50 protein-coding genes (1 of these 50 cut by a window edge) are annotated in these 56293 nt (G+C 67.7%); 31 read left to right on the forward strand and 19 right to left on the reverse strand.

Annotated elements, in window-relative coordinates; genetic code table 11:
* Positions 1-187: 187 nt before the first annotated feature.
* Positions 188-1231: a pseudouridine synthase gene (locus QQS53_RS11335; RefSeq protein ID WP_472775996.1), complete on the reverse strand. Its 1044-nt coding sequence runs from the start codon at positions 1229-1231 to the stop codon at positions 188-190.
* Between QQS53_RS11335 and QQS53_RS11340 the strand changes: the two genes are divergently transcribed.
* From QQS53_RS11340 to QQS53_RS11355, 4 genes are all read left to right on the forward strand, one after another.
* Positions 1167-1304, forward strand: coding sequence for a hypothetical protein (locus QQS53_RS11340; RefSeq protein WP_472775918.1), 138 nt, complete (start codon positions 1167-1169; stop codon positions 1302-1304). The two genes, QQS53_RS11335 and QQS53_RS11340, sit on opposite strands and share 65 nt — an antisense overlap.
* 82 nt (positions 1305-1386) lie before the next feature.
* The gene (locus QQS53_RS11345; RefSeq protein ID WP_472775919.1) at positions 1387-2283 is read left to right on the forward strand and encodes a universal stress protein; all 897 of its coding nucleotides are present in this window, start codon (positions 1387-1389) and stop codon (positions 2281-2283) included.
* Between the two features lie 201 nt (positions 2284-2484).
* Entirely contained in the window at positions 2485-2751 is a 267-nt protein-coding gene (locus QQS53_RS11350) for a GlsB/YeaQ/YmgE family stress response membrane protein (RefSeq protein ID WP_368520036.1), read from the forward strand.
* Between the two features lie 73 nt (positions 2752-2824).
* Positions 2825-3433, forward strand: coding sequence for a TetR/AcrR family transcriptional regulator (locus QQS53_RS11355; protein ID WP_472775920.1), 609 nt, complete (start codon positions 2825-2827; stop codon positions 3431-3433).
* 9 nt (positions 3434-3442) lie between these two features.
* On the opposite strand, the gene yidC is transcribed toward QQS53_RS11355, so the two are convergent.
* Positions 3443-4549, reverse strand: coding sequence for a membrane protein insertase YidC (yidC, locus tag QQS53_RS11360; RefSeq protein ID WP_472775921.1), 1107 nt, complete (start codon positions 4547-4549; stop codon positions 3443-3445).
* A gap of 69 nt (positions 4550-4618) precedes the next feature.
* Between yidC and QQS53_RS11365 the strand changes: the two genes are divergently transcribed.
* Together QQS53_RS11365 and QQS53_RS11370 are read left to right on the forward strand one after the other, a co-directional pair.
* Positions 4619-5362, forward strand: coding sequence for a class E sortase (locus QQS53_RS11365; RefSeq protein WP_472775922.1), 744 nt, complete (start codon positions 4619-4621; stop codon positions 5360-5362).
* Positions 5363-5367: 5 nt separating this feature from the next.
* Complete coding sequence (locus QQS53_RS11370) at positions 5368-5520, forward strand: hypothetical protein (RefSeq protein ID WP_472775923.1); 153 nt, start codon at positions 5368-5370, stop codon at positions 5518-5520.
* A gap of 14 nt (positions 5521-5534) precedes the next feature.
* Here the strand turns inward: QQS53_RS11370 and QQS53_RS11375 are convergent, their stop codons facing one another.
* Positions 5535-6122, reverse strand: coding sequence for a DUF2020 domain-containing protein (locus QQS53_RS11375; protein WP_472775924.1), 588 nt, complete (start codon positions 6120-6122; stop codon positions 5535-5537).
* Here QQS53_RS11375 and QQS53_RS11380 point away from each other — a divergent pair.
* Together QQS53_RS11380 and QQS53_RS11385 are read left to right on the forward strand one after the other, a co-directional pair.
* Positions 6121-7317 carry a sensor histidine kinase gene (locus QQS53_RS11380; protein WP_472775925.1) on the forward strand — a complete coding sequence of 399 codons (1197 nt, stop codon included), beginning with the start codon at positions 6121-6123 and terminating at the stop codon, positions 7315-7317. The two genes, QQS53_RS11375 and QQS53_RS11380, sit on opposite strands and share 2 nt — an antisense overlap.
* Positions 7318-7360: 43 nt before the next feature.
* Positions 7361-7999: a LuxR C-terminal-related transcriptional regulator gene (locus QQS53_RS11385; RefSeq protein ID WP_070769145.1), complete on the forward strand. Its 639-nt coding sequence runs from the start codon at positions 7361-7363 to the stop codon at positions 7997-7999.
* A 96-nt stretch (positions 8000-8095) separates the two neighbouring features.
* On the opposite strand, the gene QQS53_RS11390 is transcribed toward QQS53_RS11385, so the two are convergent.
* The gene (locus tag QQS53_RS11390) at positions 8096-8731 is read right to left on the reverse strand and encodes a DUF6474 family protein (protein ID WP_472775926.1); all 636 of its coding nucleotides are present in this window, start codon (positions 8729-8731) and stop codon (positions 8096-8098) included.
* Between the two features lie 106 nt (positions 8732-8837).
* Here QQS53_RS11390 and QQS53_RS11395 point away from each other — a divergent pair, with 106 nt between their 5' ends.
* A complete protein-coding gene (locus QQS53_RS11395) occupies positions 8838-10322 on the forward strand; it encodes a TM0106 family RecB-like putative nuclease (protein WP_472775927.1) in 1485 nt (494 codons plus the stop codon).
* On the opposite strand, the gene QQS53_RS11400 is transcribed toward QQS53_RS11395, so the two are convergent.
* Both QQS53_RS11400 and QQS53_RS11405 read right to left on the reverse strand, forming a co-directional pair.
* On the reverse strand, positions 10267-11598 hold the full coding sequence (locus QQS53_RS11400; protein WP_472775928.1) for a copper oxidase: 1332 nt from the start codon (positions 11596-11598) through the stop codon (positions 10267-10269). The two genes, QQS53_RS11395 and QQS53_RS11400, sit on opposite strands and share 56 nt — an antisense overlap.
* A gap of 12 nt (positions 11599-11610) precedes the next feature.
* On the reverse strand, positions 11611-12768 hold the full coding sequence (locus QQS53_RS11405; protein WP_472775929.1) for an MFS transporter: 1158 nt from the start codon (positions 12766-12768) through the stop codon (positions 11611-11613).
* Between the two features lie 82 nt (positions 12769-12850).
* Between QQS53_RS11405 and QQS53_RS11410 the strand changes: the two genes are divergently transcribed.
* Positions 12851-13783 carry a LysR family transcriptional regulator gene (locus QQS53_RS11410; protein ID WP_472775930.1) on the forward strand — a complete coding sequence of 311 codons (933 nt, stop codon included), beginning with the start codon at positions 12851-12853 and terminating at the stop codon, positions 13781-13783.
* A gap of 239 nt (positions 13784-14022) precedes the next feature.
* On the opposite strand, the gene QQS53_RS11415 is transcribed toward QQS53_RS11410, so the two are convergent.
* Positions 14023-14625: a superoxide dismutase gene (locus tag QQS53_RS11415; protein WP_296205998.1), complete on the reverse strand. Its 603-nt coding sequence runs from the start codon at positions 14623-14625 to the stop codon at positions 14023-14025.
* Positions 14626-14776: 151 nt separating this feature from the next.
* Here QQS53_RS11415 and msrA point away from each other — a divergent pair, with 151 nt between their 5' ends.
* On the forward strand, positions 14777-15430 hold the full coding sequence (gene msrA, locus QQS53_RS11420) for a peptide-methionine (S)-S-oxide reductase MsrA (protein WP_472775931.1): 654 nt from the start codon (positions 14777-14779) through the stop codon (positions 15428-15430).
* Between the two features lie 25 nt (positions 15431-15455).
* On the opposite strand, the gene QQS53_RS11425 is transcribed toward msrA, so the two are convergent.
* Positions 15456-17246: an alpha/beta-hydrolase family protein gene (locus QQS53_RS11425; RefSeq protein ID WP_472775932.1), complete on the reverse strand. Its 1791-nt coding sequence runs from the start codon at positions 17244-17246 to the stop codon at positions 15456-15458.
* A gap of 120 nt (positions 17247-17366) precedes the next feature.
* Between QQS53_RS11425 and QQS53_RS11430 the strand changes: the two genes are divergently transcribed.
* On the forward strand, positions 17367-18071 hold the full coding sequence (locus QQS53_RS11430) for a glycerophosphodiester phosphodiesterase family protein (protein ID WP_472775933.1): 705 nt from the start codon (positions 17367-17369) through the stop codon (positions 18069-18071).
* 20 nt (positions 18072-18091) lie between these two features.
* Positions 18092-19009, forward strand: a complete 918-nt coding sequence (locus tag QQS53_RS11435) for a DUF5926 family protein (protein WP_472775934.1) — start codon at positions 18092-18094, stop codon at positions 19007-19009.
* A gap of 9 nt (positions 19010-19018) precedes the next feature.
* Here QQS53_RS11435 and QQS53_RS11440 read toward each other — a convergent pair whose 3' ends face one another.
* Both QQS53_RS11440 and QQS53_RS11445 read right to left on the reverse strand, forming a co-directional pair.
* Positions 19019-22702, reverse strand: a complete 3684-nt coding sequence (locus QQS53_RS11440; protein WP_472775935.1) for an alpha/beta fold hydrolase — start codon at positions 22700-22702, stop codon at positions 19019-19021.
* 40 nt (positions 22703-22742) lie between these two features.
* On the reverse strand, positions 22743-23855 hold the full coding sequence (locus QQS53_RS11445; protein WP_472775936.1) for an enterochelin esterase domain-containing protein: 1113 nt from the start codon (positions 23853-23855) through the stop codon (positions 22743-22745).
* A gap of 157 nt (positions 23856-24012) precedes the next feature.
* Between QQS53_RS11445 and QQS53_RS11450 the strand changes: the two genes are divergently transcribed.
* Positions 24013-25575 (forward strand): FAD-dependent monooxygenase, encoded by a 1563-nt coding sequence (locus QQS53_RS11450; RefSeq protein ID WP_472775937.1) that lies wholly within the window; start codon positions 24013-24015, stop codon positions 25573-25575.
* Here the strand turns inward: QQS53_RS11450 and QQS53_RS11455 are convergent.
* A complete protein-coding gene (locus QQS53_RS11455; protein ID WP_472775997.1) occupies positions 25509-27116 on the reverse strand; it encodes a (2,3-dihydroxybenzoyl)adenylate synthase in 1608 nt (535 codons plus the stop codon). The genes QQS53_RS11450 and QQS53_RS11455 overlap by 67 nt on opposite strands.
* Before the next feature lie 129 nt (positions 27117-27245).
* Here QQS53_RS11455 and QQS53_RS11460 point away from each other — a divergent pair, with 129 nt between their 5' ends.
* The 9 genes from QQS53_RS11460 to QQS53_RS11500 all read left to right on the forward strand — a co-directional run bounded on the left by QQS53_RS11460 (position 27246) and on the right by QQS53_RS11500 (position 38089).
* Positions 27246-27497, forward strand: coding sequence for a phosphopantetheine-binding protein (locus tag QQS53_RS11460; RefSeq protein WP_472772681.1), 252 nt, complete (start codon positions 27246-27248; stop codon positions 27495-27497).
* 215 nt (positions 27498-27712) lie between these two features.
* On the forward strand, positions 27713-30076 hold the full coding sequence (locus QQS53_RS11465) for a YncE family protein (RefSeq protein WP_472775938.1): 2364 nt from the start codon (positions 27713-27715) through the stop codon (positions 30074-30076).
* Positions 30077-30207: 131 nt separating this feature from the next.
* Positions 30208-31038 (forward strand): hypothetical protein, encoded by an 831-nt coding sequence (locus QQS53_RS11470; protein WP_472775939.1) that lies wholly within the window; start codon positions 30208-30210, stop codon positions 31036-31038.
* A 54-nt stretch (positions 31039-31092) separates the two neighbouring features.
* Complete coding sequence (locus QQS53_RS11475; RefSeq protein WP_472775940.1) at positions 31093-32106, forward strand: ABC transporter substrate-binding protein; 1014 nt, start codon at positions 31093-31095, stop codon at positions 32104-32106.
* Between the two features lie 23 nt (positions 32107-32129).
* Positions 32130-34229, forward strand: a complete 2100-nt coding sequence (locus QQS53_RS11480) for a hypothetical protein (protein WP_472775941.1) — start codon at positions 32130-32132, stop codon at positions 34227-34229.
* 13 nt (positions 34230-34242) lie between these two features.
* The gene (locus QQS53_RS11485; RefSeq protein ID WP_472775942.1) at positions 34243-35256 is read left to right on the forward strand and encodes a hypothetical protein; all 1014 of its coding nucleotides are present in this window, start codon (positions 34243-34245) and stop codon (positions 35254-35256) included.
* A gap of 2 nt (positions 35257-35258) precedes the next feature.
* Entirely contained in the window at positions 35259-36266 is a 1008-nt protein-coding gene (locus QQS53_RS11490) for a FecCD family ABC transporter permease (RefSeq protein WP_472775943.1), read from the forward strand.
* Entirely contained in the window at positions 36263-37300 is a 1038-nt protein-coding gene (locus QQS53_RS11495) for a FecCD family ABC transporter permease (protein WP_472775944.1), read from the forward strand. Before QQS53_RS11490 ends, QQS53_RS11495 begins: the two co-directional genes overlap by 4 nt.
* A gap of 3 nt (positions 37301-37303) precedes the next feature.
* Positions 37304-38089, forward strand: a complete 786-nt coding sequence (locus tag QQS53_RS11500; protein WP_472775945.1) for an ABC transporter ATP-binding protein — start codon at positions 37304-37306, stop codon at positions 38087-38089.
* On the opposite strand, the gene QQS53_RS11505 is transcribed toward QQS53_RS11500, so the two are convergent.
* The 3 genes from QQS53_RS11505 to QQS53_RS11515 are packed head-to-tail and all read right to left on the reverse strand — an operon-like array spanning position 38086 to position 41315.
* Complete coding sequence (locus tag QQS53_RS11505; RefSeq protein ID WP_472775946.1) at positions 38086-39363, reverse strand: LCP family protein; 1278 nt, start codon at positions 39361-39363, stop codon at positions 38086-38088. The genes QQS53_RS11500 and QQS53_RS11505 overlap by 4 nt on opposite strands.
* 33 nt (positions 39364-39396) lie before the next feature.
* Positions 39397-40167, reverse strand: a complete 771-nt coding sequence (locus QQS53_RS11510) for a CPBP family intramembrane glutamic endopeptidase (protein WP_472775947.1) — start codon at positions 40165-40167, stop codon at positions 39397-39399.
* Positions 40164-41315 (reverse strand): amidase, encoded by a 1152-nt coding sequence (locus QQS53_RS11515; RefSeq protein ID WP_472775948.1) that lies wholly within the window; start codon positions 41313-41315, stop codon positions 40164-40166. The genes QQS53_RS11510 and QQS53_RS11515 overlap by 4 nt, the downstream gene beginning before the upstream one ends.
* A gap of 33 nt (positions 41316-41348) precedes the next feature.
* Between QQS53_RS11515 and pheA the strand changes: the two genes are divergently transcribed.
* The gene (pheA, locus tag QQS53_RS11520) at positions 41349-42254 is read left to right on the forward strand and encodes a prephenate dehydratase (protein ID WP_472775949.1); all 906 of its coding nucleotides are present in this window, start codon (positions 41349-41351) and stop codon (positions 42252-42254) included.
* Positions 42255-42273: 19 nt separating this feature from the next.
* Positions 42274-42951, forward strand: a complete 678-nt coding sequence (locus QQS53_RS11525) for a histidine phosphatase family protein (RefSeq protein WP_472772671.1) — start codon at positions 42274-42276, stop codon at positions 42949-42951.
* 456 nt (positions 42952-43407) lie between these two features.
* Here QQS53_RS11525 and QQS53_RS11530 read toward each other — a convergent pair whose 3' ends face one another.
* The 3 genes from QQS53_RS11530 to QQS53_RS11540 are packed head-to-tail and all read right to left on the reverse strand — an operon-like array spanning position 43408 to position 45582.
* Positions 43408-43755, reverse strand: coding sequence for a metallopeptidase family protein (locus QQS53_RS11530; RefSeq protein WP_472775950.1), 348 nt, complete (start codon positions 43753-43755; stop codon positions 43408-43410).
* Positions 43756-43767: 12 nt separating this feature from the next.
* Positions 43768-44805, reverse strand: coding sequence for a septum formation family protein (locus QQS53_RS11535; RefSeq protein ID WP_472775951.1), 1038 nt, complete (start codon positions 44803-44805; stop codon positions 43768-43770).
* Between the two features lie 24 nt (positions 44806-44829).
* Positions 44830-45582, reverse strand: a complete 753-nt coding sequence (locus QQS53_RS11540) for a GntR family transcriptional regulator (protein ID WP_472775952.1) — start codon at positions 45580-45582, stop codon at positions 44830-44832.
* 102 nt (positions 45583-45684) lie between these two features.
* Here QQS53_RS11540 and serS point away from each other — a divergent pair, with 102 nt between their 5' ends.
* The 5 genes from serS (at position 45685) to QQS53_RS11565 (ending at position 51294) form a co-directional block, all read left to right on the forward strand.
* Complete coding sequence (gene serS, locus QQS53_RS11545) at positions 45685-46944, forward strand: serine--tRNA ligase (protein WP_472775953.1); 1260 nt, start codon at positions 45685-45687, stop codon at positions 46942-46944.
* Positions 46945-46966: 22 nt separating this feature from the next.
* Positions 46967-47914, forward strand: coding sequence for a lysophospholipid acyltransferase family protein (locus QQS53_RS11550; RefSeq protein WP_472775954.1), 948 nt, complete (start codon positions 46967-46969; stop codon positions 47912-47914).
* Positions 47915-47916: 2 nt separating this feature from the next.
* Positions 47917-48735: a Cof-type HAD-IIB family hydrolase gene (locus QQS53_RS11555; RefSeq protein ID WP_472775955.1), complete on the forward strand. Its 819-nt coding sequence runs from the start codon at positions 47917-47919 to the stop codon at positions 48733-48735.
* A gap of 3 nt (positions 48736-48738) precedes the next feature.
* Positions 48739-50205, forward strand: a complete 1467-nt coding sequence (glpK, locus tag QQS53_RS11560) for a glycerol kinase GlpK (protein ID WP_472775956.1) — start codon at positions 48739-48741, stop codon at positions 50203-50205.
* 84 nt (positions 50206-50289) lie between these two features.
* A complete protein-coding gene (locus QQS53_RS11565; RefSeq protein ID WP_472775957.1) occupies positions 50290-51294 on the forward strand; it encodes an HNH endonuclease signature motif containing protein in 1005 nt (334 codons plus the stop codon).
* A gap of 217 nt (positions 51295-51511) precedes the next feature.
* On the opposite strand, the gene QQS53_RS11570 is transcribed toward QQS53_RS11565, so the two are convergent.
* Positions 51512-53500 (reverse strand): N-acetylmuramoyl-L-alanine amidase, encoded by a 1989-nt coding sequence (locus tag QQS53_RS11570; protein ID WP_472775958.1) that lies wholly within the window; start codon positions 53498-53500, stop codon positions 51512-51514.
* Between the two features lie 206 nt (positions 53501-53706).
* On the opposite strand from QQS53_RS11570, the gene glf reads away from it, so the two are divergent.
* Positions 53707-54903 carry a UDP-galactopyranose mutase gene (gene glf, locus QQS53_RS11575; protein WP_472775959.1) on the forward strand — a complete coding sequence of 399 codons (1197 nt, stop codon included), beginning with the start codon at positions 53707-53709 and terminating at the stop codon, positions 54901-54903.
* Between the two features lie 15 nt (positions 54904-54918).
* On the opposite strand, the gene QQS53_RS11580 is transcribed toward glf, so the two are convergent.
* Positions 54919-56293, reverse strand: the 3' portion of a protein-coding gene (locus QQS53_RS11580) for an NAD-dependent succinate-semialdehyde dehydrogenase (RefSeq protein ID WP_472775960.1). 32 nt of this gene lie beyond the right edge of the window; the window shows 1375 of its 1407 coding nt (coding positions 33-1407); its start codon lies beyond the right edge, outside the window; it ends in the stop codon at positions 54919-54921.

Below are 56293 nucleotides of genomic sequence, written 5' to 3' on the forward strand. Positions count from 1 at the left end.
AGAGTAGGTTACCGCCGACACCAAACAACAACATATAATTCAATAACCAACAAAGCACCCGGTAGAAACCACCACCATGTTTTTCTACCGGGTGCTTCCGCATGCCCACATGCTGCCAATAACCGCCGGTTGCCTAGTGCGTGTGAAGGCCGAGCCGGGCTAAATTATCGTGGCTAGCCTGGTTGCCTTATGAAATTCGTTCGTCGATGGGGGTGGCGTTGAAGGTGCGCTCGGTGCCGTCGAGCGGGTCGGTGAAACTGAGCTGCGTCGCGGTCAGGTGCATGGGGACGCGGAAGTCCTCGGCGTTCTCCGGGAGGACGTCCGGGTAGATGGGATCGCCCAGGATCGGCGCGCCGGCGGCCCAGAGATGCAGTCTGAGCTGGTGCGTCTTGCCGGTGGTGGGCGCTAACGTATACCGCGCCAATGGTGGCTGCGGCCCATGGATGCCTTCGAGGCCTTGCTTATTGGTGATGGCCTCGACTTTGACCACGCGGGTTTCGGTGTTAGGTTCGCCCTCTTCGATTCGGCCCTGGATTTCGCCCGGGGTCTTCTCCAGCCGGTTGCGCCAGACGCTGCCTGCCCGGATTCCATCGTCGGGGGCGATGGCTTGGTAGACCTTGTGCACCTCTCGCTCGGCGAACATGGTCTGGTAGGCGCCGCGGATCTCGCGACGTTTGGTGAACAACAGGATTCCCGAGGTGAGCCGGTCCAGGCGGTGGGCGGGGGCGAGCTCGTCAATCCCGGTTGTCCGGCGCAGTTGTACGGTCGCGGTCTGCACGATGTGGCGGGCACGGGGCATCGTCGCCATGAACGGTGGCTTGTTGGCCACCAGGAGGTTGTCGTCCTCGTAGACAACGGGGATGTCGTAGGGGACGGGTTCTTCTTCCGCGGGCATGCGGTAGAAGTAGACGTCCTGGCCGGCGCAGAGGATGGAGTGCGGAGTAAGGACCGTGGCATCGCGGAGCACGACGGCGTGGTCGTCGAAGCGGCGCTGGAGTGCGGCGGCATCGTCAGCCGGGTGGCGGTGGCGCTGGCTGGTGATGACGTGGGCGAGGAAGTCCCACGCGGTGATGCCGCCAACCGGTACCCGCACGCGGGTGGGGTTTAGTCCATTTTGTATCCCTAACGGGCTGTATCCCTTCCGATGATGGGCTATCCTTTGTGACATGGACTTTGATGCACTCCTCGCGCCGGCTCTGGAATTTTCCTCCAATGGTATCGGAGCCGTGATTCGCAACGTTTTGGTGGCCTTGTACGAACTGCTGTATCCGGCGAACTCGGATGCGGCGCACGTGACCAAGTAGTTCGGGGCGAGCTCTCCACGTAAGTTGTTATAACCGGCTATAATTGGTGGTGTAAGGCCCACCGGAGAAAGGACTAAAGATCATGGCTAAAGAAGACATTGTTGTCGTTGCAGTAGATGGTTCTGAGGCTTCCCACAACGCCGTTCGGTGGGCGGCTAACACCGCCACCAAGCGCGGCATCCCGCTGCGGATCGCCTCCAGCTACACCATGCCGCAGTTCCTCTACGCCGAGGGCATGGTTCCGCCGAAGGAGCTCTACGACGACCTGCAGAACGAGACCCTGGAAAAGATCGAGGAAGCTCGCGCCATCGCGCACGAGTCCTTCCCCGACCTGAAGATCGGCCACACCGTGGCCGAGGGCTCCCCCATCGATATGCTGCTGGAGATGTCGCACGACGTCACTATGATCGTCATGGGCTCCCGCGGCATGGGCGGTCTGTCCGGCATGGTGATGGGCTCGGTCTCCGCCTCCGTGGTCTCCCACGCCGCCTGCCCGGTGGTTGTCGTGCGTGATGACAACGCGGTCAACGAGGCCAACAAGTACGGCCCGGTCGTCGTCGGTGTGGATGGCTCCGAGGTCTCCCAGAAGGCCACCGAGTACGCCTTCCAGGAAGCCAACGCCCGCTCCTCCGAGCTGGTCGCCGTGCACACCTGGATGGACATGCAGGTCCAGGCTTCCCTGGCCGGCCTGTCCGCCGCACAGGCCGAGTGGGCAGACGTGGAGAAGGAGCAGGGCGAGCTGCTGGCTGAGCGCCTGTCCTCCTTCCAGGAGAAGTACCCGGACGTGCCGGTCAAGAAGGTCATCGCCCGCGACCGTCCGGTCCGCGCCCTGTCGGACAACTCCGAGGGCGCCCAGCTGCTGGTAGTCGGCTCCCACGGCCGCGGCGGCTTCAAGGGGATGCTGCTGGGCTCGACCTCCCGCGCGCTGCTGCAGTCCGCGCCGTGCCCGATGATGGTCGTGCGCCCGGACTCTGAGTAGTCAGGATAGGCAAGGCCGCTCGGGTTTTCCGGCCGGCCGGGAAGCCTAGGCAAAAGCTATCAAGCCATAGAGGCCCGAAATTATGACAGGGCATCTGTGGCTTTTTGCTGTTTTAACGGGCACAATGGGAAGTAGGTGGGCAACAGTGTGGGCCCGCCCACGGTAAATGACGAAGTCAAGCGTTCTTTTGGAGGGAATATTATGGGACTGGGACTGGGCTTTTTTATGTCCATCATCGTCGGTATCATTGCCGGCTGGCTGGCAGAAAAGATTATGAAGAAGGATCACGGGCTGGTCACTAACCTGATCGTCGGTGTCATTGGTGGTCTGATTGGTGGCGGCATCCTGTCGCTGATTAACCAGGGCAACCCGAGCAACATCTTCCTGCAGATTATTACCGCCACCGCCGGTGCTTGCATCCTGCTGTGGATCGTCGGCATGATCCGCGGGGGCAGCAAGAAGGAATAATCCAAATTCGCATACAAACCGGTTCGTCTATATTGTGTAGATGAACCGGTTTTTGTTTGTGGAAAGGATAGCCGTGGCAGAAAAGAAATCGCGTCGGAACCGTCCGAGCCCGCGCAATCGACTTCTCGACTCCGCCACCCGCCTGTTTACTACGGAAGGTATTCGGGTCATCGGAATCGACCGCATCCTCCGGGAGGCGGACGTTGCTAAGGCATCCTTGTATTCCCTCTTCGGTTCCAAGGACGCGCTCGTTATCGCCTACCTGGAAAACCTTGACGAGCAGTATCGCGCGGAGTGGCACGAGCGCACCGCTAACGCCAAGGACCCGCAGGAGAAGATCCTGGCCTTCTACGACATGGCCATCGAGCAGGAACCCGCGAAGGAATTCCGCGGCTCCCACTTCCTCAACGCCGCCGGCGAGTACCCGCGCCCGGAGACGGAGTCCGAGCACGGCATCGTCGCGGCCTGTCTGGAGCACCGCCGCTGGATGCATTCCACCATGACCGCCCTGCTCAATGAGAAGAACGGCTACCCCTCGGACGCGCAGGCCAGCCAGCTGCTCATCTTCCTCGACGGCGGGCTTGCCGGGGCCCGCCTCGAGCGCGACGTCGCTTCGCTCAAGACCGCCCGCAACTTGGCCCAGGAAATGCTCTCGGCCCCGCCGGCGGACTACTCCATCTAGGCTTTCTCGCTAGGCCCCTTCCCCGGGGCCTTTTTCATCGTCTTCCTCGGTGGCCTTGGCCTCTAGCGGTTCCGCGTTGCTGGCGGTGGCTGCACCGGCTGCCGATGCCCCCTGCTGCCCGTCGGCCTCCTCCCGCGCGGCGCGGCGCTCCGCCATGAGCTCGCGGCTGGCCTGCTGCTGCATCTTGCGCCGGGCCTGCTTCTTTTCCTTTTCTTCCTTCTTCTCGGCACGGCTTAGTTTGTTCTTCCGGTTGGCCCGGAAGTCCTTCCAGCTCTGGCGGCGCAACTCGTGGACGTCGGTGCCCAGCGGCATCCGGCGCCGCAGGAAGACCTCAAAGACAAGGGTTTGGCACAGGGTGAACAGGTTCGTGCAGGCCCAGTACAAGATGATGGCCACCGGGATGGGGGCGGTCATGGCCAAGTGCCAGAGCATAAAGGGCACGAACGGGATGATGAGCACCACGAAGTAGAACATGCGCCGCGGCACCTTCTGGTCGAACTGCGTGGTCAAGAACGCGCGGTAGCCGGTGATCATCATGTTCACGGTGGTAAAGATGAGGGCGGCGATAAGCCACGGCATGATGACGTGGCGGACCTCTTCGCCGGTGATGCCGAGTTCCGCGGCCCAGTCGTGCGGCATCGACACGAAGGCCGGCAGCGGGATGCCCATGAACGTCGTCTCGCGGAAGGCCTCGACCTCAGCGGCGCTGAGCAGGCCCACGGTATCGCCCGTCGACGGCCGCGCCATGCGCAGCACCACCTGGTACAGGCCCAGGAAGAAGGGCATCATGATAAGCGGCGGGATGCAGCCGATGAGCGGCCGGTAGTTGAACTTCTTGTTCAGCTCCTCGGTCTCGACCTGGAGGGCCTTGAACTCCTCGATGGTGGTGGCTTCCTCCGTGCGGCGTTCGATGTCGCGCTTGGTCGGGCGCATGAGCGCGCCGGTGCGCCCCATCTTCACCGAGGACCAGGACAGCGGCGCGATCAGCCCGCGGATGGTGAGGACGAGCAGTACGATGGAGACTAACCACGCGGTCTGGTCATCCAGGAAACTGTGGGTGATGAAGTGCCACAGCTTCATGATGCCGGACACGGGGTACATGAAGATAGTCAGCATGCGCGCAGGCCTTTCCGCAGTCTCTGGTGAATGAGGCAGATCCAGCCTACAGCCGCTACACTATTGCGCATGAATCACACGCGCCCCAGCTGGCAGCAGGTTATGGGAGAAATCTTTATGACCGTCGGGGTGCTGCTACTGTTGTTCGCCTTCTACGAGGCGTATTGGACGAACCTGAAATCCGCCGAACTGCAGGACGAGGCCAACCAGAAACTGGAGCAGCGCTGGAACGAACGCACCAACCCGCGCGGGAAGCTTCACCCCGAGCTGGGCGAGGCCTTTGCCCGGATGTATATCCCCAGCTTCGGCTCCGACTATCACTTCGCCATCTTGGAGGGCACCGACGAGGACGACCTGCTCAAGGGCCCGGGGCGCTACGTCGATAGCCAGATGCCGGGCGACAACGGCAACTTCGCCGTGGCTGGCCACCGCGTGGGCAAGGGCGCGCCCTTCAATGACCTGGGCAAGCTGGAAACCTGCGACGCCATCGTCATCGAAACACAGGGCGAGTGGGTGACCTACCGGGTGCTACCCATCGACGGGCAGCCGGCGGACTGCTTCACGCCGGAACAACAGGAAAAGATCTACGGCGGCCCTTATGCCGGGGCGCCCGGCCGCCACATCACGCTGCCCGGGGACATCGGGGTCATCGCGCCCATCCCCGGGATGGCCGCCGGCGGGCCGGAGCCCAGCGAGGCCCTGCTGACGCTGACCACCTGCCACCCGCAGTTCTCCAACGCGGAGCGAATGATCGTGCACGCGATGAAAGTAGACTCAAGCCCGACGCGCCCGGCCGCGATGGAGGAGGATTAGAAACCATGTACCGAGCACTCTGGAACCTCTTGCCGGGGCCTAGCCCCGTGAAGGTGCTGCTGGCTATCGCCATCGCCGTGGGCGTGTTCTTCCTCCTCATGGAGTTCGTCTTCCCGGCCATCTCCCCGTTGATGCCGTACAACGACGTCGCTGTTTAGGCCCGCCGAGCCGCCTAGAGCCCGAGGTTGGCAATCGCCTCCCGGGCGATGGACTCGGCCTTGACGGTCTGCAGCTGGTTGGTCCAGACTGCCACCGCGTGATTGTCCTTCTGCACCGCGAAGACCGCCTGGTCGCCCAGGACCCCGCGGCCGCCGGACCAGCCGTCGAACTCGGCGAGCTCCGTGGCATCGACGGGCGCGGCCCAGTCCACGACGTCCATGGCGGCGTCGCGGTCGGGCATCTCGCGGACGATGACGGTGGCCTGCGGGTCCTCTGGGTAGGACCAGAACACGCAGGCAGGCGTGCTAAACCGGGGGTCGATGGCCTGATCGGTCAGGCGCTGGCCGTTGGTTTCCGCCAGCCACTGGCCGTCCAGGTAGGGGCACTGCCCGGGCTCGGTTGCCTCGGCCGTGGCGTCCACCGGCAGGCCGTCGCCGGGCTGCTCGGCCGCTGCGTCTTCCGGGGCGGTGTCGCCGGCGCTGGCGGGCTGCTCGGCGGCGGGCTGGGCCGGGTTGTCGCTCTCGGGCGCGTCGCTGGCCTCGCTGCAGGCCGCGAGGCCAAGCGCCACGGTGAGCACGGCGGGAAGTAGGCTTTTGGGCATGAGTACCAGTCTAGAGCACCCGTCCGCGGAGAACCTGAGCGATGCGGATGTCCTGCGCAACGGCATCCACATCCTCACCGCCACCTTGTTGGTGATCGCCATCTTCGCCTCCGTGCGGATGCCGCTAGGCGACGCCGCCGCGAACCTCGTGCTGCTGTCTGCCTTCGCCGCCGTCTACTTCGCTGGTTCCATCTACATGCACCTTTGGCCGTTCACGGTCAAGCTCTTATGGCTGGCCGCGCTGACCGCCCTGTGGGTGCTGGACCTGACCATCGCCCCGGCGGGTATCTACCTGGTCTTTAGCCTGTTCTTCCTCTACTTGCGCGTGCTGTCGATGTTCTGGGGCGTCATCATGGTGATAGTCGCCGGGGTGATCTCCGTGGTCGTGCAGATCCCGGACGGCCTGACCTTCGGCGGCGTGATGGGCCCGGGGGTCTCCGCGGTGGTCACCATCGCCATTTACTACGCCTTCGACACGCTCCACCGCATCAACCTGGAGCGCGAGGAGCTCATCGCCGAGCTCGTCGAAACCCGCGCGCAGCTGGCCCAGACGGAGCGCGAGGCCGGCATCAGCGCGGAGCGCCAGCGGATCGCCCACGAAATCCACGACACGCTGGCCCAGGGGCTGTCCTCCATCCAGATGCTGCTGCACGCCGCGCAGCGCGACATCGCTAGCGAGGACCCCGCGCGGGCCAGCCAGCGCATGGATCTGGCGCGCTCGACCGCGGCCGAGAACCTCAAGGAGGCCCGTGCCATGATTGCCGCGCTGCAGCCGGCCGGCCTGTCGGAGACCTCCCTGGCGGGTGCTTTAGAGCGCATGGCCGAGGGCTACGCCGCCACCGGGGAGCTGGAGATGGAGGTCGAGACCGACGGCGAGCCCCGCCAGCTGCCCATGAAGGTCGAGGCCGCGCTGCTACGCATCGCCCAGGGCGCGGCGGGCAACGTCGTTAAGCACGCGCACGCCACCAAGGCGCGCGTGACCGTGACCTACGAGGACGACGAAGTGCGCCTGGACGTGGTGGACAACGGGCGCGGCTTCGACCCGGAGGAGGTCCGCGACCGGCCGGCCGGGCTGGGGCATATCGGGCTCAGCGCCCTCCAGCGCCGCGCGGAGGAGCTCGGCGGGACGATCTCGGTGGAATCCACGCCTGGGTGCGGCACGGCTGTATCTGTTAGCGTTCCCTTGGTAGATTAAACTTTCGGAGGATACGTGTTTCCACAAAAAGGAGAGGCTCCACGTGATTAGGGTTCTGCTAGCTGACGACCACGAAATCGTCCGACTAGGGCTGCGCGCCGTGCTCGAGGAGGCCGACGACATCGAGGTGGTCGGGGAGGTGGCCACGGCCGAGGCCGCGATCTCGGCGGCCCAGGCCGGCGGCATCGACGTGCTGCTGATGGACCTGCGCTTTGGCGCGGGCGTGGAAGGCACCCGGGTGATGGGCGGGGCGGAGGCCACCGCCGCCATCCGCTCCCACATGGAGCACCCGCCCAAGGTGCTGGTCGTGACCAATTACGACACGGACGCGGACATCCTGGGCGCCATCGAGGCCGGCGCGCTCGGCTACCTGCTCAAGGACGCCCCGCCGGCGGAGCTGCTCGCCGCGGTGCGTTCGGCCGCGGACGGGGACTCGGCCCTGTCGCCCATGGTCGCCGACCGCCTGATGACGCGCGTGCGCACCCCGCGCACCTCGCTGACCCCGCGCGAGCTGGAGGTGCTCAAGCTGGTGGCCGCCGGCGCCTCGAACCGCCAGATCGGCCAGGATCTTATGCTCTCGGAGGCCACCGTGAAGTCCCACCTCGTGCACATCTACGACAAGCTGGGCGTGCGCTCGCGCACCTCGGCCGTCGCCGCCGCCCGCGAGCAGGGCGTGCTCTAGCCCGCCCCGCGCGCGGGCGCAGACGGCGTGAAACCCCGATCCTGCAGGTAGATGCTGGGATCCGGGGTTTTGCTCTGGGCTTAGTGAAGCCGCGTTTTAGGCGGTGGTGAGGCGCTGCTGGATGTCGTAGGTGACGCCGTCGATGTCGGTGTTGATCGACGAGTGCGCGCGGCGGCGCTGATCGGCGGTCATGAACTCCGCGTTGTCGGTGGCCGCGTCGAGCTCGTCGAGGCGGTCGCGCACGTCGCGCTTGAAGCCGGCCGGCAGGTCGGTGCCCTCCAGGGAGTTGCGGATGCCCTGGGTGCGAGCCTTGAGGGAGGCGCCGTGGCCGGCGAAAGAGGCGAGCTGGTCGCGGGAGACGCCCGCCTTCTTGGCCTGGCGCTTCTCGTTGTTTTCGCGCAGCGCCACCAGGCCGCGGTAGGCCAGCGGCAGCAGCAGCGGGACGGCCGCGCGGGCGGCGCCGGCGTAGCGCTTGACGTTGTCGGAGTTAAAGCGGCCGGCCTTGAGCTTCTCTAGCTCCTGCTTGGCCATCTTCTGTTCGTGCTTGCGACGCTTCTTCAGGCCCTTTTCTTCCGACTTCAGCAAGTTCTTTTCCTGCTTGGCCAGCAGCTTCTGCTGGCGACGCTCCGCCTTGGAGGCCTCCTTGACCTCAGCCCGGGCGCGGGCCTTGGCGGCCTTGGCTTCTGCCTTGGCTTGGGCGCGGAGCTTACGAACTTTCTTGAGCAGGCTCATGACTTTAGTCCTCACTGTGGTTGAAGGTCGTTGTCTTGGGAACTATTTGTTTGCAATGTAGTGCTGCATTCAACATTACCTGTCCTAGTCTATTAAGCTCGGGCGGGTGAGCGATTGGTTGACGGCGTCGGATCTGGTGGGGTGCCAGTACCGGCGGGTTCAGGCCCGGCGCTTCCCCGAAATCCCCGCCCCCGCCTCCGCCGCCGCGCGGGCCGACAGGCTGCGCGCCGCCCGCGAGGCCGTCGCCGAACAGCTGCCCCAGCAGGGCAAAAAGGTCCGCCGTAAGGACTTAGGGCCCCTGCCGGCTGACGATGCCACCTCCCGCGCCGCCGCCACCCAGCGCGCCCTTAGTGGCGCGCACACCCACATCACCGGCGGCGTGCTCATCGCCGAGGGGGTAGCCGTCAACGTGGACCTCTTGTTGCGCACCCCGGACGGGGTCGTCCCGGTGCTGGTCTCCAACCACCGTGTGGCGCGGAAAAAGCCCGGCAGGACGCTGCCGGGCGTGCCCACCCATCGGCTCGGGCTCAGCCGCCCCCTGCCGCTGCCGTACCAGGCGCGCCACCACGTGGCCGACGGCTACCGGTTGGCCATCGCGGAGCGGGCACTCGGCGAGCAGTACGCGGGCCGGGCGGGGATCATCGGCCAGGACCGCCAGCTGACCTTTTTCACCGAAACGCAGCGCTACCAGGCCGCGCTGGATACCGCCCTGGCCCGCCCGCTGCCGCAGGCGCCGCGCCGGGTCAAAGAGTGCGCCAGCTGCCGGTTCTGGCCCATCTGCGAGCCGGAGCTGGCCGCCGTCGACGACATCAGCCTGTTCTTGCCCGGCGACAAGGCCGACCCGTACCGCGAGCAGGGCATCGACAGCGTCCAAGCGCTTATCGATGCCGACTATTACCCGGCCTCCCAGCTGGCCGCCGCGTGGCGGGAGGGGATAACGCTGCTGGCCCGCGACGCGCCCGCCATCCCCCGCGCCGACGTGGAGGTCGACGTGGACATGGAGGCCTACCTGGACCAGGGAGCCTACCTCTGGGGTGCGTGGTACGCCGGCGACTACCATCCCTTCGTGACCTGGGAGCCGCTCGGCGGGCGCGCCGAGGCGCACAACTTCGCCGCGTTCTGGGACTGGCTGATGGGTATTCGCGCGTCTGCTCACGCGGCCGGCAAGACTTTCGCGGCCTATTGCTACTCCGCGCACGGCGAGAACCACTGGATGCGCATGTCCGCCAAGCGCTTCGGGCAGCCCGCCTTAGCTGAGGTGGAAAGCTTCCTGAGCTCCCCCGAGTGGGTCGATGTCTTCGCCCACGTCAAGGCCCACTTCCTCGGCCCTTCCGGGCTGGGGCTCAAGGTCGTGGCCCCGCACGCGGGCTTTGCCTGGCGGCAGGGCGATTTCGCCGGGGAGGAATCCGTGACCGCGCGCCGGGAGGCTTTGCGCGGGAATACCGCCGTGCGCGAGGCGCTGCTGACGTACAACGCGGACGATGTGCGCGCCACCCGCGCGGTCCGCGACTGGATGAGCGCGGGCGCGCCGGGCGTTAGATACCTCCAAAAACCGCCAGCAGCAGCGCCAGGGTCACCAGACCGGCGGTGATCTGCCCCCACTGGGACTCGGTCTCCGGCGCCGGGCCCTCGGCCTGCTTCATCAGCACGGCCTTCTGCGCCTTGACCGCGCGGATCATGAACACGGGGAAGGCGGCCAGCGGGATGATGCACAGCACCGAGGAGAAGACCGCCAGCCAGGATTTTTGCGTAATCAGCCAGATGATGAGCCCGCCGTTAATCAGCGTCGAGCGGAACAGGCCGCCGCGGTTCATCTCCTTCAGGCCGGCGCGCACGGCCGAGGGCCCGCCGCCCATCGTCGTGGGCATGATGTAGCTGAGCACACCGATGAGCAGCTGGCCGGCGAAGCCGATGAGCAGCGGCAGCGTCGGCAGCGGCTCCGGGTCGCCGCTGATAAAGACCTGGACGGCCAGGTAGACGATGGTCAACGCCAGCCACGTCACCGCCGCCAGCACGGAGACCGCCGGGTAGCTGACCCGGTCGCGCGGCTCGGCTAGCACGGCGCTGACGTTGCGCAGCCACTGCTGGAGGCTGGCCAGCCAACCGGCGGCGTAGACCACCAGGCCCGCACCGGTCAGCCACGCGAGGCTGCTGAGCGCGCCCGCGATGGTCACAGCGGTGCCCACCGCGAGGAGGGCAAGCGTCGGGTTCATCCGCGTGGTGATGCCCTTAGTCCGCCACATGGTGGGGAAAAGCACCGTCAGGCTGGCCGCGGCGGCCAGGCCGATGAAACCGCCGATGTTGGCCACCACGTGCGCGGTCAACAACCGCCCGTACCAGGGCTCGGATAGGCCCATGGACAAGATGGCGCCGAAGAAGGCTCCGACGGGCAGGCACAGCGCCGAGCCGATGTAGCCCAAGATGATGGGGCGGAAGCGCTTGGCGCTGTCGACTCCGCGCCACTGCTGGGTCAGGCTGGCGCCGTGCCAGATCAGCATGGCGCCGACGATGAGCGCGCCCAGCTGCGTGAGGATGAAATGCAGGTCCCAGATGTCGTCGAGGGCCTGGCCGATGATGGCCAGAACCACGCCCGCGTTGAGGATGTAGATCCGCCGCAGCTGGTTCGGGCGGGCGGACTCGGGAAGCCGGGCCTGGACGAATTTCTCGGTCAGGTACTGCGACCAGACGACGATGTTGTTGGTCACCACCCCCAGCGTGAACAGGTGGATGAGCACCCAGCGGTAGTTGGGGATGAGGGTGTGCACCGCCCCGGCCAGGATGAAGACCATCATCCACAGCGTGATTGGCTTGCTAGCACGGCGGTGCCAGCTCTTCCCCGACCACTTCTTGTTGGGTATTTTCTCCATAATTTCCCTAGTTTATCCCACTGCGCGCCGCTTCAGAGTTGCGGCGATGGCGATAAGGATCACGGAAACCAGCACGTAGAAGCCCACGAAGGTAGCCCAGCTGAACGCCCCGAACAGCGTTCCCGCGAAAGCGCCCAGCACCGAGGAACCGAAGTAGTAGCAGAATACGTACATGCTGGAGGCCTCCGCCCGGTCGTGGTTAGCCACGGCGCCGACCCAGCCGCTGGCCGTGGAGTGCGCGGCGAAAAAACCCACGGTCAGCAGCAGCATGCCGGCGATCGTTGCCACCAGGGGCCCGAGCGTGAGCGCGATGCCGACGCCGAAGAGTACGCACGCGCCCAGCAGGGTGGTCCCCCGGCCGTGCTCGGCCGCTAGCTTGCCGGCCTGGGCAGACGACCAGGTGCCGAAGAGGTAAAGCAGGAAGACGAAGCTGACCAGCGCCTGTGGCAGCCCGAAGGTCTCGATGAGCCGGAAAGAAATGAAGTTGTAGACGGAGACAAAAGACCCCATCGCCAGCAGGGCGACCAAGAAAAGCAGGCCCAGCTCCTTAGTGCGCCAGTGTTCGAGCATGGCGGCGAATTCGCGCCGGGGGTTGAGGGTCTTGGCCGTGAAGTTGTGCTGCTTGGGCAGCAGATACGCCGCCGCGACGGCGAAGAGGAAGGACACCAGCGCGGAACCGCCCAGCGCCCAGCGCCACGAGGTCAGTTCCAGCAGGCCGGCGGGGATAAGGCGTCCCATCAGGCCGCCGATGGAGGTGCCGGCGATATACAGGCCCATCGCCCGCGGCAGCGCGCGGGCGTCGAGCTCCTCCGAGAGCCAGGCCATCGCCACCGCGGGCGCGCCGGCCATGAGGGCGCCCTGGACGGCGCGCAGCCCGATGAGCAGCGCGGGGCTGGACGCCCACGGCACCGCGAAGCCCACCAGCGTGGCCGCCAGGCAGGAGACCAGGATGACGCGCCCGCGGCCGAAGCGCTCGGAGAGGATGGAGGCGGGCACCACGCACACGGCCAGTGCGCCGGTTGCCGCGGAGACCGTCAGCGCGGCCGCCGTGGAGCTCAAGCCCACCTCGCTGACCAGCTCCGGCAAAATGGCCTGGGTGGAATACAGGCAGGAAAAGACCGCCAGCCCGACGCAGAGCATGGCGATGGTGGCGCGGGTATTTCGGGGCATGGCTCTCGGCATATTCTCAGCATGCCCGCGCGGGGTCCATGTGTAAAATGTGGGAAATGACGGGGCTTGATACACTTTCTGCATGAACGTGGATGACCTGCGCGGTTTCATCACCACCGCGGAGACCGGCGCCGTCGGGGCGGCCGCCGATCTGCTGGGAATTAGCCAACCCACCCTCAGCCGGCGCATCCAACGGGTGGAAAGGGCCGCTGGCGCGAGCCTCTTCGACCGGGCCGGCCACCGCGTGGTGCTCAACAGCCGGGGCGCGGGCTTGTTGCCCCACGCCCGCACAGCCCTGGCGGAGCTTTCCCGTGGGGTCGCGGAAGTCGCCCGCCTGATGGACCCCGACCGGGGCACGGTGCGCCTGGATTTCATGCACTCGCTGGGCACCTGGATGGTCCCCGACCTTCTGCGCACCTACCGCGCGCGCTACCCGCACGTTCAGTTCCAGCTCCACCAGGGGGCCGCCCAAGAGCTGGTCGACCGCGTCCTGGCCGGGGAAGCCGACCTCGCGCTCGTGGGCCCGCGCCCGCTCGATACCGCCCCGCACGCGCTGAGCTGGGCGCTGCTCGAGCGCCAGCGCCTAGGCATCGCCGTGCCCGCCGACCACTGGGCGGGTAACGCCGATACCGTCACGATGGCGCAGTTCGACGGCGAGCCCTTCATCGGCATGCTGCCGGGCTACGGGACCCGCATGCTCCTAGACGACCTCGCCGCCGCGGCCGGCGTCACCCCGCGCTTCGTCTTCGAGTCGATGGAGCTGACCACCGTCGCCGGACTCGTCGAAGCCGGCCTGGGCAGCGCCCTATTGCCGCTGGAAGACCCGTACCTGCAAGCCCGCAACGTCATCCCCCTGGACCCGCCGGCCTACCGCGAGCTCGGCCTGGTGTGGCGCCCCGGCGACGACGCCCCGGCCGTCGCCCAGTTCCGCGACTTCATCTGCGGCTCCATCCGCAGTTCCATCCGCGGCTCCGACGGGCTTCACGGGCCCGGGGAAATATCGCCCTCTGCGTAAATCCGGCGGGCCCGTCCTGGGGAAAGCGCAGACCCGGCGATAGAGGTCGATTTTTTATCGCCTAGTCCTTGAATTATCGACTTTTGCGCCCGAGAGCCAACGTTGACCTGGGGAAACGCGAATACCCGGCGGCAGGGGTCGATATTTCCCGCACATCCCGCGGGATCGAAAAAGGGCCGAGCCCCGCGCGGGGGCCGGCCCTTTAGCTAGGAACGCTGGAAAGCGCTGAGTTGCTTCTCTTACTTCTCAGCGGCAGCCAGGCGCTCGGCGACGTCGTCCCAGTTGACGACGTTCCAGAAGGCCTTGACGTAGTCGGCCTTCACGTTCTTGTACTGCAGGTAGTATGCGTGCTCCCACATATCCAGCATCAGCAGCGGGGTGAAGTTAACGGAAACGTTGCCCTGCTGGTCGGTCAGCTGCTCGATGATGAGCTTGCCGGCGATGTGGTCGTAACCGAGTACGGCCCAGCCGGAGCCCTGCAGGCTGGTAGCAGCGCCAGCGAAGTGAGCCTGGAACTTCTCGAAGGAACCGAAGTCGCGCTCGATGGCCTGAGCCAGCTCGCCGGTCGGCTGGCCGCCGCCGTTCGGGGACATGTTCTTCCAGAAGATGGAGTGGTTGGTGTGGCCACCCAGGTTGAAAGCCAGGTTCTTGGACAGGGCGCGGATGCGGTCAGCGTTAGCCTCGCCGTTGCGCTCGGCCTCGAGAGCCTCGAGAGCAGCGTTAGCGCCCTGCACGTAGGTGTTGTGGTGCTTGTCGTGGTGCAGCTGCATAATCTCGGCGGAGATGTGCGGCTCCAGGGCGTCGTAGTCGTACGGCAGGTCGGGAAGTTCGTAAACAGCCATGATTATAATCCTTTCGTTGGGTACGGGCCCCATAATAGGCTGGTTTGTAGATTTCGCAACGAAATTCTTGCAAAAATCTATAAACCCGCAGTACAACGTCAAAATTATCCGTTGAGATTGCCCCGAAATTAATCCGGAAAGGAACTAAACCATGTCGTGGTTGTTTGGACCGGCGCCGAAGATTGTTGACGCACAAGAAACCCTGCCGGGTCGCGCAGAGCCGGTGCTTCCCGAGCCGCAACCGCACGCCGTCCTCGGTACACCCATTACCGGCCCGTGGAAGGAGGGGCAGCGCTGCCTCCTGCTGGGCATCGGCTGTTTTTGGGGCGCGGAGAAGATGTACTGGGAAACCGACGGGGTGGAGGCCACCTCGGTCGGTTACGCCGGCGGTAATACCCCGAACCCGACCTACTACGAGGTCTGCCGCGGCCTGACCAACCACGCCGAGGTCGTCGAGGTCACCTACGACCCGCAGCGGGTCAGCCTGGAAGACCTGGTGGTCAAGGCTTTGGAGGCACACGACCCGACGCAGGGCTACCGCCAGGGCAACGACGTCGGCACCCAGTACCGCTCGGCGTTCTACCCGCGCACGCAGGAGGACAAGGAGGTCATCGAGAAGCTGGTCGAGCGTTACGCGGACAAGCTGGCCGACCACGGCTTCGGGGAGACCACCACCGAGGTAAAACTGCTGGGCGATACCCCGTCCGGCCAGTACTACCTGGCCGAGGACGAGCACCAGCAGTACCTGGCCAAGAACCCGAACGGCTACTGCCCGCACCACAGTACCGGTGTGAAGTGCGGCTAGCGCGCTTTAACGTGGGGGCGAAGACTTAGGCGTCGCGGCGGATGAATTCCTCCATCCGGCGCGCGCGGCTGGGCGTGAGAGCTACGCGGGACTGCGAGCCCAGCACGCTGTCCCAGTACCAGAACATCTCCGAGAAATAATTGTGCCCGTGCCCGCCCGGCACGTTGAGCGAGTTGATCTGGTCGAGGCCAATCTGCCAGAAGGTGATAAACGGCGCCCAGAACATCTCCTTGAAGGTGTCGGCATACGCCGTGTCCGGCTGCGGCTCGTGGATCCACCCCGGCCGCCGGAAGGCCAGCGCCTTGTCCCACCACACGATGGCGTCGGAAGCGTGCTGGGCGATGAGCACGCGCGGGCGCTGCCAGGTCTGCGGGTAGCTGTGGCCGAAGGCGTCGTGGCGGGTGTGCGGGGTGGCCGCGGCGAAGCGGATATGCTTGCCGCCGTCGATGACCGGCACGCGCTCCAGGGAGCCGGGATCGCGCTGGAGCTCGGAGGTAAACCGGGTCATGCGCGGCGGGCCGGAAAAGACCGCGCCCTCGCAGGCGGCGAGCAGATCCTCTACGGACTCGAAGTTGTCCAGGATGGCGTAGGCCCCCAGGGACTCGCCGGCGAAGTAGAGCCGCGGGCGGTCGCCCTCCGGCAGGTCTTCCAGGCGGTGCTTGACCGCCGTGATGAGCTCCCAGGCGGCCCGCACGGGCCCGTCTGGATCCACGACGTAGGAAAACACGCTAGCCAGCACGTCGTATTGCAGGGTGACCGTGGCGCAGTTACCGCGGGTGAGGAACTCATAAGAGCAGGTGGACCAGTTGTTGAGCCAGCCGGAGCCGGCGGGCATCTGGATGACAATCGTGTTGCGCCAGAACGCGCCGGTGCGCTCCATCTCCGCGATGACCTGGCGGGCGGCGTTGCGGATGGAACGGCCCGGCACCAGCCCGGCGTAGATGCGGATCGGCTCGTGGGCGCGTTGGCAGTCCATGGCCGCCTTGATGTCGTCCCCGCGGGGCCCGCTAGACAGGAAGGAGCGCCCCTGCAGCCCGACGGCCGTCCACGGCTCATAAGACCACGGCGAGCCGGAGCGCTCCGGCTCCCAGGGCATGGTGGAGCCGGGGAAGACCGTCCGGTTGAGCTCCTGGGCGCGGGCGGTCACGGTGCGGATCCAGGTCCTAAACAGCACGCGGTTGGACAAGACGAAGACCACCGCCGCCAGGCCGGCCGCGCCCAGCGGCCAGGCCACCAGCGCCGGCAGCCAGCGCCGCAGCCCCTTGGATAGCTGGTCGACGGAGGCCTGCACCGCCTCGCCCAGAAGCAGCAGGCTGCCGTAGCCCAGGGTGCCCACGACGGTGCCGGCTAGGGCCTGGACCGGGCCGCGGTCGTTGTTCTTGTCCACCAGAGCCGCCTGCTTGCGCTGGTTGCGCACCGATAGCGCGGTCATGCCCGCCGTCACCGCCGCCAGCCCCAACGCGATCCGATGCCGGTACTGGTAGGTCAGCCGGTCCTGCGGGCGCTTGCCGATGGAGCGCAGGAATTCCTTCGCTACATAAGCCGCGGTCGCGCCCGCCCAGTGGCCGGCCGCCTGCCCGATGGCCACGTTCGCGGCGGTCACCCACCACGGCCGCGGCAGCAGCGAGGGCGAGATGGCCGCCCACGTGGCCAACTCCGCTCCCAGGATCCCGCCGGCCATGTTCTGCGGCAGCCGGCGCCGCCCGGTCATGCGCACCCCCGGCGTGAGATCGCTCAAGACCTCGAGCGAGAAGATGCCCGCGTGCAGGGCACCGCTGGCAAAGCGGTAGCCCGTGCGCCGGAGGAAGCGTTTCATGCCTGCCATCATTGCAGAACCTCGGCCCCTCTGCAGGACAGCCGGAACGGGGTTAGAGTGTGAAAGGTCGGCTCCCAAAAACCTAACCGGGCGGCAGAAGAAAAGAGGTGGCTTGCGCGCGTGGACATCGTGGCTCACCGCGGGTATTCCGGCAAATACCCGGAAAACTCCGAGGCGTCCTTCGCGGCGGCGCTGCGGTTGGATATCTGGGGCATCGAATGCGACGTGCGCCTGACCCAGGACGGCTACGTGGTGGTCATCCACGACGCCAAGCTGGACCGGACCGCGGACCGCACCGGCGTGATTTCCCGCATGAAGTGGGCGGAGGTCGCCCGCGCGGACATCGGCAGCGGGCAGCGGCCGCTGCTCCTCGACGAGCTGCTGGAGCTGGTCCGCGCCACCGACCGGCACCTCTACATCGAGACTAAGCACCCCGGCACCCCGGGCGACGTGCTGGAAGAGCAGGTCGTGTTGCGCCTGCGGTACGCGGGCATGGTGGATGATCCGCGCATCCACGTCATTTCTTTCTCCCGCCGGGCTATCGGCCGCATGCGGCAGCTGGCGCCGCAGGTGGACCGCATCTACCTGCGCCGCGACTGGGAGCGCCACGTCAACCGGCGGGACATGCTGCTGCCGGACGCGACGGGCCTGGGCATGTCGCTCATGCGCGCCAAGCTGCAGCCCTCGGCCATCGGGGCACACGGGCTGCCGACCTACCTGTGGACCGTGGACCGCCAGGCCGATATCAAGTGGGCGTGGGCCAACGGCGTGGACGTGCTGGCCACGAACCAACCGGAAGTCGCCCTCCACGCCATTAAGTACTAAACGCCAGGTATCTTAGGGGCATGGCTAAAAAGAAGAAGAAAAAGGAAGATCTGCCAGACGGCATGTCCCGCCGGCAGGCCAAGCTCGCCGCCCGCGCGGCTGAGCGCGCTGCCCTAGAGAAGGACCCGCGCCCCTTCGGCGGGCTGCAGGCGGAGGCCACCCTGGTGGCCATGCAGGAGTTCGTCCCCTCGGCGTACGCGAAGCTGCCGGTCAAGGGCATCGACCGCGACGTCTACCTGGCCACGGTGCTGCCCGGCGCATCGGCGGCCCTCATCCGCGACGACGAGTACGGCGGGGCCGCCTTCGTGGCCCTGCAGGTCCAGTCGCACACCCACAACCCGGGCCGCGACCTAGCCTTCGCCCTGAACTGGGTGAAAAACCACGGCGCGGGCGAGACCCTCGAGTCCACGGCCGCGGACGGCACGGAGCCGCAGCTGAGCGAGCTTATCGATGCCTCCGCGGACCTAGACGTCGAGGTCTTCCAGGACTTTTCCTGGTGGATTCCCGAGGGCGCGCCCAGCAACCCGGCCATCCAGCAGTCCCTGCAGGCCGCGAACCAGTCCGTGGTGGCAACCCACCCGGTCGGCGCCGAGGTCAGCGGCACCGCCTTCTGGTCCGCCGGCGGGGACAAGTCCTATATCCGCTGGGTCCGCCCCACCGATGACGAGTCCGCCTTCCTCAACGCGATTGCCCGCGTGGCCGCCCGCGAGGAGATGAACCTCGGCGAGGGCACCAAGTTCGCCGGTGTCTTCCGCACCCACGGCGTCATCGCCCCGGTCTTCGACCTGCCGGCCGATGCCGACCCGGCCTCCTTCGAGTCCGAACTCCAGCGCGTCGACGCCGCCCTGGAATCCGAAATTGCTAACGATGCCCAGCTGAGCGCCGACGAGCGCAAGCAGCTGCAGAACCTGAAGTCCCGCCAGGTCACCCTGCACTAAGCCCGGGGCTTAATCCCCGGCCCGCCCCGCGCGGTAGTCCTGGGCGATGCGGGCCAGGCTCGCGGCGCTGACCAGCCCGGGGTGGTTCACGTCCAGGTCGTGGACCTGCAGCGTGCCGACGTAGTCGTCCCAGAGGTGGGGATCGCGGTAGGTGTCTTCCGCCGCGGCGCGGTAGAAAACGGTCGGGGTTGCGGCCGCGCCGGTGGTGTGCGCGCGCATGATCTTTGCGTTGTAGCCGATGAGCCGCACGACCTGGGTCACCGTCTCCGCGGACAGCCCGCTAAACGGCCCGGGGGTGTCCTGTAGGGCTGCCGCCGCGCCCTGCTGGTCGAGCTCGCCGTCCGGCGGGGTCTGGCCGGCCATGATGTAGACGCCGCGCAGGCGCTCCTGCTCGGTGGGTGCGGGCAGCGATTGCCAGTGCTCCGCCGGGTAGGAGTCGAGCAAGACCAGCTGGCGCACCGGCGCGTGCCGGGCGGCTTCCTGGGCGATAACGCCGCCCACGGACCAGCCCATAAAGTCGAATTCCCGGGCGTCCGGGAACGCCTGCGCCAGATCGGCGAGGGCCTGGCGCGCGGCGTCGGCTATCGATGCCGCCAGCTCGTCGCCGTGGAAGCCCGGCGACTGCACCGCCACGACGGGCACGTCGCCCGGCAAGGACGCGATGAGGCCGGTATACGCCCAGCCCAGGCCGCCGGCCGGGTGGAAGCAGACCAGGGGGCGGGCCGTGCCCGGGCGCAGGACCAGCAGCCGATCGAAGGGGGACTGGCCGGCCTGCCGGTGGGCCAGCTGCTCGAGGGTGGGGGAGGCGAAGACGTCCGCCACCTGGAGGCCGTCCACGCTGGCGGCCAGCTCCGCCGCGGCCAGGGAGTTCAGCCCCAGCTCGAACAGGTTCCGGTCGGCCGCGGGCAGTTCGTCCAGGCCCAGCAGGCGCTGCACCTGGCGCGCGAGCGCTACCTCCGCCTCCGTGTCGGGCGCGCGGCCGGGCTCGGCCGCAATCTCCGGCGCGGGCAGCGCGCCGCGATCCAGCTTGCCGTTCGCGGTCACCGGTAACTCGTCTAGCTCCACGAAGGCGCTGGGCACCATGTAGGCCGGCAGGCGCCGGGCCAGGTGCTCTTTGAGCTCGGCGGCGCTGGGGTCAGTGCCGGGGCGGGCGAGGACGTAGGCCACCAGCGCGGTGGCCCCGGCGACCTCGCGGGCGTCCACCGCGGCCTCGGCGACCGCGGGGTGGTCCAGGAGCGCGGCCTCGATCTCGCCGGGCTCGAGGCGCTGCCCGCGCAGCTTGAGCTGCCGATCGGCGCGGCCGCGGTAGACAAGCTCCGCCCCGCACCACTCGGCCAGGTCCCCGGAGTCGTAGATGCGTGCGCCATTGCGGAAGGGATCCGGCCGGAAGGACTGGGCGGTCTTCTCCGGCAAGCCCAGGTAGCCCTCGCCCAGCTGCACCCCTCCCAGGAAGAGCCGGCCGATGCCGCCCTCCGGCAGGCGCCGCCCGTGCTTGTCGAGCACGTAGCAGTAGGTGCCCGCCACCGGCGCGCCGATGGGAATCTCGGTCTCGTCCCCGGTCACGGCGTGTTCGGTCACGTCCACCGCGGCCTCGGTCGGCCCGTAGTAGTTGTGGACGCGGACGCCCAGAACGTCCTGGGCGCGCCGGGCCAGGTCCGCCGGCAGGGCCTCGCCGGAGGTGACCACCGCCCGCAGGCGGGGAAGCTCGCGCCCGGCCACGCGCAGGAAGGTGGCCAGCGCCGCGGGCACGAAGTGGCAGACCGTCGTGCCGGTAGCCTCCAGCTCGCGGGCGAGCTGCTGCGGATCGCGGTGCGCATTGGGGGAGGCCACAGCCAGGTTCACCGGGTAGGCGAAGGGGATGAGGAATTCCCAGACGGACACGTCGAAGGAGGCCGGGGTCTTTTGCAGGATGGTGTCGGCTTCCGTCAACCCCAGGTCGGCGACCTGCCAGGCCAGCCGGTTGGCAATCGCCGCCTGGCCGACCACCACGCCCTTCGGCGTGCCCGTGGACCCGGAGGTAAAGAGCACGTAGGCCGGGTCGTGCGCGCCCGGGGCCGCGGGCAGCTCGAGGGCCTGCGGGGCGCGGTGGGCGTCGAGCGTCGCCGGGTCGACGGCGAGCACCGGGCGGGCGGTATCCACCATGGCTTCCCGGCGCTGCGCCGGCAGATCGCCCACCAGCGGCAGAAACGCCGCGCCGAGCAGGTTAATAGCGGCCAGGGTGGCCGGCAGCGCCGGGTGGCGGGTGGCCTCCACCGCCACGATCGCGCCCGGGCCCACCGTGACGGACTTCTCCCGGGCCAGCTGCAGAATCCGGCCGGCGATGCCGTCTACCTGCTCCCACACCTTCCGGCGCGCGGCCGGGCCCGCGGCCTCGGCGTCTCGCCTATCCCGCAGCACCTGGGCGATAGTCCGCTGCTCCGCGACGGGGCGGGGCGGGGGCAGCGGAGAGTCGGTGAGGATAAAGGAGTCCAGCGGCTCGTCCGGGGCCGCGGCGGCCTGCTCGGCCAGCAGCACCAGGGCGTCGAGCCGGGCGCTAAGGCGGCGGGCCACGCTCGCGTCCCCGTGCGCGAAGCCGGTCAGGGTGAAGCCACCGCCCGGGGCGGCGGTGAAGATAATCTCGGCGTCCGGGATGGGCCCGACCGCCAGCGTGTCGAGTAAGCCGTCGCAGTCGCCGAAGCGGAATTGCCCGCGGAAGGGCTTGAAGTTCAGGGTCGCGCCGTTGAGCTTGTCCTGCGGGTCGCGCCGCCCAGTCAGCTCCCGCAGGTCCTCCGGGCGGACGCTGGCGTGGTGGCGGACCTCCTCCAGCTCGGCGCGCACCAGCGCGGCCTGCTCGTGCAGGCTAGCGCCCGGGGCTACCGGCACGGTCAGCGGCAAGACCGTGACCTGCGGGGCCGCGACCAGCGGCGCCTTGCCCAGCGGCCGGTTCATCACGGGCAGCCCGAGGACCACCTCGTCCAGCCCGGACATCGCCGCGGTGAGGTGGGCGAGCAAGGCCCCGACGGCGACCAGCCCCGGACGGACCGGCAGCGCGGGGAGTCTCACCTGGTAGCGCTGGGTCGCGCCCACCTGGGCGGCGGCCGCCGGCATCCACGCTCCGGACTCGGCGGGTAGCGGGCGGCCGGCCCAGAAGTCGAGGTCCTCCCCGCTGGCTGCGGCATCGGCGGCCAGGGCCGCGCGCTGGGAAGACAGCGGGCAGTCTGGGGCCTGCTCGCCGGCCGGGGTGGAATAGCACCGCGCCACCCAGTCGATGAACTGGTGGAACAACAGCCCGTCGCCCAGCAGGTGGTGGAAGCGGGCGAACCAGCCGACGTTGCCGTCCGCGTCCACCAGGAGGGTGTGGGCGCTCAGCTCGTCCTGGGTGATGATCCCCGGGGTGCGCATGGCGGGGACGGCGACTTCGCAGGCGGCGGCATCGATGGCCGCGACCTCGCGCACGCTGACCTGCGGGGCGCGCCCCGTGGGGCGGAACTGCGGGCTACCGTCGGGCGCGGAGTAAAACTCGCCGCAGAAGACGTCCACCTGCCGCAGGCAGTCCGTCAGGGTGGAGCGGAGGCGGTCCACGTCGACGCCGGCGGCGATGTGGACGAGCTCGGCGCACTGGCACACGGCTGAGCCTGGGGCGGTCAGCTGAGCGAACCAGAGGGAGCGCTGGCTGCGGGTCAGCGGCAGGCAAGCAGAATCAGGGGTGTCCATAAGAAGTGTCCTCACAGGTGAAAAGTTGTGCTAGCGGTGACTAGTTCTGAGTCCAGTCGCGCAGGCAGCGCTGGATGTCGGCGACCAGGCTGGTGCGCCACCAGGCGATGTCGTGGCCGCCGTCGATGACCTCGAGCTCGCTGTCCCAGCCGTGCCCGGCCAGGGCGAGTTGCAGCAGGTGCGTGCGGCCCACCAGCACGGGCTCGCGGGCGCCAACCTTGAGCTTGAGGCGCGCCGGGCTGGGCTCGGCCAGGCACAGCCGGTGGGTGATCCAGTCCAGGGTGGGGCTTGCCGCACCGCGCGGCCCCGCCCACATCGACGGCGAATAGGCCAGGACATAATCGGCCGCCTGGGGGCGCACCGCCAGGCTGTTCAAGCTGGCCAGGGCGCCTAAAGACTGGCCGGCAATAAACCGCGGGGTGCCGGGCGGGCCGCTGTGCGCGGCCGCCTCGTCGAGGACGGCGGCGAGGAAGGCGTCGTTGCCGGCCAGGTCCTGCTTGCGCTGGGGGGCATCGTAGTGGCAGAGGCTAGCGATGCGCACCGGCAGCCCCAGCGACTCCAGCACGGCGGGCAGCCGGAGCCGCTCCACCCAGGTTTGGGCGTCAAACAGCCAGAGGCTGGCCACCGGCTGCCGGGCCGGCTCGTAGATCCAACCCGGGCGCCCAGCCAGCGTGGCCTTGCGCAAGTTACCGGGCAGCGGCGCGGTGTGAGCGCCGTCCCACGCGGACTGGTCGGGGGCCAGGGGCCCAGCCAGCAAGGACAGGCCGCAGACGCCCTCGCGCACCAGGGGTGGGTGCGGGTTGCCCGGGTCCAGGCGGCGGCCGAAGTGGTTGTGGCGGGGCGGCTGTGGGCGGGCCTCGGCGGCGTCGGCGTATTCGCAAAAGCCGTAGGACGCGCACACCGTGGGGGCTAGCTCCAGGGTGCGGATCCACCAGCGCGTGCCGCTCACGCGGCGCATGAGGCCAACCTCGAAGTCGCTCTTGTCCGTGATGCGGTTGATGTTGAGGTGCACGGCCTGCGGGTTCGACTCGGCGTGGTAGAGGAAGGTCACCCGGTTGGTGGCCGGATCCCAGAGCGGGGACTGGCCGGACCATTCGGCGAGGGAGTCCGCGGTGGCGGTTTCTTCGGCGATAAACGGCGACTGCTTCGGCATAGTTTTCTCACATTCCTACCGGTCGGCGGTAACTACGTACGCAGAGGGGAGGCGGGTAGGGATCGCCACCCCAAAGCGATCTAAGCTTAGCCTAACCAATAGCGGTGGCGGCGGTCGGATCGCCGCGCACCACGTTTCAAGCACTAAAGGAGAGCACATGCACCAGCCCGCACACCACGTCGACGTCCTTATCGTCGGGGCCGGGCCCACCGGCCTGGCGCTGGCCAACCTGCTGGGCCAACGCGGCATCGATACGCTGATTGCCGACGAACGGGAGGCCACCATCGGCTACCCCCGGGCAGTCGGAATCGATGACGACTCTTTGCGGCTGATGCAACAGCTCGGCCTCGAGGAAGAAATTCGCCCGCACTATATCCCGGGCCACTACATGCGGGTGGTCAACGGCGACGGGAAGGTGCTCGCCACCTTCAACGCGCCCGGCCGGCCGAACGGCTACAGCCGCAAGAACGCCTTCCACCAAGGCGAGGTGGACCGCGCCCTGGCCCGCGGGTTGGGCCGCTTCGACAGCGTGGACTTCCGGCTGTCCACGCGCGTGGACGGGGTCGAGGACGCGGGCGACTACGTGCGCGCCCGCGTGGGCGACCAAGCAGTCACCGCCACCTGGCTGGTTGACTGCGAGGGCGGCAGCTCGGCCATCCGCAAGCAGCTGGGGATAGGCTTTGCCGGCCAGACGGATGCCACGCGGTGGCTGGTGGCCGACCTGGCCGATGATCCGGTGGGCACCCCGGGCGGGTTCCTGGGTGCGGATCCGCAGCGCCCGTACGTGTCCATCGGGCTGCCGGACGGGCTGCGCCGCACGGAGTTTCTGCTCCGCCCCGACGAGGAGCTGACCGAGGACTTCGTTCGCCAGCTGGTGCGCGGCCTGACCGGCAGCGACGGGGTGGCCAACCTCATCCGTTACCGCGAGTTCAAGCACCACTCCCGCGTGGCCGAGAAGCTGCGGGTCGGCCGCATCATCCTGGCCGGCGATGCCGCCCACCTCATGCCGGTCTGGCTCGGCCAGGGCATGAACTCCGGCCTGCGGGACGCGGCCAACCTGGCCTGGAAGCTGGCCGGCGTGGTAGACGGAACGTACACCGAGCGGATCCTGGACACCTACGAGCAGGAGCGCCGCGCCCACGTCCAGGCGATGGTGGATCAGTCCACCCTGGTCGGGCGGTTCGTCGGGATGACCGACACACGCGCCGCCCGCGTGCGCGACCTGCTAGCGCGCGGGGCCCAGCGCGTGCCGGCCCTGCGCCGGGCCGTGACCGAGATGCGCTTCAAACCTCTGCCCCGCCTAAGCCAAGGGCTCGTCACCGGCAACTCCCCGGCCGGGACCATGTTCCCGCAGCCGCGGGTCACCGTGGCCGGGCAGGAGCTACTGCTGGATGCCGCCGTCGCCCCGGAGTGGACGATTGTTGCCTACAACGCGCTGCCGGAGGTACCCGCCGCGCTACACGGGGTGGTTTCTGCCCGCCGGGTCGTCCCGACCGCCGCGGCCAGCGGCGCGGACTTGGGCGACAACGGCGCGCTGCACGCCTGGTTCGCCGAGCACCGGGTGGGCGCGGTGCTGCTGCGCCCGGACCTCTACATCGCCGCCGCCGGCACCGTGGCGGAGATGACCCGCGTTGCCGGGCAGCTTGGCCGGCGCTACTTCCGCTGGTCTGACTTGGAGACCTTGCCCACGCCGGTCAGCGGGAATTCGTCGACCAAGTAGATATAGTCCGGCACCGCGAAGGAGGCCAGGCCCGCCGAGCGGGCGAACTTGCGCACCGCTTTCTCGGTCAGGGCGGCGCCTTCCGCGGTATCGCGCGGGATGACGTAGGCGCAGGTCTTTTCGCCCCAGGTCTCGTCCGGCACGCCGATGACGGAGACATCGTGGACGCCCGGGTGTGTGAGCAGGGCGTTTTCCACCGCCTCCGGGGCGATCTTCTCGCCGCCCCGGTTGATCTGATCCTTGCTGCGGCCCACGACCGTCAGGTAGCCGCGGGCGTCTTGGGTTACCAGATCCCCGGTGCGGTAAAAGCCGTCCGCGGTGAACGAGCGCGCGTTGGCCGCGGGGTTTCGGTGGTAGCGCCGGATGGTGTACGGCCCGCGCGTGGTCAGCTCCCCAACCTCGCCTTGGGCGACGGGGTCGCCGGCCTCGTCGACAATGCGGATCTCGTCATAGGGCGACATGGGGTGGCCTTGCGTGTTGACGATGGTCTCTACCGGGTCATCGAGTCCCGTGTAGTTCACCAGGCCCTCGGCCATGCCGAAGACCTGCTGCAGGCGGCACCCCAGCTCGGGTGCTACGCGCTCGGCCACCGCGGCGGACAGCTTCGCCCCGCCCACCCACACGGTGGCCAGGCTCGACAGGTCGTAGTCTTTCCGGGCCGGGTGGTTGAGCAGGCTCAACAGGAGCGGCGGCACCATCGACAGGTGCGTAATCCGCCGCTTCCCAATGACCCGCAGCAGCGTCGCCGGGCTCGGATCCGCCACGAAAACCACGCTCGCGCCGACCATCAGCGCGCCCAAGATGCCCGGCGAACTCATCGTGAAGTTGTGGGCGGCGGGCATGGACACCGCGACCCGGGAATCTGCGTCTAAATCGCAGTGCACCAGGCTCTGGCGCACCGAGTACAGGTAGTCATCGTGTGTTTTGGGGATGAGCTTTGGTACCCCGGTGGTCCCGCCAGACAGCTGCAAAAACGCCAGCTCGCCCGGATCGACCTCCGGCTCGGGGACCGGCTCCCGGTCATCCCAGGGCGCGAGGGAGTCCGCGTCGACCTGGAGCTGGACCAGGTCCGGGGCTTGCTCGGCGAGATCGGCGCGCACCTGGGCCAGGTGCCGCGGGGCATGGACCGGACTGACGTGGAAATAGGCCGGCGCAGTCTGGTGGAAATGCACGATGTCGCGGGTGCCGTGCGCGGGCAGGGAAAACACCGGGACGGCGCCCAGCCGCCAGATGCCGAAGACGACCTCGAGGTAGGCCACGCAGTTGGTCATCTGGACAATGACCCCGTCGCCGCGGCGCACCCCGGCGGCCGCCAGCCATGCCGCCGCCTTTTCGATGCCGTCTGCCAGCTCGCGGTAGGTCAGCTCGCGGTGGTCATCGGCGGCGGCCAACCGGTCGCCGTGCTGCGCGACGCTGCGCCGGAGCATGGCCAGGTGGGTGTCGCCGGTCCATACGCCCTGTTCGCGGTAGTAGCGGGCAGTGTCGTAGTCGACCCCGGTGGCTAGCACCCCGGGATCGTCAGCCGCGGCGAGCGCGGTCATTCTGGGGGACAAGAGAGCTCCTCTCAATCGAAGGTGTAACCTTAGCCTAACCTTAGACTAGCGGCTGTGGGGCGGGCTCTTGGGGCCGCAGCCCGGCCGCTCGACCGTCACTACGAGAGGAAGAAACCTATGGCTAACGATGCACAGCAGTCCCCGGCCGCGGAGATCATCGCCCAGCTGGAGTCCTACCTCCAGCAGGAGCTCGGCACGCAGGATCTGGACCGCGAGGAGGACCTACTGGATCAGGGGCTGGATTCCATGATGCTCATCGAAATCCAGTCCCGGCTCTACGCGCAGGGCGCCGAGGTGGAATTCGGCGAGCTGGCCGAAGAGCCGACTGTCAGTGCGTGGGCAAAACTTATTGAACGTGCTGTGAATTAAGCTCCTACGAAAGGCGGATTACCCCGGATGGGGTCAAACGGGGGTCCGGCCGCGGGAACGACGACCTGCACAAATGCGTGACGACAGCGTCGTTGCTGGACATAGCCTTTCTGCCACTTTCAAGGTATTGCTAAAGTAAGGCTCGCCTTAACGGAATAAGGCTAGCCTTAACTCTCTTTGTCAACCCTCTACCTTGCTGAATAAGGACTCATAACATGCAGAAGAACCTTTCCCGCCGCGCTGGCAAGCGGGCCATCGCCTCCCTCATCGCCGGCGCGATGATTTCCACCGGCACCGTAGCCGTGGTCACGCCCGCCGCCGTCGCCCAGACCACGACCGACGCGCCCACCGCATCCGTGACCGGGGATAAGCCCCGGGGCACCGTGGAAGGCATCGGAGCCGGCACCCTGCACGCCGGTTCCGTCGAGCCGGGCGGGCTGCTGACCTTCTCCGGCGAAGGCTTCGCAGACCGCTCCGGCGTGGAAGACGCCTTCTTCGGGGTCAAGCTTAACGATGGTTCCATCCCCCTGCCGGCCGAACAGGACGGCGCCTCCGTCGGCGACGTCGATGGCTCCGGCACCTTCAACCTGACCGGCGGCCTGCCGGGTGCGGACGGCAAGTTTGAGGCCAAGGTCCGCGTCCCGAAGGACCTGAAGCCTGGCGCCTACTTCCTGCGCGTCCTGGGCGGCCAGGACGGCGGCGAAGGGGTTTCTAAGTGGACCTGGTTCACCGTCACCGACCCGGACGCGGACTCCACCGACAACGGCAATGACAGCGACAAGGACCCGGCCACCCCGGCCGATACTCAGCTGGCGGCCACCGTGACCTCGGGCACCGGCGTGGCCATCAAGGCCTCCGGCTTCGACGCCGGCGAGGAAATCAGCGCCACGCTGGATGGCAAAAACGTCCAGTTCGCCCAGGGGCGCCGCGGATCAGTCGCCACCCTAGCCGCGGACGATAACGGCTCCCTGGCAGGTGCCCTGCGCCTGAGCGAAGGCGCCCTGCCCGCCGGCAAGTCCGGGCAGATCGTGCTGACCGGCAAGAACTCCGCGAAGCAGGCCAAGGCGGAGGTCTCCGGCGTCCCAAACGTGGCCGTCGCGACCGAGTTCGGCTCCACCCCGGCGATGGGCTCGACCGCTGACATCACCATCTCCAACCTCACGGATGGTACCGAGCTATCCGCCCTGGGCGCCGGCGATGTCAACTTCCTGGCCGCCGGCCAGACCGCCCCCGCCGCCGGCGGCAAGATCACCCTGGACAAGGTGGAGATCCCGAACGACGCCAAGCTGCTGGACAAGGCCCTCTACGTCGACCTGCAGGCCCCGGGCGCGGACCAGGCCACCCGCTTCGAGACCACCGTCAAGGTCACCCCGGACAACGCCGTCAAGAACGCCGAGGACTTCGACATCGCCGCCGCCGAGCTGCCCTCCGGCCTTTACCAGACGGCGTACTCGGCCAAGGAAAACTCCGTCTACGTCACCCGCTCCGTGGGCCGCCCGCCGCTGAAGGAAGCCTCCCTCTTCAAGGTCAACGCGGATACCCTCGAGGTGGAAAAGGAAATCACCCCGGAATCTGCCGGTGCGTCGGGCCTCTACGGCACCTACGGCGTGGACGTCGACGACGCCCGCGACCGCGTCTGGGTCACCAACACCCGGCAGAACACCGTCTCGGTCTACAAGGCCTCCGACCTATCGCTCATCCACCGCTTCGAGGACGGTTCCGCCAACCACGCCCGCGACGTCAAGGTAGATCTGTCCACGGGCCTGGCCTACGTGTCCACCCCGCGCGGCGGCACCTCCACCATCGAGGTCTTCGACCTAGACGGCAAGTCCCATTCCAGCATCGACCTGTCCGGCCAGGACTTCGGCGGCACGATGTCCCTGGACCTGGACAAGGAGACCGGCGAGCTGTTCACCGTCTCGCTGGATAAGCCCAAGGCCGCCAAGATTGATGTCCGCAACGGCAACCAGGTCACCGTGTACGACCTCGGTGCGGGAAACCTCGAGTCCGGCTCCGGCATCGCCTGGGACTCTGTCAATCGCAACCTGCACATCACCGGCCAGGGCACCGCGAATGACCTGGTCTACAACGTGGACAAGCAGGAGGTCGTCGCCAACATCCCGACCGGCGCCGGCGCCCTGAACGCCGACTACAACCCGGCCACCGGCCTGGTCTACGTCTCCAACTTCGGCGCCGACACCGTTACTGTTATCGATGCCGCCTCCCTCAAGGTCGTCGCCAACCTCTCCCTGGGTGGTCGCGTCAACCACGTGCAGTCCGGCAAGGACGGCAACGTCTACGCCGTGACCAAGTCCGCCATCGACAAGGATGGCAAGACCTACAACAAGCTGGTCAAGGTCTCTAAGAAGGACTCGGCTCCCACCCAGGATCCGAAACCGGGCAGCAGCCACGGCAGCTCGCTGGACGGTAAGGCGCTCAGCCAGCTGACCCGGGTTATCACCGGCCTGGCCGGTGCCCTGGGCATCGCCGTGGCGGTCACCGGCGTGCTGCAGTTCGTGGTCAGCCACGGCATCATCCCGCGCAACCTCATCCCCGCCGGGCTGCGCAAGTACCTCTAAACGCCTGCTTTAAGGCCGTGGGGCTCGGCTAGCCTCCTTCGCGCAGAAGACTCGGCTAGCCGTTTGCCCACTGTCCTAAACCGGCAGTAATTCCTAGCCCTTTCCTATTTCGAAAACTCAAGAAGGCACCCATGCTCGCAACAAAGTTGGCTCTTTCACTGCGTTCCACCAAAGCCCTTGCCCTCGCCTCCGCCACCGCAGTAGCGCTTGCCGGCGGCACCGTCGTGGCCGCTCACAATGCCCCGGCTTTCGCCGCAGAGGCCACCACTACCGCGAACGTCGCCAGTAATGCCCCAGCCAAGGCGGAGGCCCCGAAGTACGCGCGCACCTACCGCTTCCCGGACGGCGCCGTCCTGCAGTTCCCGAAGGTATGGGAGAAGGGCCAGCCGCTGCGCCTCCACGGCGAGAACTTTTTCGGCGCGGACGGCAAGACCCCGTCCGTGGCGGCGTTCAAGCTGGACAACGGCGGCGTCGTCCGCACCGACGGCAGCCTGGACGGCATCAAGCCGATTCAGCAGATCACCGTCAAGGGCCTGTGGCAGGTCGTGCGGGCCGACGAGAACGGCAACTTCGACGCCGAAATCGACTTCCCCACCCCAGAGCACACCGATGCCGACCAGTCCACCTGGGCAGTCGGCACCGAGCACAGCATCAATATCCTGACCGGCTCCCTGGTCAAAGGCGACATCGTCCGCGGCTTCACGTTCCTGCGCAAGGTGCCCATCGTCGATCCGGCTGCCGGGCAGCCCACGACGCCGAGCACCCCGCCGGAGCCGGGCACCCCGTCCACTCCGGCCCCGCCGGAGCCGGGCTCGGAAGGCTCCTCCGATGACGTGGCGGTCAAGGTCGTGGCATCGCTGGCGGCAGTGCTAGGGATTAGCGGCGTGCTGGTGGCCATCTTGGGCTTTGCCAAAAACAGCGGGCTGCTGCCCCCGCAGCTTCGCCAGCTCATCGGCTTCTAAGTAGTCGGGCCCCCGCGGCTCCTGGTTTTTACACAAAGTTTGAGGTAGCACAGTATGAAAGAATTCCGCTTTTCGCGCCGCTCGGTGCTGGCCGCCGCGTTGATCGCTGCGAGCAGTGTGGCGCTGGCCTCCTGCGGCGACGACGGCAGCTTCAGTGCCGGCAGCGGCAAAACCCGCACGGTCACCGACGTAGAAGGCACCGCGGTAGAAGTCCCCGACAAGCCGAAGCGCGTGGTCGCGCTCTCGGAACCGACCCTGGACGCCGTCGTGGCGATGGGCATTACCCCGGTCGGCACTATCGCCGGCCGCGGCCAAGAAACAGTGGCGCCATACCTGATGGACAAAGCCGGCGACGTGCCCCTGCTGGGCACGGTCTCCGAGCTGAACTTCGAGGCCATCGGCTCGGTACAGCCGGACCTCATCCTGGTCGACGGCACCTCGGTCAACAACAACCCGCCGGTGGTCGAGGCCCTGCGCAAGATCGCCCCGACCGTCTACACCGGCTACGCCGGCGGCGACTGGCGCGACAACCTAGCGTTGGTCGCCGAAGCGGTGGGGGAGACCAAGAAAGGCGACAAGGTCCGCCAGGACTACGACGACCGCGTGGCCGACATGCGCGCGGAGCTGGAGAAGTACTCGGACAACACGTTTTCCGTTGTCCGCTGGCAGGGCAACGCCGCTGCGCTCATCCTGAAGGAACTGCCGGCCGGCCGCACCCTGTCAGACCTCGGCCTGCGGCGCCCGCCGCAGCAAGACCGCAACGGGCGCGGGCACTCGGAGCCGGTCTCGGCGGAAAACCTGTCTGACATCGATGCCGACTACCTCTTCTTCGGCAGCCTCGGCGGCTCGTCGGTGACCAACCCGAACGCCGGCGGCGAGGCCGACGCCGCGGCCGCCCAGCAGGCCCTGCACGCCGCGGAGGAAACCCCAGGCTTCAAGGACCTCAACGCCTACCAGCAGGACCACATCATCCCCGTCGACGGCGCGGCGTGGACGTCCACCGGCGGCCCATTACTCATCCAGACCATCTTGGACGACATCCAGGCAGCCCTCATCGATAACGCATAAAACCGCAGGATAGGACAGAGCACATGAGCAACCCACGGCGACTACCGGCGCTGTTGCTGGCTGGGGCCCTGGTGGCATCGCCAGCCGTATTCGGGGCGGGCCCGGCGCAGGCGGAAGAAGTAACGGCCACGACGCAGGACACCGCGCCCGCCTCCATCACCTATGACAACGAGGTGGATGCCGGCGAGGATCTGGAAATCTCCGGCACCGGCTGGACCACCAAGGACGGCACGGCCGGATCCCAAATCACCATCAAACTCAAGTACGCGACGAAAGACGGCCGATCCGGCGTATACAAGCGAACCGACGGTATCCTCAAGCACCCGGTGAGTGGAGAAGGCGAGGCCACCATCTGGGCCCTGGTCACCGCGGACAAAGACGGCAGCTTCCGCACCACCATCACGCTGCCGGATAACCTGGAGGTGGGCCAGAAGCTGCAGTTGAGCCTGACCTCGGGCTTGGCAGAAGGCTCGGACGCAAAGCGTTCGCTGGATAGCGCCCCGCTGGTAGTCGGCGGGCAGGAGTGGGTGGAAAACACCGAGTACATCGAGTGCGTGACGGACTCCGACCCGCAGGTCGACGTCGCCGATACCCTCAGCGCCGACGGCACCCTGCACGTCACGGGCAAGGGCTGGTGCAACGGGACAAAGGGCGGCGGTGGCGCCCGGATCGCCATCAAGCTCGATGACGCCAAGTATTCCCGCCTCAACGACGACATCTCCTCCAACCGCACCATCTGGCAGATTGTCGATGCCGACCCCAAGACCGGCGAGTTCGACATCAACTTGGTCTTGCCCGACGGGACCGAGTCGGGCAAAAACGGCTCCACCCCGGCCTTCCCTAAGGGCAACCACATGCTGCGGTTCCTGTCCGGCTCCCTGAAGGATAACGACCCCATCCGTACCTTCCCGCTGCCGGGCAAGACGGACACGAGCTTCGTGGTCGGCGAGTACGCGCCGTCGTCGGCTCCCGCCCCGCTGCACCCGGACGAACTGAGCCCGGCGGCCCGAAACGGCGTCAAGGTGACGAAGACGGGGCGCCAGCTGGCGGTGACCATCCCGTCCGCGCACGAGGGCGACTGGGTCTACGCCTCCACCTATCGGGGCAACGAGACCCGCCTGCCCTGGGGTGCCCAGTGGTTCCAGGCGGACGCCGAGGGCAAGATTTACCTGCCCACCGCGGGCAAGACCTTCCAGGACGGCAAGCTTAAACTGGTGCTGCAAAACGGCAACCAGGGCGCGAAAGATGAGCTGCTGGGCTGGGACTACGTCAGCTTCGAGAAGCTCGGCGTGGGCGATATCAACGGCCTTGCCTCCGAGATCGGCTCCTTGGGCAAAGCCATCGACGGCTTTGACAAGACCGTTTCTGACTCCCTGTCGACCTCGTCTAAGTCCACGCCCACTGCCGCCGCGCCCAAGAGCCCGACGACCACCGCGCCGAAACGCAAGAAGTCCTCCCAGCCGACCGAGATAGTCGAGACCCAGGTAATCGGCGGCGGCGCGAGCCCGGCCAGTGGGGGCGGATTCCGCGCCGGGATGTCGCAGGGCACCGCCGCGAACAACGCCGGTTCCGGCACCGCCCGGGTCGTCCCTAACTCCAACAGCGGCTCCGCCCAGGACAGCGAGCCCCAGGCCACGGACAAGCCGCAGCCGGCGACCACGCCGCGCTCGCCGGTCAAAACCGCCCAGGATCTCAACCAGAAAAACGTCGGCGCCGTGAAGGGCGCGCTGTCGGAGGACATGGTCTTCACCGTGAAATTCGACCGGAAGTCCCCGGGCGATTGGGTCTACGTTTATTCCTTCAACCCGGACAAACAAGACATGGGGTGGGTCCAGCTGGACGGCAATGCCTCCCTGGCTATCGATGCCGCCGAGCTCGGCCCCGGCGACCACAAGTTCGCGTTCGTAGCCGAGGATGGGAAGCTCATCGGCTGGTCCGGCATCTCGCTCGCGGCCGCGGAAGAACAGGTACCGGAAGACGTCGACACCACCGCGGTGGCGGCTGCACGTCCGCTCATGAACCAGACCGATTGGGCGCTCATCATCGGGGCGGTGGCCCTCGTGCAGGTCTTTGCCATCGGTATCTTTGCCCACCGCGCCAAGCGGAACAACTTCGGTAGATAGGAAAGCTCCAACAATGATGCATAAGAACTTAGGCCGCGTGCTGGCCGCCGGATTCGTCCTCGCCATCAGCGGCGCACCGCAGGCGACGGCCCTGCCCCCGGGCGGGGCGGCCACCTCTAACACTCCGGGTACGAGCTCCTCGGTGTCTCCCACCGAGCTCAAAGCCTGCGAGACCATCTACTGGGAGGTTACCGGCTTCGCCCCGAACGAGCAGGTCAACGTCAAAGTCGACGATGGCGCAGTGTCCGGCGGGGACGCCTCCGTCCAGGGCCAGGGCGTGCTGTCCACGGCCATGGCCGACGGCTCCGGCACGGCCTCCAACTCCTTCGAGGTCCCCTGCGACCTGGAGGTCGGCCCTCACTCCCTCCGATTCTTGGCCACCGCGGTTATCAACGAGGACAAGGGTGAGACCAAGGGTTATACCAACCGGAGCCAGGACTTCTACATCGTCGCCGACGGTGATTCCGCCGCTGATACGGGCGCCGGCTCCGGTTCTGGTTCCGGCGGGAACGAATCCGGCGGGTCCGGCTCGGCTTCCGGCGGCGGTAACGCAGGCGGCGGCGCGGTCATCGGCGGCGGCTCGGACGACGTTGGCGGGCAGGTCACCCGCCGCACCGTGGTCCGGCAGAACGGTGCCGGCGGCGCCAATGACTCGGGCCGCGGCTCTGGCGGCTCTGGCGGCTCTGCCGGTTCCCGCTCTGCCGGCGGCGCGCAGGCGGGCAATTCCGCCAAGTCGGCTAAGAACAAGTCGAACGGTTCCAAGCCGAAAAGCTCCAACGACATCTTGAAGGCCAGCGGCGGGGCGGCCGAGGGCGACGATGCCACCTACGCGGACGACGGCACCGTGCTGGCCGCCAACCAGTCCGCCAACGGCGCGCCGGTGGTGGGCCTGAGCGTGGGCGGGGCCATCCTCATCGTCGGCCTGGCCGCGGTGGCGGCCTACCTCTACGTCAACGGCGGCCGCCGGGACGCCGCGGGGCCGACGGTCAGCGACGACACCCAGCAGATCAACCGGGTGCAACGCTAGCGGTGAAGACACATACTCGCCGGCGGCGGGTTGCTAAAGTCCTCGCCACGGCTGTCTTTTTGGCGCTAGTCCTGGCGATTTCTTTGGGAATAGGGTCGAACCCGCTGCCGCTTTCCGACGTCCTCGACGCCCTGGCCCACCCCGCCACCGGGTCGGCCGCACCCATCGTGGTGGGGCAGCGCCTGCCGCGCCTCATACTGGTCGCGCTGGTGGGGGCGGGCCTGGCGGTGGCCGGGGCTCTCATGCAGGCGCTGACGCGCAACCCGCTGGCTGACCCGGGGATCCTGGGGGTCAACGCGGGGGCATCGTTGGCCGTGGTGGCCGCGGTGGCGGTGGCCGGGGTGACCAGCATTTGGTTCTACCTGTGGTTCGCGCTGGCCGGCGCGGCGCTAGCGTCCGTGGCCGTGTATCTGCTGGGCGGGGTGGCGGCCGCCCGTGATAACGCCGCCCGCCTGGTACTGGCCGGTGTGGCGCTGTCGATGGCGGTCAACGCCTTCGTGCAGGTAGTGCTCATGACCGACCAGCAGGTCTTCAACGAGTTTCGGTTCTGGTCCGCCGGGTCGCTAGAATCCCGCGGGTTCAGCGTCATCGCGGCGGTCGCGCCGTTCATCGTGGTCGGCCTGCTCGTGGCGGGCGCCTGCGCCTCGGGCCTGAATGCGCTCGCGCTTGGCGATGCCACCGGCGCCGCCCTCGGCGTCAACCTCCGGCGCCTGCGCGCCCTCGTGCTGCTGGCGATTACCCTGCTGGCCGGCGCCGCGACCGCGGCGGTCGGGCCCGTGATGTTTATCGGGCTGGGCGTGCCCTACCTCGCGCGCGCCCTGACGGGGCCGGATCTGCGCTGGACGGTTCCCGTCTGCGCGCTGGCCGGGCCGCTGATGCTGATAGCGGCCGACCTCTTCGCCCGGGTTATCGTCGCGCCGCAGGAGATCCAGACCGGGATCGTAACGGCTTTGTTTGGCGGGCCCATCTTCATTGCCATCATCCGCTCCCGCGGGGTGAAATCGCTATGAGCAGGCCACGCTATTGGCGGCTCGCGCGCGGGCCGGTGCAGCAACGCGTGCACGCGCGCAGCGTCGTCTTCGTCCTTTCCACCAGCGCGGTCGCGGCCATAGTCGCGGTGGTGGCCCTGTCGCTGGGCGATTACCACCTCTCCTTCGCGGAGACGGCCCAGGCGCTGGTCGGGGCCGGCGGCGACCCGCTCGCCCAGTACTTCGTGCAGGACCTGCGGCTGCCGCGGGTGGCCGCGGCGCTGTTGGTCGGGGCGTGCCTGGGTATCTCCGGCGCTATCTTCCAGGCCCTGACGGGCAACCCGCTGGGCAGCCCGGACATCACGGGCTTTACCGTGGGCGCGGCGTTCGGGGCGGTGACCCAGATTCTGCTCTTTAACGGCGGCCCGCTGGCCATCGGCCTGGGCGCGCTGGTGGGCGGCGGAGTCACTGGCGCGGCGGTGCTCTACCTCTGCCGCTCCACCGGCCTGCAGGGCACCACCTTCGTCCTCGTCGGGCTGGGGGTTTCGTTTATCCTCCAGGCGCTGAATTCTTTGCTGCTGGTCAAGGCGGAGCTGCCCGCCGCGCAGACGGCGGCGCAGTGGCTCGCCGGCTCGCTGAACGCGACGTCGTGGCCGCAGGCCGGCTTCCTTGTGGTCGCGGTGCTGGTAGCCGCCCCGCTGGTGGCCTTGCGGGCGCGCGAGCTTTCTGCCCTCATCGCCGGCGACGATATCTCTGCCGGACTGGGCATCGAGGTCGTTGTCTGCCGGCGGCAGCTGCTGGTTTTGGCGATAGGCCTGTGCGCGGTCAGCGTCGCCGTCGCCGGGCCGGTCGGCTTCGTGGCCCTGGCGGCCCCGCAGCTGGCGCGGCGCCTGGCGCACAGCCCGGGCGCGGCGGTCGGCTCGGCGGCGGTGCTGGGCGCGGCGCTGGTTCTCGTCTCCGACGTCGTGGCCCAGCGCATCATCGCCCCGGCCCAGCTGCCCGTGGGCGTGGTCACCGGCGTGGTCGGCGGCCTGTACCTGTTGTGGATTCTGTTCCGGGAATGGAAAGGACACTAAACGGTGGATTTCTCCCCCTGCCGCCTGCGCGCGGACAAGATTACCGTCGCCTACGGCGACCGGCCCATCATCCGAGACGTCAGCGTCGATATCCCCGACGGGGAGTTCACCGTCATCGTCGGCCCGAACGCCTGCGGCAAGTCCACGCTGCTCAAGGTCCTGGCGCGCCTGCTCATCCCCCAAGCCGGGGCGGTCCTGCTGGACGGGCGACCCATCCGCGCTTACGCCTCCAAGCAGGTCGCCCGCCGGCTGAGCCTCCTGCCGCAGTCGCCGACGGCCCCGGACAGTATCGTGGTCGAGGACCTGGTCGCCCGCGGGCGCTACCCGCACCAGGGCCTGCTCAAGCAGTGGACGCCGGCGGATGACGCGGCCGTCGATGCCGCCCTTACCCAGGCCAACGTCAGCCACCTGCGCCACCGTCAGGTCGCGGACCTCTCCGGCGGGCAGCGCCAGCGGGTCTGGCTGGCGCTGGTCTTAGCCCAGCAGGCCCCCATTGTGCTGCTGGACGAGCCGACCACGTATCTGGATATCACCCACCAGGTGGAGGTGCTCAACCTGGCGCGGGATCTCTACCAGTCCGGCTCGACGGTGGTGGCGGTGCTGCACGAGCTGACCCTGGCGTTTCGCTACGCCAGCCACCTCATCGTGATGAAGGACGGTGCCGTGGTGGCCAGCGGGCCGGTAGGCGAGGTCGTGACGGAAGCGTTGCTGCGCGAGGTCTACGGCATCGACTGCGATATCCTGGCCGACCCGAAAAGCGGGCGGCCGATTGTCATCCCGCGGGGCTAGCGCAGCGAGTCGAAGAGCTGCTGGGCCTGCGCGTCGTCCCACAGGACCACGTTGCCGACCTCGGTGTCCATGAAGCCGCCGATGGGGATGGTCTGGGTCTCCACACCGGTGCCCATGGCCAGCGCCACGCGGGCCAGGTGCCAGACGTGCTCGTCCTCGCCCACGATGAACGACGAGGCCGTGTGGTTGACCAGCGAGACCGCCCTGAACGGGTTGATCAGCGTGGCCGGCGAGGTGATCTTGTCCAGCAGCGCGGCGAAGAACTCGCGCTGGCGGGCCACACGATCCAGGTCGCCCATGGCCGTGGCGCGGGTGCGCACGTAGCCCAGGGCGGTCGGGCCGTCGAGCTTCTGGCAGCCGGGCTGGACGTCCAGGTTGGCCAGCGGGTCGTTGATGGGCTCGGCCACGCAGATGTCCACGCCGCCGACGGAGTCGACCACGTTGGCCAGCCCGCCCATGCCGATTTCGGCGTAGTGGTCGATGTGCAGGCCCGTGGCGCCCTCGACGGTTTCGGTCAGCAGCTGCGGGCCGCCGTAGGTGAAGGCGGCGTTGACCTTGTCCTGGCCGAAGCCCGGCACGGAGACGTAGGAGTCGCGCGGGATGGATAACAGCTGCGCCTTCCCGCTGGACGGGATGTGCAGCAGCATGATGGTGTCCGTGCGGCCCACGCCGACGTCGCCGCCGGTGCCCAGCTCCGCCTGCTGTTCCTCGGTGAGGCCTTGGCGCGAGTCCGAGCCGACCAGCAGCCAATTGGTGCCGGCGGTCTTGGCCACCTGCTGGGCCGGCATGGCTTCCACGCGGGTCAGGCGCGTGTCGGCCCAGAGCATCAGCACCAGGCTGGCGACGACCACGATGGCCAGCACCCAGCCGGCGCAGCCCAGGCAGCCTTTGACCGGGCTGGTGCGCTTGCGGCGCCGGTGCGGACGATGCCCCTCCGGCGGCGCCGGCACCCGGTAGCGGCGCGGGGCCTCCGGCTGCGGCGGGTAGTCCTGGCGGTGTTCCTGGCGGTACTGCTGCTGGTAGTGCGGCTGCGCGTAGGCCGGCAGCGGCGCCTGCCTCGGCGGCTGTTGCTGCGGCTGTGCCGGGGGAACCTGCCGCGGCGGCGTTTGCCGCGGCGGGGTAGCGCGCTGCTGGTCACCAGAGCGCGAGCCCGCGGGCCGCTTGCGGATGGGCCGGCCGTAGCGGTCTTTCAGGATGCGACCGTCCGCCCCGCGCACGAAGTCATCGCCGGCGCGGCGGGATTCCCGGTCATGGTCGCGTCCTGAATAATTCATGCGCTATAGCCTACAAGGCGCCCGCGCGCAGACCTAGCCCAACAAACCGAAAAGCGACGGATCCCCGAGCAGGGAGTAGCCGATAAACGCCACGGCATCGATGAGAAAATGCGCGATAACAAGGGGCGCGACCCGGCCGGTGCGGTGGTAGTAGTAGCCGAAGACCACGCCCATGACCAGGTTGCCGAACCCGGCGGAAATTCCCTGGTAGAGGTGGTAGGAGCCGCGCAGAATAGAAGTCGCGGCCAGCACGGCGGGCAGCTTCCAGCCCAGCTGTTTCAGCCGGGTCATCAACCAGGCCACCACGACGGTTTCCTCGCCGAAGGCGTTGGCCGCCGACCACAGCAGCAGCACCGGTGCCTCCACCAGCGGGTGGGAAAACTCCGCGGGAACGACCACCTTGGACAGCCCGAGGTGCACCGCCGCGACGTACAGGGCCAGCCCCGGCAGGCCAATCAACGCGGCCAGCCCCACCCCGCGCAGGCTGTCCCCGCCCGCGCTCACCGATGCCCGTCGCACCGGCGCCGGTCCCACCCGCAGCAGGTAGAGCGCCAAGGCGCCGTAGGCAAAGAGCACGCCGGCCGAGCACAGCTGCAGGCCGACGTCCAGCCACGCGATGGCGGACTGGGAGGAATTCAGCGTCACCGACTGCTCGGAAAGGGGCGCCGGATCCAGCAGCGAATCCACCAGGCGCAGCAGCGAGCGCACGCCGGAGACACCAAACGACAGCGACAGGACGATGATGACCTCGGCCACCAGCGCGCGCCTGGCGGTGACCGCGGGCGTCAGGGCTGCCGGCCTCATGCGTGGAGGAGGTGGGCTAGGGCGAGGAGTTCGGCATCGGCGAGCGTGATGCCGCCCAGCTGCACACCGACGGGCGGGTGGTCGGGCACCTCCCAGGGCAGGCTAATCGCCGGCAGGTGCGCGACGTTGAACAGCGAACCCCACGGCGACCAGCGGGTCTGCTCCGCGAAATTCTCCGCGTGCGGCAGGCGGTTAAACGCGCCGATGCGCGGCGGATCGAAGGCCAGCATGGGCGTGAGCAGGGCATCGACAGCCCAGTAGCCGGACAAAACCTGCGGCAGCTGGGCGGCGTGGCGGTGGGCGCTGTCGACCTCCGCGTCGCTGAAGCCGCGCCCCAGCTGGCGGACCCACTCGGCGTAGCCCTCCTGCGGGCCCAGGCCCGACATCCGGGAGGAGAAGATGCGGGTGAAGGCGGCGAAGGTCTCTTCCGAATGCGGGTAGGGCGAGACTTCGATGACCTCAAATCCGGCCGCCTTGAGCGCCGCGGCGGCCTCCCCGACGGCGCGCAGGATGTGGTCGGCCACCCGCACGCCGGCGAACAGCGGCTGGGTCAGCACGCCGATGCGCCACCGGCCGGGCTTTTTCAGCGGCAGGTCGTGCAGCAGGGCGGTATCGGCGACCGAACGGGTGATAAACCCGGGCACGCCCAGCTCCGTGCCGGACTGCTTGAAGCCGACGACCCCGCACGCGGCGGCCGGCACGCGGATAGACCCGCCGCCGTCGCTGGCCTGGGCCGCGCGCACCAGCCCGCGGGCGACCTGGATGGCCGCCCCGCCGGAGGACCCTCCCGGGGTGCAGCCGGGGTAGCGAGGGTTGTCCGGGTGCGGCAGGTCCACCGGCTCCGTATCCACGCGCAGGCCCAGCTCGGGGGCGGCGGACTTGCCCACGATGTCGGCGCCGGCCGCTTCCAGCTCCGCGATGAAGGGATCGGTCTCGGTGGCCAGGTAGGTGCGCTTCGCCGAGCCCAGTGTGGTGGGCATCCCGGCCACGTCGTTGAGATCCTTCGCGCTGAGCACCCAGCCGCTCAACCGGCCGGGCCGCGGCGGGCCGGGGTGGGCCAGCCGCTCGTGGTCGATAAAGCTGAAGCCGTGCTCGCGGGGGCCGAGCCCGGCCAAATCCGCGGCCAATTGCGCGTGGGAGAATTCCATAGGTCTACAGCCTAACCGGCTAGGCTAGAGCGCATGACGATGAAGGTTGCATTCCTAGGCCCGGCGGGTACCTTTACCGAGGCCGCGCTGGGCGAGCTTACGGCCGGCAGCGACGTCGAGCCCGTCGCCGTCGATTCCCCGCACGCCGCCTGCGCCCTCGTGCGCGCCGGCGGGGCCGAGCGCGCCTGCGTGGCCATCGAGAACTCCGTGGACGGCGCGGTGACCGCGACCTTCGACGCCGTCGTCGAGGGCTCCCCGCTGCAAATCTACCGCGAGGTCGACATCCCGGTGGTCTTTTCCATCGTCACCCGCCCCGGGGTGGAGCTGGCCGCGTGCCGCACGTTCAGCACCCACCCGGTGGCCTACCAGCAGGTGCGCGGCTGGCTGCGCGAGAACCTGCCGGGCGCGGACTTTCAGCCCGCGAGCTCGAACGCCGCGGCGGCGCAGGCCGTGGCCGCCGGCGACGTCGACTGCGCGGCCGTGCCCGCCCGGGCCGCCGAGCTTTTCGGCCTGCACACCCACGCCGCCGGGGTCGCGGACGTTTCCGGGGCCGCTACCCGCTTCGTGCTGGTCGGCCCGCCGGGGCGGCCGGCCCCGCGCACCGGGTGTGACCGGACCAGCGTCATTTTCACCCTGCCCAACCAGCCCGGCACCCTGGTCGGCGCCCTGCAGGAGTTCGCGCACCGCGGGGTGGACATGACGCGCATCGAGTCGCGGCCGACCCGCCGGAAGATGGGCACCTACCGCTTCTACGTGGACCTGTACGGCCACATCGACGACCGCCCCGTCGCCGAGGCCCTGCGCGCGCTGTGGTTGCGCTGCGAGGAGATCGTCTTCCTCGGTTCCTGGCCCGCCGGGCAGGCCGATGCCCCCGCGCCCACGATGCCGGATCTCGCCGCCGCCGATGCCTGGGTCCGCGCCCTGCAAACCGGCGAATAAGACCCTAAAGTAGGCAGGTATGAGCGGTAGAATCATCCTGCTTCGGCACGGCCAGACCTTATCTAATATCAACCGGCGCCTCGACACCCGCCCGCCGGGCGCGGAGCTGTCCGAACGTGGCCGCTACCAGGCCCAGGACGTCGGCCGGGAGCTGGCGGGCATCGTCGGCGCGGAGCGCCTGGGCCCGGTGTTTTGCTCCGTGGCGCTGCGCGCCCAGCAGACCGCGCAGCTGGCTATGCGCGCCTTCGAGGTGGAGGCCGGCCTGCCCGAGTTCTCCGTCGCCGTGGACGTGGTGCCCGGCCTGCACGAGATTTTCGTCGGCGACTTTGAAATGGACAACAGCGAGGACGCCCACCGCAGCTTCCAGGTCGCCCTGCGCGGCTGGATCGACGGCGATCCCGCGGCCTGCCTGCCCAGCGGCGAGACCTACCCCGACGTCGACGGCCGCTACCGCCCGGTCCTCGAAGCCCTGGCCGCCCAGCTTGCCGATGCCGAATCCGCAGGCGCCGACAAAGACGCCATCGTCGTCTCCCACGGCGCGGCCATCCGCGTGATGACCCGGCACGCCGCCGGCATCGATGCCGATTTCGCCTTCACCGGCTACCTGCCGAACTGCCGCTACACCGTCCTCGAGCCGCGCGGCGAGGACTTCGGCCACTGGACCGCCACCCAGTGGGCGGACACCGACCTAACCTAGGAAATGTGCTGCAAAGAATTTATTATCTCATTCCCCCTGGTCGCCCTAGCATGCACTGCTGCCGTCGCCCCCTCGGGTTCGGCAGCTCCCGACGTCCATGAAACGAGCAACAACTCGGGTGGCCACGCCGAGAACCGAAACTTCGGCGACTCCCTGTTCCGTAGGTGCCTCATGGGCAAATTTCCCGCTCAATCGAGACATGAAGGAAGGATCCAAAGTCTGCGGACGCGTGCATGTAGAAGGCCAATGGTCTAATCGAGCTTGTGTCAACATTCACTCTTAACATGCTCCAGAAAGGAGTTCTGCAATGGCGTTAGTGATGATTGCACTGGGATGGGTCGTAGGCCTAGGCATCCCCGCGTGGTTCATGTGGGAAATTAAGAAGGCCCAGCCAGGAAAGAAGGAATCCGCTCCGCAGAATCAGCCTGACCAAGAGAGCAATTCCTCGCCGAATAGCTAGCCCCAGCCGAGGCGGTGGAGGTCGTCCTCCTCGATACCGAAATAGTGGCCCAGTTCGTGGAAAACGGTGACTTCCACCTCGTGGGCTAGCTCTTCCTCGCTGTGGCAGTAGTCCTGGAGCGCGCCGCGGTAGATGAAGATGGCGTCCGGCAGGAAGCCGGTGTGGTCGTGGGTGCGCTCGGTCAGGGCCACACCCTCGTAGAGGCCCAGGGTATAAGGGTCGTCCTCGTGGTAGTCGCGCACGAGGATGACCAGGTTGCGCATGCGACGCGCGAATTCCTCGGGGATTTTATCTAGCGCGTCGTCGACTAGCTCGTCGAAGCGCTCCTCGCTGACGGCGTACATCTTTTGCTGCTTTTACTGGGCCGGCGCGGGGGCGGCGGCGTCCTCGCGGCGCGGGTTGCGCTTGGGCTGTTCCTTGGGCGGCTGGCCATCGATGAGCATGGCGTCGCGGCCGTCGCGGGCGGAGCCGGTGATCTCCGAGAAGCCGGCCTGGTCATTGGGGTGCATCAGCGCGCAGTTGACCGAGGAAGTTCCGCCGTTCCAGGAGGCCTCCGAGATGGAGCCCCAGTACGGCTGCAGCGTGGACTGGTAGAGCGCCTCCTCGCTACCCAGGTACTCGATGGCGGCATCGGTGCAGGTCTTTTCGAGGAAGCTGTTCTGGTCCTCGTCGGCGGGGTAGGAGTCCGGGAACTCGGCCGACAGGTCCACGATTTGGGTGGTCTCCAGCTGGTGCGGATCCGCGCAATCGACGGTGTGCAGCACCTGGTTGTCGTCGATGTAGCGGCACTCGCCCGGCTTGGCGATGTTGGCCTGATCGACCTCGGCGACCTTGCCCTTGGTCTCCAGCGGGGTGCCCCGCTCGTCGGTGGTCTGCAGGCCGCAGAGCATGGTGCGGTCGCCGTCGTCCCACGCGGCCTTCGGCGGCAGGATGGGGGCGATGGAAAAACGCCCGGACGGGTCGTACTGGCCGTCTAGGTACTGCAGCACGGCGCCGTGGCAGAGCTCCTCGCGCAACTTGGCCTGGCGCTCGATGTCGGGGCGCGGGGCCGACTCGCCGAACTCGCTGGTGGGGTAGATGCTCAGGTCCTCGCGGGAGGCGACCTCGAAGCGGTGCTCGTCGCCGCAGTCGGTCTGCTCGAAGTTGGTGACCTCGCCGGAGCCGCTGAAGTCCCACGTCACGCAGGAGCCCTTGTCGGCGGTGGTAAAAGTTGGGGCGGGTCCTTCGGTTTCGGAGCCGGCCTCGCCGCCGGTCCCGCCGTTGCCGGCCTGGGTCGTAGAGTCCTGGGAATTGCTCACGACCTCGTAGGAGCCCACGAAAACCGCCGCGATGAGCGCAGCACACAGCGCAATCTGGATGGCGGCGGCGGAACGCCAAGTCTTCACAGTGCTCATAAGGATTGCCAGTTTACCTTCCCGTTAAGGTTCGAGCGCACGGACCACGCGGGTGGTCAGCCGATAGCGGTCGGTGCGGTAGACCGAGGAACACCACTCGACGGGCTTATCCCGCGAGCGCGAATGCCGGATGATGTGCAGCAGCGGGGTGCCGGGATCGACTTCGAGGAGGTCGGCGACCTCGGCATCGGCAGCGATGGCGGTGACGGTCTGGTCGGCCTCGGTGATGGGGACGTCGAAGTCGGTGTCGAGGATGTTGTAGACGGAGTTATAGACGTCGTTTTCTAGCAGGTTGGGCACGTAGGCCGCGTTGTACCAGCCGTCGTCGATGGAATAGGGCTCGCCGTCGCCCAGCCGCAGGCGGCGCAGGTGGGTGTGCGGCACGTTTGTTTCGGTGCCGAAGAACTTGGCGACCTCCTCGGGGGCGGCGGTGCGCCCGGACAAAAGAATCTTCGACGAGGCCGTCACGTCCTGGGCGCCCATCTCGTCGGAAAAGGACGCCAGGTGCAGCCGGGAGACCAGCGGGTTGGGGGCGACGAAGGTGCCCTTGCCGCGCACGCGGCGCAGCCGGCCGGCGGCCACCAGGTCGCCGATGGCGCGCCGCACCGTAATGCGGGAGACGCCGTAGGTCTCCTCGAGCAGGCGTTCGCCGGGGAGCAAATCCCCCGGTTTCAGCGTGGTCCGGCAGACCTCGTCCAGGATGTCGCGCAGCTGCGCGTGCTTGGGGATGGGCCCGTCCACGATGTCCCGCGGCGGCAGGTGCGGATGGCTGGTCATAATCCCCATGGTAGGGCCCTGGTTATGACCACCGCAAGCAAATGGGATTTTAGGGCCCAGTTGACCGTACAAACCATAGGGCCGTGGGGTAGGATCAAATTCGTGATTGATCTAAAATTCCTCCGCGAAAACCCAGACGTCGTCCGTGCCTCTCAGGTCACCCGAGGTGAGGATCCCGCGCTTGTCGATGCCCTCCTGGCCGCCGACGAGCGCCGCCGCACCGCCATCTCCCAGGCCGATGACCTGCGCTCCGAGCAGAAGGCCTTCGGCAAGAAGATTGGCCAGGCTTCCCCGGAGGAGCGCCCCGCGCTGCTGGAAGGCTCCAACGAGCTCAAGGCCAAGGTCAAGGCCGCAGAAGACGAGCAGAAGGCGGCCGAGGAGAAGGTCAACGAGCTGCAGTACCAGCTGTCCAACGTCGTCGAGGGCGCTCCCGCTGGCGGCGAGGATGATTTCGTGGTGCTCGAGCACGTCGGCGAGGTCCCGACCTTCGACTTCGAGCCCAAGGATCACCTGGACCTGGGCGAGTCCCTCGGGCTCATCGACACCACCCGCGGCACCAAGGTCGGCGGCGCCCGCTTCTACTACCTCACCGGCGACGGCGCCTTCCTGCAGCTGGGCATGATGATGCTGGCGGCCCAGAAGGCCCGCGAGCACGGCTTCCGGCTGATGATCCCGCCGGTCCTGGTCCGCCCCGAAATCATGGCCGGCACCGGCTTCCTGGGCGCGCACTCGGACGAGATCTACTACCTCGAGCGCGACGATCTCTACCTGGTCGGCACCTCCGAGGTGGCCCTGGCCGGCTACCACAAGGACGAAATCATCGACCTTTCCGACGGCCCCATCCGCTACGCCGGCTGGTCGTCCTGCTTCCGCCGCGAGGCCGGCTCCTACGGCAAGGACACCCGCGGCATCCTGCGCGTGCACCAGTTCGACAAGCTGGAGATGTTCGTCTACTGCAAGCCGGAAGAGGCCGAAGAACAGCACCAGAAGCTGCTGAACATGGAGCGCGAGATGCTCGCGGCCGTCGAGGTGCCCTACCGCATCATCGACGTCGCCGGCGGCGACCTGGGCTCCTCGGCCGCCCGCAAGTTCGACACCGAGGCCTGGATCCCCACCCAGGACACCTTCCGCGAGCTGACCTCGACCTCGAACTGCACCACCTTCCAGGGCCGTCGCCTGCAGACCCGCTACCGCGACGAGAACGGCAAGGCCCGCATCGCCGCGACGCTCAACGGCACGCTGGCTACCACCCGCTGGCTCGTGGCCATCCTGGAAAACCACCAGCAGGCCGACGGCTCCGTCGTCGTGCCCGAGGCCCTGCGCCCGTTCGTGGGCAAGGACGTTCTCAGGCCCGTAAAGTAAAGTCCCGGAAAGACGCCACCCGATGACCAAGTATGAGCTGCGCTCCGGGCTGTTCCGGATCCCGGAAGGCACCGAGCACACGCGGCTGCACGCCGAAGCCGCGGAGGCGATGTATCAGGGCATCGTCAGCCTGGCCCGCCGCGTCCTGCACTGGCAGGGCGTGGTGACCACCGTGGAGGGGATGGAAAACATCCCGGCCTACGGCGGCGCCCTGCTGGCGATGAACCACACCGGCTACTACGACTTCCTCTTCGGCTCCATGCCGGCCCACCTGCGCGGACGCCGCCTGGTGCGGTTCATGGCGAAGAAGGAAATCTTTGACGTGCCCGTCGTGGGGCGTTTCATGCGCGGAATGAAGCACGTGCCCGTCGACCGCGCCCGCGGTGCCGGCGCCGTCGATGCCGCCGTCGAGCACCTCAACGCCGGACACCTGGTCGGCATCTTCCCGGAGGCGACCATCTCGCGCTCGTTCGAGCTCAAGGAGTTCAAAAACGGCGCGGCCCGCATCGCCGCGGCCGCCGAGGTCCCGCTGATCCCGATGATCTGCTGGGGCTCCCAGCGCATCTGGACCAAGGGCGGGAAAAAGAACCTGGGCCGCAACCACCTGCCGGTCCACGTCAAGGTCGGCGCGCCCATCGAGGTCACCGGCGACGTCGCCGCCGACATGGAGCGGCTCAAATCCGCCATGCAGGCCCTGCTGGATCAGGTGCGCGCGGACTACGACCGCGACCACGGCCCCTTCGAGGACGGCCTGGCGTGGCGTCCGGCCGCTAACGGCGGGGTGGCGCCCACCCTGGCCGAAGCCGACCGCATGGACGCCGCGGACAAGGCCGAAAAGGCCCGCAAGCGCAAGAAGAAGGCCGAGCGCAAAACCGCCAAGGAGTTGCGCAAGGCCGACGACAAGCTGGCCAAGAAAGCCAACCGGCAGCTGCGGCGGCTGTCCCGCCTGGGCCGCAAGGAACAGGCCTAGTAGTGGTCTCCGCCCCGCGTTTTATCGCCAGCGACATTGACGGCACCTTCATCGATCCCGCGCACCGGGTGACCGCCCGCACCCGCGACGTCGTGGTCCGGGCCATCGAGTCCGGCGCCCACTTCGCCCTGGCCACCGGCCGGCCCTACCGCTGGATAGCGCCGGTCCTCGAGCAGCTGCCCGTCCGGCCGTTGTGCGTGACCTCCAACGGTGCGGTGGTCTACGACTCCCTGGCCGACCGCGTCGTGCGTGCCGAGGAGTTGTCGCCGGCGGTGATGGCGGGCATCGTCGAGCGGGCCGAGGAGGTGCTGGGGTCTATCGCCGTGGCCGCCGAGCGCGCCGGGACCTCGGCGGCCGACCCGACCGAGGACATGTACGTCGTCGACGCCCCGTTTGCCGCCCGCACCGACTACCCCGGCTTCGGCGTGGCCGACCGCGCCGAGGTCGTCGCCGAGCCCGCGGTCAAGCTCATCGTCCGCAACCTGGACATGACCTCGGCGCAGATGTACGCTCGCCTTGCCCCGCTCGTCGATGCCACCGACGCCCACGTCACCTATTCCATGCCCGATGGGCTCCTCGAGATCGCCGCCCCCGGCGTGACCAAGGAACGCGGCGTGTCCTACCTGGCCGAACACTACGGAGTGGCGGCCAGCGAGGTCATCGCCTTCGGGGACATGCCCAACGACATCGAGATGCTGCGCTGGGCCGGCTGCGGGGTGGCCATGGGCAACGCGCACGACGACGTCAAGGAAGCCGCCGACATCGTTACCGAAACCAACGGTCAGGCGGGTGTTGCTCGCGTTCTGGAAAGGTGGTTCTAGCCCATGACGTATATCGCCGCCATCGACCAGGGGACCACCTCCACCCGGTGCGTCATCGTGGATGCTAACGGCAAGATTTGTGGGTCGGCGCAGTATGAGCATCGGCAGCTGATGCCCCAGCAGGGCTGGGTCGAGCACGACGCCCGGGAGATCTGGCGCAACACGCGCCGGGCGGTCTCGGCGGCACTGGTCGACGTCGACATCGCCGCCAGCGACATCGATGCCCTGGGGATTACCAACCAGCGCGAAACCGCCGTGGTCTGGGAAAAGGAGACCGGGCAGCCCATCTACCGGGCCATCGTCTGGCAGGACACCCGCACCGCCAACCGTTTCGACGAGCCCGACAAGTGGCTGCGCAAGACCGGCGTGCTGGCCAATTCGTATCCGGCCGGGCCGAAGATCGCGTGGATCCTGGACCACGTCGAGGGGGCGCGCGAGCGGGCCGAGGCGGGCGAGCTGTTGGCCGGGACCATCGATAGCTGGCTGCTGTGGAACCTGACCGCCGGGCGCGTGCACGCGACCGACGTGACCAACGCCTCGCGCACGCTGCTGATGGATTTGGACACCCTGGACTGGGACGACGAGCTGTGCGAGGCCATCGGCGTGCCGCGGTGCATCCTGCCGGAGATCCGGGCCTCCATCGGGGATTTCGGCACCGTTCGCCACCGCGGCACGCTCATGGACGTGCCCATTACGGGCGTCCTGGGGGACCAGCAATCCGCCCTGTTCGGGCAGGCCGGGTTTTCCGCCGGGCACGCCAAAAACACCTACGGGACTGGGCTATTTTTGCTGCTCAACACCGGCGCGGAGCGTAAATACTCCCAGCATGGCATGCTGACCACCGTGGCCTACCAGTGCGCGGGCAGCGACCCGGTCTACGCGCTGGAGGGCTCGGTCGCCGTGGGCGGCTCGCTTATCCAGTGGCTGCGGGACCAGCTGGGGATCATCCCGGACGCGGCCAGCTCGGAGGAGATTGCGGCCGACGACAACGGCGGGGTCTACATCGTGCCGGCATTTTCGGGACTGTTCGCGCCGCGCTGGCGCCCCGATGCCCGCGGCGTCATCGTGGGGCTCACCCGTTTTGCCGACCGGACCCACATCACCCGCGCCGCCCTGGAGGCGACGTGTTTCCAGACACGCGAGGTAGTCGAGGCGATGGTGCAGGACTCCGGGGTCGCCATCGAGGAGCTGCGCGTCGACGGCGGGATGGTGGAAAACGAGCTGCTCATGCAGCTGCAGTCCGATATCCTCGGCGCGACCGTAGTGCGGCCGCAGGAAATCGAGACCACCGCGCTGGGCGCCGCCTTCGCCGCCGGCCTGGGCTGCGGGACGTGGTCCAGCCTGGACGAGCTCGAATCGCTGGTGCGCGTGGATACCTGCTGGGAGCCGCAGATGGATCCCGGCACCCGCGACCAGCTCTTTTCCCGCTGGAACGATGCCGTCGAGCGCACCCTGGACTGGGAGGACTAGCCGTTCCGGTTGCGGGGTGGTGGGGTCTGCCTTAGTGTGTGGGGCATGACATCGGGGGATTGTTTTTCTAGGTTTGTGGCTGCCGTGACCCAGCCTGGTATTGAGATCGTGGAGGGGGCTTGGCGCGCCGACTGGGATGCCGAGCGCGCCGCCGCCGGCTCCGGCCGCGACGAGCTGGAGCGCCTCTTCGACTTGGCCGGGGTGTTTTTCGGGCCAGTCAGGCACGCCCGCCGCCAGCGGCGGGTGCGCGCGAATGCCGCCCGCCACGGCCACTGCCTGCCCGTGCTGGATGTGTTGCGCGGGGTACTGCGGCGGGTGAAGAACAAAAACGATGCCTGGCGCATCATGGAGGAGCTGTCCGCCCAGCCGGTTGATGCCAAAGAGATGGCCGCCACGGCCCGCCGCAAAATCCAGGAGGCCCGGCCCGCCCCGACGCCGCAGCCGGGGGTGATCTACCGCCGTTCGGCCGAGGGGTTGTGGTCGATGCGCCTTATCGCCGACGCCGGCCTCGTCGCCGATATCAAAGCCCAGGTCCGCACCGTCGAGGATGCCCGCGCGGTCTTCACCGGCGGCGACGGTACCGGTGCTGGTGTGGGCGCCGGTGGGGTGCGCGCGTCGGTGATTACCAACGTGGTACTCAATCTCAAGGATTTCGGGCACTTGGTTGGCGGCAAGGATGCCGCGGATATTACCGTGCAGTTGACCAACGGTGCGGTGATTAGTGGTGCGGAGTTGGTGACCCGGGCGTTTGAACAGGTCGGCTACGTCGGGGTTTTCGATCCGGTGGCCGGGCCGGTTAATTGTTACCGGGATGAGCGTTTGGCGTCGTGGAAGCAGCGGCGCTTGGCGTTGATGGAGCATCCGGTGTGTGCGTGGCCGGAGTGTTTGGCCGGCGCGGATGAGTGCCAGGTCCATCACCTGGAGTCGTGGGATTCGGGTGGTCCGACGAACGCGGCGAACCTGGCGACGTTGTGCCCGCACCATAACGGTGCCAACGAGGATGGGCCGGGCCCGGCGCAGACTAGGGGCCGGATGGCTAGGGTTGGCGGCCGGGTGGTGTGGATACCACCCGAACGCGTGCCGGCCTAGTCCGCCTAGCGGCCCACCCTGCGGCCAACACCTCGCAGCCAGCCCGGCTGCCACTTCGGCAACGGCAAAACAAACCGGCGATCGATCTGGTGGCAGACGCGCAGCAAACACCAGGAACACGCGAGTAGGCGTCCACGGTGTAAGACCGTGAACGCCCATTCAGCGTGCCTACTCGGCGCGCCTAGGTTGCGATCCTAGGCGGCGTCTCTTCCGGAGGTTAGTCGTTGGTGTGGAGCTGAACCTGCTGGGTATTCGGGTCGTAGGTGATGTAGCCGCCTTCGAAGTCGACGCGGACGGCCTTGCCACCGACGGAGTATTGGTTCGTGGTCGGCATACCCAACTGCTGAGCATTGTCGCCCTCGGCCCAGGCCTTGGCGATTTCGCCTACCAGGGCATAAGCCTGCGAGTTATCGCCCGAGGACAGAACGACGCCGTTCTCGAAGAGCTGGTAGAACGTGTCCTGATCCAGCACCTCGAGTCCGCCCTGCGGCAGGCCCAGCAGAGGACCGAAAGCGTTGAGGATCGAGCCCCACGACTGCTGTAGTGCCGGGTCGCCCAAGAAGCTGACGACCTTCGAGATGATCTCGGGCACCTGGCCCAGGGTCAGGCCCTCGACGACTTCCTGGTCCTTGTTCGGCACCGTCAGGGCGCCGGCGGTAATCGCCAGGCCGGCGACGGCGGCGGCGATGGTGGCGGCGGCCTGGATGTCGGCGGTCGACATCGAGGACCCGCCCACGGAGGACTCGAGCGGCGCGCCAGTATCGCCCGTGCCCGCGTTTCCACCGTTACCGGAAGTGCCGGAGTTGTCGGTGGACGGGGCGGGCGTCGAGGGCTGGTAGCTACCGCCGCTCTTGACGGCCTCGTACTTCTTGTGCGCGTTGGAGCGGATTTGGTTCCAGTACTTCATCGTCCGGTCACCCGGGCACGAGGTGTTGTGCAGGTCGTTGTGGCCGTGGAAGGCGGGCACGTAGGCGGTGGTGCCGGCGGGGAACTTGGAGCCGCGGAAGCCGCCGGAGTACAGGCCGACGGACTTACCGGCCGGATCGAAACCGGAGATGGCGGCCTTCCAGCCGGCGATCTCGGAGACGGAATTGAGCATCTCCTGGGTGGGCTCGGTGGTCGAGTAGTTGCCGATCATCGAAATGCCCCAGGTATTCGAGTTGAAGCCGCCGACGTGCGCGCCCTGGACGGCCTTGTCCAGCCCGCCGTAGCGGCCCTCGTAGATGGTGCCGTACTTGTCGACCAGCGCGTTGTATCCGATGTCGCACCAGCCGAGCGTCTGGGCGTGGTAGCTGAAGATGCCGCGGACCTGGGCGGCTGCCTGGGCGCGGGTGTAGTTGTTGTTGCCCGCGGTGTGGTGCAGGGTCAGCGCCTTGACGCGATCGTCGTAGGTCGGGCCCTGGCAGCGGATGCCTTCGTTGGCACCCCAGCCGGCGCGGGAAACCACCTGCGGCGCCCCGTTGGAGGCGAAGGCAGTCGGCTCGATGCCGCCTTCCTGCGCGTTGCCGTCGATGAAGACGGCGTTCAGATCTGCGGCATCGATGCCCGCGGACTGGTCGACCGTTTCGGCGACGGGAGCGATATCGCCGTAGTTGGTCGGCAGTGGGCTCGTGGTTTCCTTGGCCGGAGCCTCGGTGGAGTTGTCCGCGGGCTTTTCCGCGGACGGTGCGGGAGCGGAGTCGGGGTTGGCCTGGCCGCCGGCCTCCGCGACTTCCTCTTCGGACGGGGCGCCGAGGTCGACGTTGCCGACGGAGACCTGGACGGCCTTGGTCTCACCGATGAAGATGAGCTCCGTGCCGTTGGTGCCGCCGGTCTCGATGCCCAGCGGCTCGGTGTCGTACCACTCGCCCCAGGTGCCGTCGGCAAGCTGCGGGCGCACGAAGGCCGCGAGATCCTTGTCGCCGCCTTCCCAAGTCAGTGCGAACTGGGAGAAGGGCTTGTCCTGGTGGAATTCCTTCACGGCGCGGGGGCCACCCTCGCCGCCCTGGGCGGCAATGGCCGGGTCGTCGACGACGACGGTCTCACCGTCGCCGAAATTCGCCTGGCTGGTGGTGGTCTCGATGGGCCCGCTACCCGCAGATTGGGTATTCAGGATGTCGTTGCCGGCGAAAACTGCGGCGGCAACCACAGACACCGAAGCGATGATGGCCACCACCGGGGTGGCCCACTTCGACTGCGTGGGGACAAGTCGACGTCGTAGTTGCACTGGTAATTCTCCCTAAAATTGTGGTGCCTGCCGGGCCTAGGGGTGGTGGCAAGCATCAGTCAGATCTGAGTCCGCAGTAAAGCATAGTAAACAATTGGGAAAAATGATACCCGAGTGACAAATGTGACGAGAGGGAACAGTGCGGCGCGCCGTTTTCCCGTGTGGCAGACCTGCCGGGCCGGCGGGGCTCCTTTAGGCTAGGAGGCATGACTGACTATGACCTCATTATCGTTGGATCCGGCTTCTTTGGCCTGACAATCGCGGAACGGGCGGCCTCGCAGCTGGGCAAGAAGGTGCTCATCGTCGAGCGCCGCAACCACCTGGGCGGCAACGCCTACTCGGAGCGGGAGCCGGAAACCGGCATCGAGGTGCATAAGTACGGCGCCCACCTGTTCCACACCTCCAACAAGCGCGTGTGGGACTACGTCAACCAGTTCACCGACTTCACCGACTACCAGCACCGCGTGTTCGCCATGCACGACGGCACCGCCTACCAGTTCCCGATGGGCCTGGGCCTTATCAACCAGTTCTTCGGCCGCTACTACAGCCCCGACGAGGCCCGCCAGCTCATCCAGGACCAGGCCGGCGAGTTCGACCCGAAGGAGGCCAAGAACCTGGAGGAGAAGGCGATCTCGCTCATCGGCCGCCCGCTGTATGAGGCCTTCATCAAGAACTACACCGCCAAGCAGTGGCAGACCGACCCGAAGAACCTGCCGGCGGCGAATATCACGCGCCTGCCGGTGCGCTACACCTTCAACAACCGCTACTTCAACGACACCTACGAGGGCCTGCCGGTCGACGGCTACACCGCCTGGATGGAGAACATGGCCTCCCACGAGCTCATCGAGGTGCGCCTGGACACGGACTGGTTCGACGTGCGCGACGAGCTGCGCGCGGCCAACCCGGACGCGCCGGTGGTCTACACCGGCCCGCTGGACCGCTACTTCGACTACGTCGAGGGCGATCTGGGCTGGCGCACCCTGGACTTCGACATGGAAGTCCTGAACACCGGCGACTTCCAGGGCACCCCGGTGATGAACTACAACGATGCCGACGTGGACTACACCCGCATCCACGAGTTCCGTCACTTCCACCCCGAGCGCGGCGACGCCTACCCCAAGGACAAGACCGTCATCATGAAGGAATACTCGCGCTTTGCCGACAAGGGCGACGAGCCCTACTACCCGATCAACACCCCCGAGGATCGGAGCAAGCTGGAGGCCTACCGCAAGCTCGCCGCCGCCGAGGCCCGCGAGAACAAGGTGCTCTTCGGCGGGCGCCTAGGCACCTACCAGTACCTGGACATGCACATGGCTATCGGCTCGGCGCTGTCGATGTTCGACAATAAAATCGCGCCCTACTTCAACGACGGCAAGCCGTTGGAGCAGGAGCGCGGCCACTAGGAAACTAGCGAGGGTTTACAGGGCGGGAGACTGGCCGGCATCGTCCTGCCCGCTGACGCGGTAGAGGTGCTCGTTGACGAATTCGCCCACACCCCAGCGGGCCAGTTCGCGGCCGTAGCCGGAGCGGTTGATGCCGCCGAAGGGCAGGCCCGCGGCGGTCACGGCGTGCTCGTTGACGAAGGTCATGCCGTCGTTGAGGCGGGCGGCCACGGAGCTGGCCTGCTCCAGGTCGGTGGACCATACGGAGCTGGACAGGCCATAGTCGGAGTCGTTGGCAATCGCGATGGCCTCCTCGACGTCGCGGGCCTTGTAAATGACGGCGACCGGGCCGAAGATCTCGTTGCAGCCGATGTCGGCGTGGCGGTCGACGTCGGTCAGCAGGGTCGGCTCCATGTAGGCGCCGTCGCGGTCGACCTTGCCGCCGCCCACGCGGATGGTGGCGGTGCCGTCGGCGGCGGCGGTTTCCAGCCGCTCGACGATCTCGTCGCGGGCGCCGATGGAGCTCAGCGGCCCGATGTCGGCGCCATCGTCGTCATAAGGCCCGACGGTCATGGAGCCGATCTTGTCGGTCAGGTACTCGACGGCGTGGTCGTAGAAGTCCTCCAGCACGATTAGCCGCTTCGGCGCGTTGCAGGCCTGGCCGGTGTTGTACATGCGGATGAGGGCGAACTGGTCGAGGACCCAGTCGAGGTTGGCATCGTCCAGTACGAGGAACGGGTCGTTGCCGCCGAGCTCGAGGACGGACTTCTTGTAGTTCTCGCCGGCGGTCTTGGCCACGGCGGCGCCGGCGGCCTCGGAACCGGTCAGGGACACGCCCTTGATGCGGTCGTCGGCGACAAAGGCGTCCATCTGGGAGCCGGAGGCGTAGACGTTGAGGTAGACGTCCTGCGGCAGGCCGGCCTCCTCGAGCAGGTCCTGGCAGGCCTGGGAGGACAGCGGGCAGATGGAGGCGTGCTTGAGCACGATGGTGTTGCCCAGCAGCAGGTTCGGCGCGGCGAAACGCGCGACCTGGTAGTAGGGGAAGTTCCACGGCATGATGCCCAGCAGCGGGCCCAGCGGCTCCTTGCGCACGAAGGTGTGGTTGGCGCCCTGGGCCGGCAGGTGCTCGTCGGCGAGCAGCTCGTGGGCGTGCTCGGCGTACCAGCGGTAGATATCCGCCACGATCTGGATCTCGGCCTTGGCCCAGCGGGTCAGCTTGCCCATCTCGCGGCCAATGTGTTCGGCCAGCTTATCGATGCGTTCTTCGTACAGGTCCGCAGTCCGCGCCAAGATGGCGGCGCGCTCGTCGATGCTGGTCGTGCGCCACTCGTTAAAAGCGGCGGTGGAGCGGTCGAGGATGTCGTCGCGGGCGGCATCGTCGAGCCGGGGGAATTCTTCTTCGGAACGTCCG

The organism is Corynebacterium sp. 2571A, assembly GCF_055700935.1.

Excerpts from the sequence above, each read along its gene's own strand:
- QQS53_RS11340 (WP_472775918.1), top strand. The coding sequence starts at position 1,167 with ATGGACTTTGATGCACTCCTCGCGCCGGCTCTGGAATTTTCCTCCAAT.
- QQS53_RS11345 (WP_472775919.1), top strand. The coding sequence starts at position 1,387 with ATGGCTAAAGAAGACATTGTTGTCGTTGCAGTAGATGGTTCTGAGGCT.
- QQS53_RS11350 (WP_368520036.1), top strand. The coding sequence starts at position 2,485 with ATGGGACTGGGACTGGGCTTTTTTATGTCCATCATCGTCGGTATCATT.
- yidC (WP_472775921.1), bottom strand. The coding sequence starts at position 4,549 with ATGCTGACTATCTTCATGTACCCCGTGTCCGGCATCATGAAGCTGTGG.
- QQS53_RS11365 (WP_472775922.1), top strand. The coding sequence starts at position 4,619 with ATGAATCACACGCGCCCCAGCTGGCAGCAGGTTATGGGAGAAATCTTT.
- QQS53_RS11370 (WP_472775923.1), top strand. The coding sequence starts at position 5,368 with ATGTACCGAGCACTCTGGAACCTCTTGCCGGGGCCTAGCCCCGTGAAG.
- QQS53_RS11380 (WP_472775925.1), top strand. The coding sequence starts at position 6,121 with ATGAGTACCAGTCTAGAGCACCCGTCCGCGGAGAACCTGAGCGATGCG.
- QQS53_RS11375 (WP_472775924.1), bottom strand. The coding sequence starts at position 6,122 with ATGCCCAAAAGCCTACTTCCCGCCGTGCTCACCGTGGCGCTTGGCCTC.
- QQS53_RS11390 (WP_472775926.1), bottom strand. The coding sequence starts at position 8,731 with ATGAGCCTGCTCAAGAAAGTTCGTAAGCTCCGCGCCCAAGCCAAGGCA.
- QQS53_RS11400 (WP_472775928.1), bottom strand. The coding sequence starts at position 11,598 with ATGGAGAAAATACCCAACAAGAAGTGGTCGGGGAAGAGCTGGCACCGC.
- QQS53_RS11405 (WP_472775929.1), bottom strand. The coding sequence starts at position 12,768 with ATGCCCCGAAATACCCGCGCCACCATCGCCATGCTCTGCGTCGGGCTG.
- QQS53_RS11410 (WP_472775930.1), top strand. The coding sequence starts at position 12,851 with ATGAACGTGGATGACCTGCGCGGTTTCATCACCACCGCGGAGACCGGC.
- QQS53_RS11415 (WP_296205998.1), bottom strand. The coding sequence starts at position 14,625 with ATGGCTGTTTACGAACTTCCCGACCTGCCGTACGACTACGACGCCCTG.
- msrA (WP_472775931.1), top strand. The coding sequence starts at position 14,777 with ATGTCGTGGTTGTTTGGACCGGCGCCGAAGATTGTTGACGCACAAGAA.
- QQS53_RS11425 (WP_472775932.1), bottom strand. The coding sequence starts at position 17,246 with ATGAAACGCTTCCTCCGGCGCACGGGCTACCGCTTTGCCAGCGGTGCC.
- QQS53_RS11435 (WP_472775934.1), top strand. The coding sequence starts at position 18,092 with ATGGCTAAAAAGAAGAAGAAAAAGGAAGATCTGCCAGACGGCATGTCC.
- QQS53_RS11440 (WP_472775935.1), bottom strand. The coding sequence starts at position 22,702 with ATGGACACCCCTGATTCTGCTTGCCTGCCGCTGACCCGCAGCCAGCGC.
- QQS53_RS11445 (WP_472775936.1), bottom strand. The coding sequence starts at position 23,855 with ATGCCGAAGCAGTCGCCGTTTATCGCCGAAGAAACCGCCACCGCGGAC.
- QQS53_RS11450 (WP_472775937.1), top strand. The coding sequence starts at position 24,013 with ATGCACCAGCCCGCACACCACGTCGACGTCCTTATCGTCGGGGCCGGG.
- QQS53_RS11455 (WP_472775997.1), bottom strand. The coding sequence starts at position 27,116 with ATGACCGCGCTCGCCGCGGCTGACGATCCCGGGGTGCTAGCCACCGGG.
- QQS53_RS11460 (WP_472772681.1), top strand. The coding sequence starts at position 27,246 with ATGGCTAACGATGCACAGCAGTCCCCGGCCGCGGAGATCATCGCCCAG.
- QQS53_RS11465 (WP_472775938.1), top strand. The coding sequence starts at position 27,713 with ATGCAGAAGAACCTTTCCCGCCGCGCTGGCAAGCGGGCCATCGCCTCC.
- QQS53_RS11470 (WP_472775939.1), top strand. The coding sequence starts at position 30,208 with ATGCTCGCAACAAAGTTGGCTCTTTCACTGCGTTCCACCAAAGCCCTT.
- QQS53_RS11475 (WP_472775940.1), top strand. The coding sequence starts at position 31,093 with ATGAAAGAATTCCGCTTTTCGCGCCGCTCGGTGCTGGCCGCCGCGTTG.
- QQS53_RS11480 (WP_472775941.1), top strand. The coding sequence starts at position 32,130 with ATGAGCAACCCACGGCGACTACCGGCGCTGTTGCTGGCTGGGGCCCTG.
- QQS53_RS11485 (WP_472775942.1), top strand. The coding sequence starts at position 34,243 with ATGATGCATAAGAACTTAGGCCGCGTGCTGGCCGCCGGATTCGTCCTC.
- QQS53_RS11495 (WP_472775944.1), top strand. The coding sequence starts at position 36,263 with ATGAGCAGGCCACGCTATTGGCGGCTCGCGCGCGGGCCGGTGCAGCAA.
- QQS53_RS11505 (WP_472775946.1), bottom strand. The coding sequence starts at position 39,363 with ATGAATTATTCAGGACGCGACCATGACCGGGAATCCCGCCGCGCCGGC.
- QQS53_RS11510 (WP_472775947.1), bottom strand. The coding sequence starts at position 40,167 with ATGAGGCCGGCAGCCCTGACGCCCGCGGTCACCGCCAGGCGCGCGCTG.
- QQS53_RS11515 (WP_472775948.1), bottom strand. The coding sequence starts at position 41,315 with ATGGAATTCTCCCACGCGCAATTGGCCGCGGATTTGGCCGGGCTCGGC.
- pheA (WP_472775949.1), top strand. The coding sequence starts at position 41,349 with ATGACGATGAAGGTTGCATTCCTAGGCCCGGCGGGTACCTTTACCGAG.
- QQS53_RS11525 (WP_472772671.1), top strand. The coding sequence starts at position 42,274 with ATGAGCGGTAGAATCATCCTGCTTCGGCACGGCCAGACCTTATCTAAT.
- QQS53_RS11530 (WP_472775950.1), bottom strand. The coding sequence starts at position 43,755 with ATGTACGCCGTCAGCGAGGAGCGCTTCGACGAGCTAGTCGACGACGCG.
- QQS53_RS11535 (WP_472775951.1), bottom strand. The coding sequence starts at position 44,805 with ATGAGCACTGTGAAGACTTGGCGTTCCGCCGCCGCCATCCAGATTGCG.
- QQS53_RS11540 (WP_472775952.1), bottom strand. The coding sequence starts at position 45,582 with ATGACCAGCCATCCGCACCTGCCGCCGCGGGACATCGTGGACGGGCCC.
- QQS53_RS11550 (WP_472775954.1), top strand. The coding sequence starts at position 46,967 with ATGACCAAGTATGAGCTGCGCTCCGGGCTGTTCCGGATCCCGGAAGGC.
- glpK (WP_472775956.1), top strand. The coding sequence starts at position 48,739 with ATGACGTATATCGCCGCCATCGACCAGGGGACCACCTCCACCCGGTGC.
- glf (WP_472775959.1), top strand. The coding sequence starts at position 53,707 with ATGACTGACTATGACCTCATTATCGTTGGATCCGGCTTCTTTGGCCTG.